This is a genomic window from Fodinibius sp. (assembly GCF_034521915.1).
Classification (GTDB): domain Bacteria; phylum Bacteroidota; class Rhodothermia; order Balneolales; family Balneolaceae; genus Fodinibius.
The window spans coordinates 1-57671 of the sequence record NZ_JAXHLU010000001.1; the positions used below are offsets into that span (position 1 = coordinate 1).

General features: G+C 43.6%; 49 protein-coding genes and 1 pseudogene (1 of these 50 running past the window's edge). 22 read left to right on the forward strand and 28 right to left on the reverse strand.

Going from position 1 to position 57671, the window contains the following annotated elements; all coding sequences use genetic code 11:
- Positions 1-308: 308 nt before the first annotated feature.
- The 6 genes from U5J89_RS00005 to U5J89_RS00030 form a co-directional block, all read right to left on the reverse strand.
- Positions 309-767, reverse strand: a complete 459-nt coding sequence (locus tag U5J89_RS00005; RefSeq protein WP_322573545.1) for a nucleotidyltransferase — start codon at positions 765-767, stop codon at positions 309-311.
- 473 nt (positions 768-1240) lie between these two features.
- Positions 1241-1543, reverse strand: a complete 303-nt coding sequence (locus U5J89_RS00010) for a hypothetical protein (protein WP_322573546.1) — start codon at positions 1541-1543, stop codon at positions 1241-1243.
- Positions 1543-1779 carry a hypothetical protein gene (locus tag U5J89_RS00015; RefSeq protein WP_322573547.1) on the reverse strand — a complete coding sequence of 79 codons (237 nt, stop codon included), beginning with the start codon at positions 1777-1779 and terminating at the stop codon, positions 1543-1545. Before U5J89_RS00015 ends, U5J89_RS00010 begins: the two co-directional genes overlap by 1 nt.
- Positions 1780-3234: 1455 nt before the next feature.
- A complete protein-coding gene (locus tag U5J89_RS00020) occupies positions 3235-5661 on the reverse strand; it encodes a T9SS type A sorting domain-containing protein (protein ID WP_322573548.1) in 2427 nt (808 codons plus the stop codon).
- Positions 5662-6884: 1223 nt separating this feature from the next.
- Positions 6885-7175, reverse strand: a complete 291-nt coding sequence (locus U5J89_RS00025; RefSeq protein ID WP_322573549.1) for a type II toxin-antitoxin system RelE/ParE family toxin — start codon at positions 7173-7175, stop codon at positions 6885-6887.
- Entirely contained in the window at positions 7172-7405 is a 234-nt protein-coding gene (locus tag U5J89_RS00030; RefSeq protein WP_322573550.1) for an addiction module protein, read from the reverse strand. Before U5J89_RS00030 ends, U5J89_RS00025 begins: the two co-directional genes overlap by 4 nt.
- Positions 7406-7934: 529 nt before the next feature.
- Here U5J89_RS00030 and U5J89_RS00035 point away from each other — a divergent pair.
- Together U5J89_RS00035 and U5J89_RS00040 are read left to right on the forward strand one after the other, a co-directional pair.
- Positions 7935-8240 (forward strand): transposase, encoded by a 306-nt coding sequence (locus U5J89_RS00035; protein ID WP_322573551.1) that lies wholly within the window; start codon positions 7935-7937, stop codon positions 8238-8240.
- Positions 8241-8255: 15 nt separating this feature from the next.
- The gene (locus U5J89_RS00040) at positions 8256-9104 is read left to right on the forward strand and encodes an IS3 family transposase (RefSeq protein ID WP_322573552.1); all 849 of its coding nucleotides are present in this window, start codon (positions 8256-8258) and stop codon (positions 9102-9104) included.
- 597 nt (positions 9105-9701) lie between these two features.
- On the opposite strand, the gene U5J89_RS00045 is transcribed toward U5J89_RS00040, so the two are convergent.
- The 14 genes from U5J89_RS00045 to U5J89_RS00110 all read right to left on the reverse strand — a co-directional run bounded on the left by U5J89_RS00045 (position 9702) and on the right by U5J89_RS00110 (position 24454).
- Positions 9702-11153 (reverse strand): capsule assembly Wzi family protein, encoded by a 1452-nt coding sequence (locus U5J89_RS00045; RefSeq protein WP_322573553.1) that lies wholly within the window; start codon positions 11151-11153, stop codon positions 9702-9704.
- Between the two features lie 439 nt (positions 11154-11592).
- On the reverse strand, positions 11593-12870 hold the full coding sequence (gene cysN, locus U5J89_RS00050) for a sulfate adenylyltransferase subunit CysN (RefSeq protein WP_322573554.1): 1278 nt from the start codon (positions 12868-12870) through the stop codon (positions 11593-11595).
- A 79-nt stretch (positions 12871-12949) separates the two neighbouring features.
- A complete protein-coding gene (cysD, locus tag U5J89_RS00055; protein ID WP_322573555.1) occupies positions 12950-13855 on the reverse strand; it encodes a sulfate adenylyltransferase subunit CysD in 906 nt (301 codons plus the stop codon).
- Positions 13856-14410: 555 nt separating this feature from the next.
- Complete coding sequence (gene cysC, locus U5J89_RS00060) at positions 14411-14950, reverse strand: adenylyl-sulfate kinase (protein WP_322573556.1); 540 nt, start codon at positions 14948-14950, stop codon at positions 14411-14413.
- 72 nt (positions 14951-15022) lie between these two features.
- Positions 15023-15379 (reverse strand): four helix bundle protein, encoded by a 357-nt coding sequence (locus U5J89_RS00065; protein WP_322573557.1) that lies wholly within the window; start codon positions 15377-15379, stop codon positions 15023-15025.
- 117 nt (positions 15380-15496) lie between these two features.
- Positions 15497-15697, reverse strand: coding sequence for a four helix bundle protein (locus tag U5J89_RS00070; RefSeq protein WP_322573558.1), 201 nt, complete (start codon positions 15695-15697; stop codon positions 15497-15499).
- A 116-nt stretch (positions 15698-15813) separates the two neighbouring features.
- Positions 15814-16476: a 3'(2'),5'-bisphosphate nucleotidase CysQ gene (gene cysQ / locus U5J89_RS00075; RefSeq protein ID WP_322573559.1), complete on the reverse strand. Its 663-nt coding sequence runs from the start codon at positions 16474-16476 to the stop codon at positions 15814-15816.
- Positions 16477-16766: 290 nt separating this feature from the next.
- Positions 16767-18536: an SLC13 family permease gene (locus U5J89_RS00080; protein WP_322573560.1), complete on the reverse strand. Its 1770-nt coding sequence runs from the start codon at positions 18534-18536 to the stop codon at positions 16767-16769.
- A 649-nt stretch (positions 18537-19185) separates the two neighbouring features.
- Positions 19186-19737, reverse strand: a complete 552-nt coding sequence (locus U5J89_RS00085; RefSeq protein ID WP_322573561.1) for an SLC13 family permease — start codon at positions 19735-19737, stop codon at positions 19186-19188.
- Positions 19658-20116, reverse strand: a complete 459-nt coding sequence (locus U5J89_RS00090; protein ID WP_322573562.1) for a TrkA C-terminal domain-containing protein — start codon at positions 20114-20116, stop codon at positions 19658-19660. Before U5J89_RS00090 ends, U5J89_RS00085 begins: the two co-directional genes overlap by 80 nt.
- 177 nt (positions 20117-20293) lie before the next feature.
- The gene (locus U5J89_RS00095; protein ID WP_322573563.1) at positions 20294-20998 is read right to left on the reverse strand and encodes an SLC13 family permease; all 705 of its coding nucleotides are present in this window, start codon (positions 20996-20998) and stop codon (positions 20294-20296) included.
- 552 nt (positions 20999-21550) lie between these two features.
- Positions 21551-23608 carry a helix-hairpin-helix domain-containing protein gene (locus tag U5J89_RS00100; RefSeq protein ID WP_322573564.1) on the reverse strand — a complete coding sequence of 686 codons (2058 nt, stop codon included), beginning with the start codon at positions 23606-23608 and terminating at the stop codon, positions 21551-21553.
- Positions 23608-23919, reverse strand: a complete 312-nt coding sequence (locus U5J89_RS00105) for a hypothetical protein (RefSeq protein WP_322573565.1) — start codon at positions 23917-23919, stop codon at positions 23608-23610. Before U5J89_RS00105 ends, U5J89_RS00100 begins: the two co-directional genes overlap by 1 nt.
- Positions 23885-24454: a hypothetical protein gene (locus tag U5J89_RS00110; RefSeq protein WP_322573566.1), complete on the reverse strand. Its 570-nt coding sequence runs from the start codon at positions 24452-24454 to the stop codon at positions 23885-23887. The genes U5J89_RS00105 and U5J89_RS00110 overlap by 35 nt, the downstream gene beginning before the upstream one ends.
- A 48-nt stretch (positions 24455-24502) precedes the next feature.
- On the opposite strand from U5J89_RS00110, the gene U5J89_RS00115 reads away from it, so the two are divergent.
- The 5 genes from U5J89_RS00115 (at position 24503) to U5J89_RS00135 (ending at position 29310) form a co-directional block, all read left to right on the forward strand.
- Entirely contained in the window at positions 24503-25414 is a 912-nt protein-coding gene (locus U5J89_RS00115) for a DUF4835 family protein (RefSeq protein ID WP_322573567.1), read from the forward strand.
- Positions 25415-25621: 207 nt separating this feature from the next.
- A complete protein-coding gene (locus U5J89_RS00120) occupies positions 25622-26392 on the forward strand; it encodes an electron transfer flavoprotein subunit beta/FixA family protein (protein WP_322573568.1) in 771 nt (256 codons plus the stop codon).
- A gap of 92 nt (positions 26393-26484) precedes the next feature.
- Positions 26485-27459: an electron transfer flavoprotein subunit alpha/FixB family protein gene (locus U5J89_RS00125; protein ID WP_322573569.1), complete on the forward strand. Its 975-nt coding sequence runs from the start codon at positions 26485-26487 to the stop codon at positions 27457-27459.
- Between the two features lie 78 nt (positions 27460-27537).
- Positions 27538-28866: an FAD-dependent oxidoreductase gene (locus U5J89_RS00130; protein WP_322573570.1), complete on the forward strand. Its 1329-nt coding sequence runs from the start codon at positions 27538-27540 to the stop codon at positions 28864-28866.
- 141 nt (positions 28867-29007) lie between these two features.
- On the forward strand, positions 29008-29310 hold the full coding sequence (locus tag U5J89_RS00135; RefSeq protein WP_322573571.1) for a ferredoxin family protein: 303 nt from the start codon (positions 29008-29010) through the stop codon (positions 29308-29310).
- Between the two features lie 174 nt (positions 29311-29484).
- Here the strand turns inward: U5J89_RS00135 and U5J89_RS00140 are convergent, their stop codons facing one another.
- Positions 29485-30015 (reverse strand): REP-associated tyrosine transposase, encoded by a 531-nt coding sequence (locus U5J89_RS00140; protein WP_322573572.1) that lies wholly within the window; start codon positions 30013-30015, stop codon positions 29485-29487.
- A 281-nt stretch (positions 30016-30296) separates the two neighbouring features.
- On the opposite strand from U5J89_RS00140, the gene U5J89_RS00145 reads away from it, so the two are divergent.
- Entirely contained in the window at positions 30297-31481 is a 1185-nt protein-coding gene (locus U5J89_RS00145; protein WP_322573573.1) for an acyl-CoA dehydrogenase family protein, read from the forward strand.
- Between the two features lie 145 nt (positions 31482-31626).
- Positions 31627-32848: pseudogene (locus U5J89_RS15845) on the forward strand (acyl-CoA dehydrogenase).
- Positions 32849-32967: 119 nt separating this feature from the next.
- Here the strand turns inward: U5J89_RS15845 and U5J89_RS00160 are convergent.
- From U5J89_RS00160 to U5J89_RS00180, 5 genes are all read right to left on the reverse strand, one after another.
- A complete protein-coding gene (locus tag U5J89_RS00160) occupies positions 32968-33756 on the reverse strand; it encodes an undecaprenyl-diphosphate phosphatase (RefSeq protein WP_322573576.1) in 789 nt (262 codons plus the stop codon).
- A 57-nt stretch (positions 33757-33813) separates the two neighbouring features.
- A complete protein-coding gene (locus tag U5J89_RS00165) occupies positions 33814-34248 on the reverse strand; it encodes a cytochrome B (protein ID WP_322573577.1) in 435 nt (144 codons plus the stop codon).
- 348 nt (positions 34249-34596) lie between these two features.
- On the reverse strand, positions 34597-35076 hold the full coding sequence (locus U5J89_RS00170) for a PH domain-containing protein (RefSeq protein ID WP_322573578.1): 480 nt from the start codon (positions 35074-35076) through the stop codon (positions 34597-34599).
- Between the two features lie 15 nt (positions 35077-35091).
- Positions 35092-36123, reverse strand: a complete 1032-nt coding sequence (locus U5J89_RS00175; RefSeq protein WP_322573579.1) for an Atu2307/SP_0267 family LLM class monooxygenase — start codon at positions 36121-36123, stop codon at positions 35092-35094.
- A 384-nt stretch (positions 36124-36507) separates the two neighbouring features.
- Positions 36508-37803: a sulfurtransferase gene (locus U5J89_RS00180; protein WP_322573580.1), complete on the reverse strand. Its 1296-nt coding sequence runs from the start codon at positions 37801-37803 to the stop codon at positions 36508-36510.
- A 184-nt stretch (positions 37804-37987) separates the two neighbouring features.
- Between U5J89_RS00180 and U5J89_RS00185 the strand changes: the two genes are divergently transcribed.
- From U5J89_RS00185 to U5J89_RS00230, 10 genes are all read left to right on the forward strand, one after another.
- A complete protein-coding gene (locus U5J89_RS00185; protein ID WP_322573581.1) occupies positions 37988-39034 on the forward strand; it encodes a hotdog domain-containing protein in 1047 nt (348 codons plus the stop codon).
- Positions 39035-39037: 3 nt separating this feature from the next.
- Complete coding sequence (locus tag U5J89_RS00190) at positions 39038-39724, forward strand: response regulator transcription factor (protein ID WP_322573582.1); 687 nt, start codon at positions 39038-39040, stop codon at positions 39722-39724.
- A 182-nt stretch (positions 39725-39906) separates the two neighbouring features.
- Positions 39907-41031 carry a HAMP domain-containing sensor histidine kinase gene (locus U5J89_RS00195; RefSeq protein WP_322573583.1) on the forward strand — a complete coding sequence of 375 codons (1125 nt, stop codon included), beginning with the start codon at positions 39907-39909 and terminating at the stop codon, positions 41029-41031.
- Positions 41032-41311: 280 nt separating this feature from the next.
- Positions 41312-42550 (forward strand): TolC family protein, encoded by a 1239-nt coding sequence (locus U5J89_RS00200; RefSeq protein WP_322573584.1) that lies wholly within the window; start codon positions 41312-41314, stop codon positions 42548-42550.
- A 14-nt stretch (positions 42551-42564) separates the two neighbouring features.
- A complete protein-coding gene (locus tag U5J89_RS00205; protein WP_322573585.1) occupies positions 42565-43794 on the forward strand; it encodes an efflux RND transporter periplasmic adaptor subunit in 1230 nt (409 codons plus the stop codon).
- 18 nt (positions 43795-43812) lie between these two features.
- The gene (locus U5J89_RS00210) at positions 43813-46902 is read left to right on the forward strand and encodes a CusA/CzcA family heavy metal efflux RND transporter (RefSeq protein WP_322573586.1); all 3090 of its coding nucleotides are present in this window, start codon (positions 43813-43815) and stop codon (positions 46900-46902) included.
- Positions 46903-46920: 18 nt separating this feature from the next.
- Positions 46921-47427, forward strand: coding sequence for a hypothetical protein (locus tag U5J89_RS00215; RefSeq protein WP_322573587.1), 507 nt, complete (start codon positions 46921-46923; stop codon positions 47425-47427).
- A 163-nt stretch (positions 47428-47590) separates the two neighbouring features.
- Entirely contained in the window at positions 47591-48910 is a 1320-nt protein-coding gene (locus U5J89_RS00220) for a TolC family protein (protein WP_322573588.1), read from the forward strand.
- 2 nt (positions 48911-48912) lie between these two features.
- On the forward strand, positions 48913-50025 hold the full coding sequence (locus U5J89_RS00225) for an efflux RND transporter periplasmic adaptor subunit (protein WP_322573589.1): 1113 nt from the start codon (positions 48913-48915) through the stop codon (positions 50023-50025).
- 21 nt (positions 50026-50046) lie between these two features.
- Complete coding sequence (locus tag U5J89_RS00230) at positions 50047-53130, forward strand: efflux RND transporter permease subunit (RefSeq protein ID WP_322573590.1); 3084 nt, start codon at positions 50047-50049, stop codon at positions 53128-53130.
- A gap of 136 nt (positions 53131-53266) precedes the next feature.
- Here the strand turns inward: U5J89_RS00230 and U5J89_RS00235 are convergent, their stop codons facing one another.
- Complete coding sequence (locus tag U5J89_RS00235) at positions 53267-53836, reverse strand: TetR/AcrR family transcriptional regulator (RefSeq protein ID WP_322573591.1); 570 nt, start codon at positions 53834-53836, stop codon at positions 53267-53269.
- A gap of 289 nt (positions 53837-54125) precedes the next feature.
- Here U5J89_RS00235 and U5J89_RS00240 point away from each other — a divergent pair, with 289 nt between their 5' ends.
- From U5J89_RS00240 to U5J89_RS00250, 3 genes are all read left to right on the forward strand, one after another.
- Entirely contained in the window at positions 54126-54452 is a 327-nt protein-coding gene (locus tag U5J89_RS00240) for a hypothetical protein (protein ID WP_322573592.1), read from the forward strand.
- A gap of 112 nt (positions 54453-54564) precedes the next feature.
- On the forward strand, positions 54565-56844 hold the full coding sequence (locus tag U5J89_RS00245; RefSeq protein WP_322573593.1) for a TonB-dependent receptor: 2280 nt from the start codon (positions 54565-54567) through the stop codon (positions 56842-56844).
- Positions 56845-56932: 88 nt separating this feature from the next.
- Complete coding sequence (locus U5J89_RS00250) at positions 56933-57340, forward strand: hypothetical protein (RefSeq protein ID WP_322573594.1); 408 nt, start codon at positions 56933-56935, stop codon at positions 57338-57340.
- 60 nt (positions 57341-57400) lie between these two features.
- Here U5J89_RS00250 and U5J89_RS00255 read toward each other — a convergent pair whose 3' ends face one another.
- Positions 57401-57671: the 3' end of a nicotinate phosphoribosyltransferase gene (locus U5J89_RS00255; RefSeq protein ID WP_322573595.1), read on the reverse strand. The gene runs 1139 nt beyond the window's last position; 271 of the gene's 1410 nt are visible here — the last part of the coding sequence; the start codon falls outside the window, past its right edge — the gene reads right to left on this strand; it ends in the stop codon at positions 57401-57403.

Below are 57671 nucleotides of genomic sequence, written 5' to 3' on the forward strand. Positions count from 1 at the left end.
TCACGGATTTCTCCCTTTCCTGTTCCATAAGGAAAAGGCCCGGCCTGCACTACGAAGCTTATAAGCGTAGTCGTGGGATAGGTCAACTTCACAGGTTTAAAATCCCTCAATATTTATAGTAAGGAACCACAGGGTGTCCACACTACAAAGCACGGCCTACGTAGCCAAAGCTACTTCCTGCCTTCGCCGAAGCGTAGTTCGGCTACGCGCAGGCAGGCGGCGTAGTATGCCTTTAGCGTAGTAGTGGGTCATAGCTACTGATTTGCACGGATATATTTAGAAATTAGTTGATTATTTAAACTCAGCCTTTAACCTTCATCTTGAAACTGTTCAAGCAATTCTGCGTCAGCCAAATCCTGAGTGCGATCACTGGCTCTTTTATTAGTGATTAAATCACCTAAAGAAATGAAATACGCGACTTGATTCCCCAGCTTCCCCTGATTTCTATTCCTGAACGCTTCATCAAAAGATATCCCACTAATACCAGTCATAATATCTATCCTGATCGGCTCATAGCCTAATTGAAGAACGGTATCATCATCCTTAAAATCATTGATATCCAGATCTAATGATCCAAATCCAAAGTTTTCAAGAACCGTTAAAAGATTGGTGATATTTTCATCCGAATTATTGACAAAAAAATCTATATCTCCTGTATTCCTTGGTCGAGCATAATAGGCTACGGCATAAGCGCCAACAATCAGATACTCGACTTCATGTTCGTTTAACAATGTTATAAACTCTTCGAAGTCCTTTTCGAGCCTCATTATAGGTATCTTTTTTGTTAAACAATTGGAAATGTTGCTCTCTTAGATCTTGTAGATAACTCAGACGATCTTGCGGCGACTTTTCTTTCCAGAAGGCTATCTCATCTCTATCAGCTTTTTCTCTACTAACAAGTTTAGCTTCTTTAATCATAGCAAAATGTGGTTTGTATGTGTTATCTCAACATATAATATACCCATTAAATGAAGAATTAAAGAATGATAATTTTTCATCAACCGTTTTCTTTGTCTTTAATCTAGCACCAATTATTATCAGCGATTTTTGCCGCGGATTTTTGCGGATATAAACTGATGAATAGGAAGCCATAGTTTTAGTAGTATTTTTTATTTTACCGTATCCCGTGTCTACGGAGTTATAGCATTAACTAAACTAATGCTATAGAAGAACAGATATATTTCGGCATCTCAAAGATCATCAAGATCATAAAAAAATATCCTATTACTAACCATATACATCACCCTAAATTTAGGTTATCCGGATCTTGTCGATTATCCCAAAATACTAATAACTCAATCTCTTGAGAATTTTCTTCTACCTGATAATATAAACTTACCTCAGGAGACAAAACGCATCGATGCGTGTCGCTTTCCTCGGAATATTCATAGATTTTAGGGAATTCGCCGATCAACTTTAGCACTTCACGAACTAATTTTTCAAATTCTTTCAGTTCGGCCTGGGTAAAGTTGTCATCGAAATATTGCAGAATCTCAAAATAAGATATCCTGGCAGTCGGAGTCCAAATAATATCCAAAGGCATTATTTAAAAAACCGATCTCTAACTTGCTTCATTACTTTTTCATGTGGGATACCTTTACCTTCTTTAGCTTCTTTTTTTGCCTGATTAATGTTCTGTTTTGTCTCTTCGGGTAGGTTATCCCAAAAATCCTCACCCGTGGATCTATTTTTCATGGATTGGAGTGTAACCAAATACGCTTTATTATCAAGTTGATCAATCCAGTCTTTTAAATCCTGCTTATCGATTGTTGGTTTCATAGGACTGTGTTTATTTTCTCCTTTCATTAATATAACGGAAAAATGACAACATCTTGTAAAAAAATGGCTTAATGCCTATTTCGGTCAATTAGCACCCCTACTCATCACCTTAGCTCCACACCAAAAAACAAGTTAATAAAATCTATTATGGCTTAACTAATTATGAGTAAAGGGCGAGGGAGATCAGATGAATTTTGTACTTGTGCTGCGTATATCTTTTAATCCTCGAAGCGTTGGCGTAATAGAAGTGTGTAGGTGGATACCTCATCAGAAAGAAATTTCTCCGGTTTGGTTTTAGTCGGGGGTTTGGGGTAAACCGTGATGAATACGTTTCAGGGGCTTAAAGTCCCTCCATATTTATAGGGAGGGACACAAGAGCTTTAGCGTAGTAGTGGGTCTTAGCCACAGATTTGAACTGATATAAATTTACAAGAAGGACGCTGCCAACCCCTATCACTGTCATTTCGACTGGAATACCGTGCCCCTCGGTACGGAACGCAGAAACCTTCATCACTCTGATACTGCTCCAGGTGATCAATAGCACGGGAATTTATTCCCGCGAATGGCTAATGAACGTACCAAACCAGCCAACAGCTGTCTTCAGACAGCTTTATAACTTAATAGCCCCACCTTTTAAGGTGGGGCGGAATGGGTCGGATATAGGTACTGATCGGAATTATTTAACAACCGGTGGCATTGGTAATTTACTGGGAATCACAGGTCTGAAAGTAACGAAACCCCAACCACCCCTACACCCCTCCTTGTTAAGGAGGGGATTTTTTTGTAGCAACTTTACGAATTTCTCCCTTCCCTGATCCATTAGGGAAGGGCTCGGCCTGCACTACGAAGCTTATAAGCGTAGTCGTGGGATGGGTCAACTTCGCGGTTCTAACCTTCAACTTTTAACTTTGCCACTTTGTTACTTAATCTTCCAATCACCTAATAACCAAATCACGATCCTCTGCCTCCGGTTCTCAAATAAACACACCCCGCCTCGTTCCTCGGCACCCCTCTTCATAGAGGGGACTTTTGGTGCCAACTTCACAGGTTTAAAATCCCTCCATATTTATAGGAGCCTGTACCGACTGCTGTTAGTAAGGGACTACAGGATGTCCGCACTACGAAGCACGGTCTACGTAGCCAAAGCTACTTCCTGCCTTCGCCGAAGCGTAGTTCGGCTACGCGCAGGCAGGCGGCGCAGTATGCCTTTAGCGTAGTAGTGGGTCATCTTCTCCAACCAACGGTTGTTCATCTTCCATAAACGGCCCTCAGTCCACCATCATCCAGCGCCGGTCCAACAATATTACAACGCAGCCGTGCCCTTCAAAACGAATGTGTCGTAGGGAGCTTAGTAGCAAGATCAATTAACCCATTGTCTCTTTGTAACTTTGTCACTATGATACTTAATCACTTTGCATCTCAATCACCTAATTACTCAATAACCCAATAACAACTCTACTTTACATAGGTAAACTTGCGGCTTATTACCCTTTCCTTTGTCTTTAATTGATAGATATATACACCGCTGGATAAACCAGCCGGTCTATATCTTAACGCATATCTACCTGCCTGTTGTGCTCCTTCGAAGATTGTTGTCACCTTCCGCCCTACCATATCATACAGTACAATAGAAATCTCCTCGTCTTTGGGTAAAGTATAGCTGATAACTGTGCTGGGATTAAAAGGATTCGGATAGTTTTGATTCAAGCTTAGACTTTGCGGCAGTTCAGGTTCCTCTTCAGGCCTCTCATCTGATATCGCATGCTCCGACTCAAGCATAACATTCTCCATGGCTTTTTTATGTTCGTTGTCAGCCACAACCACCCGTTCTAAAATCAGTCTGGCCTGCTGTTTCCAGTTCTCATTGGCTTCGATCTCTAAAACGGCCAGGCTATCTGTCGTTTCAGGAGTGCTCTCCCCTTTATACACCCAGGTGGCCGAGGCATTTGGAGAATTATTTTCCCTCCTGCTGAATTCGATCAGCTTATTATCATCATCCCACCGGCTTCCCCAGTCGGCGTATGTAACTTTTTTCAGATCCCATCTAAAACCATCAATATCTGCTACTCGAAAACGAATACTGAGTCCTGTAAGATCTACCGCTTCTTCAGCTTTAATGGCAACTACCACACTTTCGCCGCTATTAAGAGCAGGCAATACCAGCTCTGATAGGGGTGGGGACTGCTTTACCGACTGCTTGGATGAAGTACTATTTTTACCGAAATGGAGGCCCAATGGCTTTAAATCTTTATGGTTTACAACACCATCCCCATTGGCGTCGGCGTAAGCCGCTTCCGCAGGTATCCACGATTCTACCTCCCGCTGGGCCCAACCAATTGAGTTATATACTGGGGTTGGACCTTCTGCCAGCCAATACTGGCCTATTTCGAAAACATCTAACTCCTCAACCACTCCATTGTCATCACAATCCCCGGGCCATACCGTAACATCCTGGGCATTTATATTTTCTCCTTGAATATAGACATCATCCATACGATTAGAACCAGTTGATATATCTTCCTGTCCATCCGCACGGAAATCACCCCGCCGAATCCATCGCACGTAAATATTCTGTTGGTCATCGTATTTTGCAGGCAAAGCGAGTTTATCAATAACACCGCTGCTCCAGTCGGATGCCACATTTATGGTATCGGGAGAAACCACTTCCCAATCTAAGCCATCTATGCTGGCTTCCAGCTCAAAATCACGGGGACCCGCGCCGGTGCTATACTGTTTGGAAAATACGGTTACATTTTGAAAGCCTTCGGACGATAATTCTGCTAACCAGTATTTTTCGTCTCCTTCCGTGAATTGCCATCCATCCGAACTTGCTGCCATTCCGGATGCGGCAATACTGCTAAATCCGTCTTTACTGGCCCCTATCAACTGAAAGTCATTATCCTCATTCGCAGGCACACTTTGTGAGGTAACTAACGTTTCATCATCAAAATTCCACCCCGCCAGCGTATGTTGATAAGCAGATTGCTCTGTAACTGTAAGACGAGCGTTCACATTTTCCACGCCATCCCATAACCCTCCGCCGGAATTACTTTGACCTCCGTACACATAGCTTCCTGAGTCTAACTTGCCTCGCAATGCTATATAGTAGGTCCCCGGTTCCATTCCGAAACCTATATTCTTCTTATACTGATGATAGGAATTCTGAGCATTATCAAAGACCATCTCTGTCCAAGTCACCTCAGCCCATCCCGAGGGATCCGTATCATTTTCATTAATACCAACCCATACGGTTATCCGGTCTGACTCCGTATTTTCATCAACAGTAATATCATTCACATATATAGATCCCTCAACCTGAAATTCTTCGCCCTCTGTAATATTATTATCTTCAGAACTTACAAGTTGCAGATCACTTACTGCTTCCTCGACATTTAAGTCCAATGCTTCTGGCTTAACTATTTCAATATTTCTCCCCTCTGAGTCACTTAACTCAACGTGCTCAAATGATATTTGGGATAATCCTACAGTCGTCGCTTGTTTTACCCTGAAGGTGAGCTTTAAGAGATCTCCCGAATCAGGAGCATCAAGTGGAGAAGTGAGTGAGACAGATGCACCTACGCGATCCTCGTTTAACAAGTCAGCTACACGCATACCATCGCTCATCAAACCGACAGGATTTGCACTTACAAATTCAAAAACATCAGGATCAAAAACAGCTTCTACTCCGAAATAATAGGCGTCAACAGCAGTGTCAACGCTAAACGTAATGCTAACTTCTTCATTGGGTTTAATATTCTCCTGCGAAGATATTGCGGTTACCTCCGGTGTTTGTGAGGCGGCCCCAATGGGTATTAACCAAATAAAGACGACTAAAAAAATTAGAATATCGATTCTATTTATTTCTTTCTCTTGATAATTCATATTGATTCCCCATTATTGTTAATAGTAATTTTAGCTTTTCATAACTCTCTCGTAAAAGTAAGACCCCACTGGCTTGCAATCCTTACAAGAAATTTCAGTGAGTTAGATGACTTGGGATAATCGTAGGAGATATGAAACTAATCTAATCGTTACAATCCCACTGCATTACAAAGAGATAGAAATGCTCTCATCTTGTTATTTAATAACCGATGCTCTCCAAATAACAATTTTACGGTTTCCAAGTCCCTCCCTACTTGCAAAAACCTGTATCGCCAACTGTCAATAAGGATTAGAGATGGGGCGTGTGAGATGTCGAGTATTCTATTCATGGCCACAGAATTCTTTACCACAAAGCCGTATCCTTCAAAACGAATGTATTGTAGGAAACATGGCAACAAGATAAAATAGAAGTCTACTCCGATTAATACTACGTGAACCTAATGGCAGGAAATCCCTCGTTAACCTATCCGAGTGGCGGGTCACTGCGGAATGATACTGTTTTTTTTGCTTATTATTCTTCCGCCACCGGTCCACCAGCGCTACAATACCCCAACCTCTTCGTTAGAAAGCGGAGCATGGTAACGAGATAGCATTAAAAATAACCCTTTGTAACTTTGCAACCCTACCACTGTCATTTCGACTAAAGTACCTTGCCCCTCGGTCCGAAACGGAGAAATCTTCATCAATCAGATATTGCCCATGGTAATCAATAGCGCGGGAATTCATTACCACGTATGGCACAAAATGTGATAGTAAATCTTCTAATAACAAATGACTGGAAACGAATAACTAAAATACTGCCAAAATAACGGGTCAACGTACCGAACCAGAAGTTCGGCACGAGATGAAATAGGTATCCGAACATCGGTCGTCAATCACCCGTCATCAGTCGTCAACCCACACTCCTCTCCCCCCTACGGCGGCACTCCGCAACGTCGCTAAAGTTATGATGCGTCGGCGACCTTCAAATGGAGACTTGTAGGACCTTTTTTTACAGTTTTAAACAATCCGGCATTAGGGTTATGAACATTCCGGGTATGCTGGTCCGAGCGCCGGCGGATGGTCGCAAAAAATGAATGGATCTTCTTGCGTCAAGATAAAAAACACCGCCAACCTTTTTTAGCCGCGGATTATGGCGGACGAAGTTGGTTTTACTGGCGTTCTTCGAGGGTCCAACTCTCTCAGAAATGTTGAACTATTAGACGTGTTTACCTACAGTCAGCTTATCTGCGGGACTCCCAATAGCCAGGCTTTTGCCGTAAATTCATGAACGCAAATATTGTAATGAGATCATCTTCAACTGTGTATATAATTCCATAGGGAAATCGAGAAACTAAAAACCTTCTTTCGGTGGTAGTAATCTTTTTTCCTGATAATGGATATTGTTGAATTACTTCTAACACATTTTCAACTTCATCAATGAAAATATCGCCAAGTCCGACGACTTGGTTCTCGTAAAAATCAGCAGCTTTAAAGAATTCTTTCCGAGCTTCCGAATGAAATTTAATTATCACTCTTGAATACGTTTTCTTGCTTCACTTAAAACTTCTGATGAAGAATGGAGGGAAGACTCACCGGCTTTAAGTGATTCTTTTCTCTCTTGAATTTCTTTAATCCAAGCTTGCTCAACATCTGGATCAATTTTACCGTGAATACTCTGCAACAACTTATCAGCCAAACGTGCTTTATCCTTCTTGTTTAAATTCAGGGCAGAATTTTCGATTTCTTCAATATCGGTAATCATAATAACGAAGGTTTAATTCAGTCAAATGTAAGTATAACAATAGAAAACTGGAAGAGTAAGTCAATTATTGTAATGGGTATAACCTCATTGTGCATTAGGAATACAAAATTCTGGATGCAGGATGCATAACAAAGATGTCGGGACACTGAATCTGATAGCTGTTTTAAACAGCTTTATGTACTTTTCTAGGGTAGATAGGTTAGCCGCGAATTGGCGCAGATTTGAAATGTTAGTGAGAAGGTATATCTGCCACAGATTGAAACAAATCTACTCAGGCTTAAAAATCATCCATAACGCGGGAATTTATTCCCGCTAATAGCTATAGAGCCTACCAAACCATCTAACAGCTTTCTTCAGACAGCTTTATATACTTATAGCCCCATCCTTTTAAGGTGGATCGGATTATAGGTACTACTTTTAAGTTATTTATCAACCGGTGGCATTTGTTACTTACTGGGGACCTGGACCTGCTATATTTGAGTAGACACCTAGTTAAGGTATATTGCGGTGTTTAAATAACAATTGACATATGGGTAAAAAGAGAACACGTAAGAGTTACAGCAGGGAGTACAAGCTAGATGTCGTTCAGCAAAGTTACCTGCGGGAAAATATCAGTGCCCTAGCCTCTGAGTTGGGATTAAGTCCAGCTATGATTTATAAATGGAGAGCGGCCTACGACGGGAGCTCCTCCAGTAGTTTTCCGGGCAAGGGTGTTGAGAAGCTCACCCCCGAACAAGCCGAACTACAGCGCATCAAGGCAGAGAACGCTGAACTACGTATGGAGCGGGACATTTTAAAAAAGGCCATTGGCATCTTCCCCGATACAAGTGGGTGATTTTCCAATTTATGAATGATCATAAAACAACTATTCCCCATCCGAATGATGTCCCAGGTCTTTGGCGTGAGCCGAAGTGGATACTATCGTTGGTTAACCCGGCTGCCCAGCAAGCGCAGTCTGTTTAACAACAAATTGCGCAAGGCGATCTGGCGGGTATGGAAATCTTCAGGCAAGAACTATGGCTCTCCGCGGATCCACCGGCAACTGGTCGTTGAAGGCTGGGAGGTATCCCGACCCCGTATTGCCCGAATGATGAGCAAGATGGGCATTGCCAGCCGAATTCGTAAGAAGTGGGTTAACACCACCCAATCGAATCACCGCTGGCCAGTGGCCCCGAACCTGCTCGGGCGTAGCTTTTTCCCGGAAAACCTGTCTCAGGTGTGGGTAAGTGATATAACCTACATTCGGAGTGAAGCTGGCTGGTTATACCTAACAACAGTAATGGATCTGGGCGATCGACAGATTCTCGGGTGGTCGCTCAGCGATCAAATGAGCGCCGAACAGACTAGTATCGCAGCTCTTGAGGAGGCTGTAAGCCGACGCCGGCCAGCAGAGGATCTGCTATACCACTCCGATCAGGGAGTACAATACGCCTGCGAGGAGTTTACCAGTAAACTCCGCACACACCGGATCACCCAAAGCATGAGCCGAAAAGGCAACTGTTGGGATAACGCTCCGGCAGAGAGCTTCTTTAAAACACTTAAATACGAACTGGATATGCCAGACCGCTACCAGCACGCAAAAGCAGCTATTTTTGAGTTTATCGAAATCTGGTACAACAGAAAACGATTACATTCGGCTCTGGGGTACCAAACACCGATTCAAGCGGAACAACAACTAACACACAACCAAGCCGCATGATCTACCTTAACTCACTGTCCACTTTTTTGTTGCAATTCCAGTGCTAAAAGTAACGAAACCCCAACCACCCCTACACCCCTCCTTGTTAAGGAGGGGATTTTTTTAGCAACTTTACGGATTTCTCCCTTCCCTGATCCATTAGGGAAGGGCCCGGCCTGCACTACGAAGCTTATAAGCGTAGTCGTGGGATGGGTCAACTTCACGGTTATTAAATCATTCCCTACTCGTGGAGAGAGATTAAGCCTGCTCTACGAAATACAACGAATGTAGTAGAGGATGGGGCATCTAAAATACCACTTCCAATCCCTTCATTACAACGCAGCCGTGCCCCGTTATACGGGTGCCGTGCCCTTCAAAACGAATGTGTCGTAGGGAGCGTAGTAACGAGATAAGAAACTTAGTTACTTAGTCACCTAATCACAGTTGCCCGTCATCCGTCAACAGTCCCTGCATATCAGACAAGATCCTATAAATACTACGCGATCCTTTAAAAGGAGATTCTTTACTTCGTTCAGAATGACATTGCTTTTTCGGTCGTCAGTCACCCATCCTCGGTCCTGATCTACCATTCAACATTCCTCATTCAAAAACTTAACATTATCTACCCCAGCTCAGGCCAAGCATCACTCCAAACCTATCCTCATATAGTTCGCCCAGATCTGAACTGAGCTTCAAATTAACTGCCAGTCCTTCTACGTTTCGGATATCATAGTCCAATCCCAACAACACCGAGTATTGGTCCTTCCGAAACTGTTCACGCGGAGTAACATCCGGCCTATTTTGGGGTATGTGTTTCCCCGGATTCTCTACCCAATCATCTTGGATCCCGTAATTTCTGCTGTACGTGAGTAACGCTTTATATGACAGATGTTCAGTAGGTTGGCCGGAAATCCCCAAATGATGAGCTACCAGTACATTATTTACGATATCGTCGTTTTCAAATAAAATAAGCGGAATACCAATTACGTCATTCTCATAGGTCCATCCATGTCGGTAGACACTGTGATCATAGTAATCCGCTGCGCCAATCAGTTCCCACGATTTGGAATCCATTTGTTTAGAATTAACATGCTCATAGGTAATAGTTTTAATCAGCCGGTTTGTATCCTTAAACTCCAAGTTTACCCCCCATACCCCGTCCCAGGGACTACGAAAGCGCGTAGAAACCTTGTCCTCCAGATAAAATAAACGAGTCAGTGAAGCCGTAAAAGTCTCTCGCTCATAGCGAAGCCCAAATTCATAAGCGGCCAGAGAGTTTCCTATTACATTAGTTAGGTCGCTACCCGGCGCATTGCTTGATTCACTTGCAGCCCGACCTGTAACGACTCGTAGAAAATCTCCAAAAGACCGGGGTAGCCTACCTAAATTGGGATGTGTCCCGCCCCACTGTACGTTATGAACAATACCGCCCATGCCCGACCATGATCCGATATTAACCCGCAAATAAAAGTATTTCTGATGGAGATAGGCGTTTCTCACAAAGCGGTCCTCCTCCAACCAACCGTGGCTGAACATCCCTTTGTATTGCAAGTATCCATCCATCAGCGGGACATCCATAAAATCGGGCGTGGAAATACTGATCCTGGGTAACGGCATTGCATTATTACTTACCATCATTGATCCCAAGGAAAGCTCATGGTTATTGAGTCCGATAGGTTGATTAAAGCGACCGGCATCCAGCTGCAATCCATGGGCCTTGGCTTGCAGGTAGGCTTTGGGAATGAGTACCTGGCTATTTTCAGAAACGCGAAATAAAGCATCCCCACCAACATTTACTTGCCAGTTTCCGGAATTCCATAATCTATGATTTACAGAAATCTCATTCAGCCAGTTTGTCCCACTCGGATCAACCTTTCCATTGACATTGGAATAGAACCAGAATGGCAATGAGGATGAAGTACTTGCATACAGTGATGAGCTAAAGCTGTAAGACGTTTGGGTATCGTCATTACCGTAATAGCTTTGCGCCTGTGCGGATTGGAAAGGATATAATCCGCAAAAAGAAATAATTAAAGCTAGAGTAAAAAAGTGTCGAATATCTGAAATCACGAACAAGAAATATTAGGGGTTGTTAATAATGGAAGTTTCTAAACAAATCGGAAAATAACTGAATTAACCCAAATTTCTAACTCTTTAACTCAGATTGTTGGTATGGTACAACACAGTGTTTAGGTTAAATACAGTTGTGTTCCGAAAAGAATTGAACTGCTATTAACACTGCTTTCTCAGTCATTCGTCTTCCGTCACCGGTCCTCTGTCACCAAAAAAAGATTTCTCTCTCCACTTTTAGTTTAAAGGGAGTTATACTCCCGAAGTAGAGATTTCTTTAGTGCAGGATGAGATGTGTCATCAAAAACACAGATTTCTCACTTTGCTTCGTTGCACTCGAAATGACAGGTTGGAACGTTTAATTACTTAATACTTTTGACTTTCTACTTTGTTACTCTGTCACTTTGTAATTCAATAACCTACTCCCCACTAACTGCTCTTAAAGAATCATCCCCGCTCCAACGGTTTCGTTGGTATATTCATCAATAAGGATGATACTTCCGGTTTTTCGATTGCGTTTGTATGAATCATAGAACAGCGGCTTAGTGGTACGAATCTTAATACGTCCAATATCGTTGAGGCCGATCTCTTTATCTCCTTCAACACGGTGCAGCGTATTAATATTCACCTTGTATTTTACCTCCTTAACAATACAACGAGCCTCTTTGGTGGTATGCTTGATGGCATATTTCCCATTGGGGTCCAGCGGCTCTTTATTTAGCCAGCAGACCATCATTTCAATATCCTGTCCCACGGTAGGTTGGTTGTCCGGTTTGGCAATCATATCTCCGCGCGAAATATCGATTTCGTCTTCGAGGGTCATCGTGACCGACATCGGAGAAAAGGCTTCCTCCTCATCCTGCTCAAAGCTTTGGATCTGATCGATCTTGCTGGTAAATCCTGAGGGCAGCGCAATCACTTCATCACCCGGCTTGAATACCCCACCGGCAATCTGTCCGGCATAGCCGCGATAATCGGGATAGTCCGTCGACTGTGGACGCGTGACCCACTGAACGGGAAAACGGCTGTCCACGTGGTTAAAGTCGCTGTCTACCTGTACGTTTTCAAGCGTATACAACAGCGTCGACCCGCCATACCACGGCATATTATCGGATTTATCTACTACGTTATCCCCATACAGTGCGCTGATAGGTATGTAGTGAATATCCGGAACATCCAGCTTGGAGGAAAAGGTCTTAAATTCGTTACGGATTTCGTTAAACCGCTCCTCGCTGTAATCCACCAGATCCATCTTGTTCACACAGAGCACCATATGCTTAATTCCCAGCAGCGATGCAATAAATGAGTGGCGACAGGTCTGCTCGATCACACCACTACGCGCATCTACTAAAATAACGGCCAGGTTAGCCGTGGAAGCCCCCGTCACCATATTGCGAGTATATTGGACGTGTCCCGGCGTATCAGCAATAATAAATTTTCGATTGGGGGTTGAGAAATAGCGATAGGCTACATCAATGGTGATGCCCTGCTCGCGCTCGGCCGAAAGCCCGTCGGTAAGTAGTGCCAGATTCGTGTACTCATCGCCCTTTTTTCGACTGGATTCTTCGATCTTCTCCATCTGATCATCAAAGATCGATTTGGAGTCGTACAGCAAACGGCCAATTAACGTACTCTTGCCGTCATCCACGCTGCCCGCCGTCGTGAAGCGGAGCAGGTCCATGTCTAAATACTTCTGTGCTTCGTTTTCGTTGCTCATCTTAATAATTAGGAATTGAAAATTGTGAATTAGGAATTGTAATTGCCTAATTCCTAATTCTTAATTGAAAATTTATAATTTAGAAGTAGCCCTGCTTTTTCCGTTCTTCCATGGCCGCTTCGGCTTTTTTATCGTCGGTACGATTACCGCGTTCGGTAATGCGCGCCGAGGCCACTTCTTCGATAATTTTAGGGATGGTATCGGCATCAGATTTAAATGCCCCGGTATTCGTCATATCCCCGATGGTGCGGAAACGAATCTGCTTCTCCTCAAACTCCTCATCTTCGGCCAGCGTAATAAATTGTGACTTCGCCAAATAGGTCCCCTCGCGCTCCACCACATCGCGGGTATGTGCCAGATACAGGTTGGGGATATCGATTCCTTCGGCGGCAATATACTGCCAAACGTCCATTTCCGTCCAGTTACTCAATGGAAACACGCGAAAATGTTCTCCCTGATTCTTACGTCCATTATACAAGTTCCACAGCTCCGGACGCTGGTTCTTGGGATCCCACTGCCCAAACTCATCGCGGTGCGAGAAGAACCGTTCTTTGGCACGCGCTTTTTCTTCATCGCGACGTGCTCCGCCAAATGCCGCATCAAAATCGTGTTCTTCCAACGCATGCAAGAGGGTTGGAATCTGCAGTTTATTTCGACTGGGATTTGGACCTTTGGGCTCTTTCACTTTACCCGCGTCAATCATATCCTGTACGTGAGCAACAATAAGCTCAACGCCCAGATCATCCATCAGCTGATCACGGAATTCTATGGTTTCGTCAAAATTATGTCCGGTATCAACGTGTAGAAACGGAAAAGGAATTTTGCCCGGCCAAAACGCTTTCTGGGCCAGTCGCGCCATGGTAATGGAATCCTTACCGCCTGAAAACATCAGAACGGGATTCTCAAATTGGGCGGCGACCTCTCTAAAAATGTGAATAGATTCCGACTCAAGCTGTCGGATGTGGTTTAGTTTATATAAATGCATTTGATAATTGTGTTTTTTGTCAAACTAAAACGGCTTAAAGTAAGAATTTTAAAACCCAATGACTATTGGATTTTGTAGTTAATAACTTTTAGAAATTAATACCTAACACGTGCCCCGTATTTCTTGGCTATTTTGCATCACTTTATAAGTTATATGATAAGTTATATGAGTTCTATACCCCGCATTAATTCAAAGTTATAAGGGAGTTGTACTCCCGCCGAAAAGCAAGCCATTTCTCGGTTTCTCGAGAGTACAACCCCCTCAAAACTACTGGGTTTAAACCTTTAACTTTCAACCTTCAACACATAAAACTCCATCACTTTCCAACCTATGATCCGAAAAAAAAATGATCAAACGAGTGCATCTTAGATCCTAAGCGAACTTAATGGCAGGAGATCCCTCCTCTACGCTCCCCGAATCACGGGACACCGTGGGATGACACTGCTTTTGCGGTCCTCCGGCATAAAGTAACACACCTCGCTCCCGATTCCTCGGGACCACCCCTCTTAATAGAGGGGAATTATTCGTGCCCACCTGACGGTCTTCGGTCCTTCGTCATCCGTCAGCCTCTTCCTGCAAATACTCAAACACCCACTCCACCCCCTCTTCAGGAGTAATATCCGTCGTATCAATACGCAGCTCCGGATCTTCGGGCTCTTCATAGGGATCGCTGATACCCGTAAAGTTATCAATTTCTCCTTTGCGCGCTTTCTTGTACAGTCCCTTTACATCGCGCTCTTCACAAACTTCCAGCGGCGTTGAGATATGAATTTCCGTAAAATCCTGGCACATGTCGCGGACAAAGTCGCGTGCATCCTGATACGGCGAAATAAATGAGGCCACTACAAACACGCCGTGCTTTTGCAATAGACTTGCTACAAAACCGACACGCTTCACATGATCATCGCGCTCTTTTTTGGAAAAGCCGGTCGTTGGAAAAACGTCCCGAACCGCATCCCCATCCAGATGCTCCACCTCATAGCCTTCTTCCTTTAATCGTGCATATACTTTTTCTGATATTGTACTTTTCCCCGATCCGGATAACCCCGTAAACCAAAGGACGGTGGGCTTTAGTGGCATTTTATTACTACTCATAAGTTAATTACTTGTATAATTTTTAACTGATAATAAAGCTATAATGCTAAATTATAAATTTATGGTGTTGAATTATCTTTTATCAACTTGTTGTGATGTTTTAACTATTGCCGTCAATATTTTTATAATTTCATTAATTTCTTTTAAGTAAGGAGACGCATTAAATTTTAACAAGTTACTATGCTTTAGCAGCCGCAACCAGTATTTCGTTTCCCGGGCCTCTTTCGATGCAATTGCCATTTTAGCTACAAAATCTTTTTTAGATTGAGCTGCTCCCGCTTCCTCTACATTAGCCCCAATACTCGTTCCACTTTTTAACAACTGCCTTGAAATCACATATTCATTTTGCTTAACAAGTTTTTGATTCAACTTTATAATAGCGAGTGCAAAATTGAAACTCCTATTTCTAATAATATTTTTCTTGGGCATAATAAACGAATTGATTCAAAGGTTTTTTAGTAAGACCTCATAATCAATTCATCCTTACAAGATAATCTACCAAATTCAGTTTTTGCTATGTCTAATTCAACACTCAAAATTCAACATTTATACAGTTGATCCTTCAGCAATATTCAAGGCTATTGACGTAGAAGCTCTTTTTAGCTGTGATGTCAGGTTGTATTTTTCACTGTCTGGTAATTTATCAGCTATATCATAGGATAAAGCATTGAATTTCATTGCAAGCTCCCAGACTTCTAATTTTTCAAATTTATAAGTCATAATAGCTAGGTCTTTATTTAATTTCATCGGTCTTCCGTCGCCGGTCAACCGTCTATATATTAGACCATCTATTTATTAGCACCTTACAACTTTTTTGAAAACGAACTTCCATCCTCGGTCCTCAGTCATTAAAAATTCAAAACTCAAAATTCAACATTATCTTCGAGTCCTATCAAAAAGCTGCCATTCTTCAAATCCGACTTATTATAGGTCAATGGCGAAGAATGTATTCCTTCCCGCGCCGAATAGCGATATACGGCATCGCCTGCAGCCACATCCCACTCCATGGTTGGACCCATACGTGGATAAATATCAGCCTTACCTTCGGCTACCAGACAAAATTTTATGGAGCTTCCCGCCGGGACTGTCTCTTTAACCGTCAGCCCTTTTTCTTTAAGCTGATCTATCAATTTATCGGAACCGTGCGACCGGCTTTGTACCGCAGTAAGCTTGTCATCTTTATTGCTACCGGATGAAAAAATTCGTTCCGGAGAATCGGTTCCCACCTGCTTAAAAGATCCCTTGCCCTTTTCAGCATAATACATGGTCTTCTTATCGGGGACATACACTACGCCCAGCACCGGCACGCCCTCATCAACAAGTGCAATATTCACCGTAAACTCCCCATTTTTTTTGATAAACTCTTTTGTTCCATCAAGCGGATCAACGATCCAAAACTTATTCCATTCTTTTCGCTCTCCATAATCAGGGATACCAGACTCTTCTGAAATAATAGGCGTTTGGGGATCGAGCTCCTTAAGCGCATCCACTATAATATGATGTGAAGCCAAATCGGCTTTGGTCAAGCGGAGTCATCGTCCTTGCGGGTGATTTCCACATCCTGCGCATCGTAATAAATTTCAAGCATCGCCTGACCGGCTTCTTTCGCAATTCCAATAATTTCTTTAAGCATATTCAATTTTCTGTTTACCGGGAGTACAACTCCCTCTTAACTTTTTTTATTTCTTATTAATTTTCTAATGGATTATTTGTCACAATACAGATGTCCAAAGATCCTGAAACAAGTTCAGGATGACACAATTTATAAGCTGTTACCCAACATCAAACTTCTAACATCCAGTCTCCAACCTCTACTCTAAAATGACCAAATTTGAGGCACCAAAGATATTGTTATTACAGCAACCATCAAATTAAGAGGCAGCCCTATTTTGGTAAAATCAGTAAATTTATATCCCCCGGGACCATACACCATAAGATTTGTCTGATAACCAATCGGCGTAGAAAAACTGGCCGACGCCGCCATAATGATCGTCATCACAAAGGGCATATAGCTCACTCCAAACGAGGCCGCCATCGAAATAGCGATGGGAAATATAAGTACCGCCGCCGCATTATTGGTGACCATCTCAGTTAATATCCATGTGGACAGATAGACCCCAGCCAGTGCCAGGTGCGGATTATTTTCGGTATAACTCAAAAATCCCTCAGCCAATACCGAAGCCGCCCCGGTTACTTGCAGTGCATTACCGAGTCCCAGCGAAGCCGCAATAACCAGCAGTACCGACCAGTCGATGTACTCTTTCGCTGTCGATGGGCGACAACACTGGCTAAAGATCATCAATCCCGCCGCTAAAAAAGAAGCTTGAAACATGGTGAGTAACCCAAAGGCTACACTCCCTACCATGAATCCCAAAATAGACCATGAATAGACCGACTTATCATAGCTGGGCGGATTGGAATCGCGAATTCCACTAATCAGAAAATAATCACTTGAATTTTTGTACTGTTCTAAAAAGTTGGGATGGGCTTCCAAAAGTAGTGTATCTCCGGTTCTGAGACGAATATCACCCACTTTTTCCTCAATCCGTTCCCCATTGCGCGACACCGCTAACACTACAGCATCGTATTTATTTCTGAACTTACCCTTCTTGATGGTTTCCCCATTGATGGGATGACTCGGAGACACGACCGCCTCAATGAGTACGCGTTCCCCTCGTTCGGAATCCATTTTAAAAATCTGCTCGGTTGCCGGAGACAATCCCTTAACCTGCTGCAGATCAACAATGGAATCGACTACCCCGGTAAATATAAGGCGGTCGCCTGCCCGCAACTTCTGTTCGGGATCTACTGCAGCTAACACATGATCGTCGCGATATATCTCTGCAAGATAAAGGGAAGGGAGATGACGAAGACCGGCTTCCTCAATGGTCTTTCCCGGAAGTGGACTATCACCCTCTACAATCATCTCAATGGTATACTCGCGGGGATCTTTAAAGGTATCGAATCCCGATCCTCGTTCAGGTAATAATTTATCCCCAAAGAAAACCAAATATAAAAAGCCTACAATGGCGCAGGGTATCCCGATCAGGGCCGGCTCAAAAATACCGATGGTACTTGTTGAAGCCTCCTGAATTAATAGTCCGTTTACAATAAGATTGGTGCTTGTACCGATGAGCGTACAGGTTCCCCCTAAAATAGCGGCATAACTCAATGGAATCAGCAGCTTGGAAACTTTTACTTTATTTTTTCGTGCCCAGTCTTCAAGAGCGGGGATGAAGGAGGCCACTACGGGGGTATTGTTTAAAAACGCACTCACCACCATTACCGGGGCCATAATACGAATCTGGGTACGGCGGATACTTTTATATCGCCCGATAATTTTCTCAACTACATATTGAATGGCACCCGTTTCTTTCATCCCTGCAGCTACCACATAAAGTGCGGCCACCGTTAACATCCCCTGATTGGAAAAGCCTACTAAGGCTTCGGCGGGATCAACGACCTGACTAACAATTAATACGGTAAGCCCGCTTACAAAAACAACGTCTGCAGGTATGCGGCTGCCAATAAGCAGAGCAACACACAGTAATATTACAGCAATAACCGTCCAGCCGGCAAGGGTCATAAATGCTAAACTCTTGTATTTTTTGGGAGAATATTGAAAGCACAAAGAAAACGAATTCTCCCGTGCTTTCAAATCACCAAATCACAAAGCAGGATTTAGTAACGAATAATGTCGCAGAGCGTAGCGACGAGATAAACTTAATTAGAGACTGGGTATTTCTATACTATAATGAAGTTTCAATTATTAAAAGACACTACGTTTTGAGGGAGTTGTACTCCCGAAAAAGCTTTCGTTACTCAAGAGTTCAACTCTCTCGTAACTAATTATCTCGTTGCGATGCTTATTACCTCGCAACTCCACAGTTTTGATACCTTGGGGGTTTGGGGCGAATCGCGGAAAATGCAAATTTAGGAGAATTACTTGAGTGGAAAAGAAAACGGGAGTACAACTCCCATAAAGCTACTGGAAATAATTATTTGGCGGGCAAAGTTGTCACTGTTTTAATAAGAGAATAAGTAATAAGTACAATAGAAGCTATTAGGCTTTTCATACATTAGTAACAAAGATTTCTCAGCTCCCTACGGTCAGTCGAATGACAGGTTGGAACATCTTAAACTTAATACTTTGACTTTCGCTGCTGCTGCAAATCACTATCTAATAATCCTATCACAATATCATCATTAAGCGTTTACCACTTAGTGCACAAATTCTACATCGGCCAAACATACGGTATCAAGAATATGAGAACAGACCATAATGCAATTTGTAGGGGAAAGCCCACCTTAAAAAAATCAGTAAATTTATAATTACCCGGCCCATAAACCATCAAATTAGTTTGATAGCCGATGGGCGTTATTAACGACATGGAAGCTGCCAGCGTAATGCCAACAACTAAGCCGCGTACTTCCATACCTTGTGTTTCTGCAACAGATAATACGATGGGAAACATCAGTGCTACCGCCCCATTATTGGTGATAATTTCTGTTAAAATAACCGTAATAATAATCACCCCCGCCAGCACCGCCCGAGTTCCATAAGCACTTGTCAATTCGACCATCCCTTCGCCAATAATTACCGCCGCTCCACTGACTTCCATGGCCTTACCAAGACCCAAAGCTGCCCCAATAACAATAAGTACGGTCCAGTCTACCGACTTTCGGGCTTCACCTGCCTCAATCACATTAAACGCCAATAGTACAGCTACACCTAAAATACCGGCCAGTGCTATATGAAGCACGCCGCCCGCAACCAGGCCAATCACACCGAAATAGCACTGCTACCGATACATATAAATCTTTACCTCCCGGGCGGTGCTCTATTACTTCCGTGGAATCGCCGGGCGCCTCTCCACCGGCCTCACTGGTTAAGAAGAAATCTTCGGTATCTTCATGTGCCCCCCGAAAACCGCGTCCGGTATCCAGCAAAAGAACATCCCCGGGATGTAATATAAATTCTCCCAGAGGCTGATCTATCCGCTTTCCACGACGACGCACTCCTGTAACAGCAGCTCCGAACCGCTCGTGTAATTTCGCTTCACCTAGCGAAGCCCCTACCAGACGCGACCCTTCTTTTACCACAACCTGATGAAGTTCACGATCCTTTTCATTTCGTCTGATCGTCCGTGGTGGCTGATAAGCCAACTTAAGCCCCGGATACCCTTCGAGTTCGGGCGTCTTTGCAGCAATCCCTCCTTGCGCAGCATAAAAAAGATGATCCCCGGCACGCAGTTTTTCCTCATCCGGTACAGGGGCAATTTCATGATCATGCCGATTGATTCGCGAAAGGTAAAAACCTGAAATCTTTGATAGTCCCGCTTCTCAAACCGTCTTTCCTGCCACATCCGCACCGTTCGTAATTTCCAGCTCTACGAGTAGTTCTCTGTTTCGCTCTTCCTGGTAGCGAATATCGCGCCGTGCAGGAGTAAGTCTCGGAGACACAACCACCAAATAAACCAATCCAACAATAGCACAGGGAACACCCACCCAAGCCAACTCAAAAAATGAAAATCCCCTAAAACCGTGACTTTCTAATAATCCATGAGTGATCAGGTTAGTACTAGTGCCAATTAATGTACAAAGGCCCCCTAAAATGGCGGCGTAAGATAGAGGCATCAGTAATTTTGATACTGGGATGTGATATTTTTTTGCCCAGCTTCGTATCGCCGGTATCCCCATAGCCACAATGGGGGTATTATTCAGAAAGGCAGAATAAACTGATACGCTGGGGCATAATCGCAACAGAATACGTTGTACACTTCTTGTTTCCTGACCCAATATAAAGTTACTGGCCCTGTCCAGCGCCCCACTTTCACGAAGTGCAGCCCCAATTACATACAAGCTTCCCAGCGCCAACAGCGTTGTGTTGCCAAATCCCAGGAAAGCCTCCTCCAGACTTAATACACCGCTGACGGTAACAATTGCCAGTCCGGTCAACAAGACGGCATCCGGGCTCCATAAATCGATAGCCAATGCCACAAAAGTGAGCACCAGTACCGCTAATATGATAATTATATCAACACTCATGATCGTTGCTATCAATTCCTGAAATAGATAATCGTTTATAAGATAGAAGAACTCTGCGGATATGCTATTGCAATTTTTAGTGTGGAGATATTGTATAAATTTTTTTCTGATTAAAAAATCTCCATCACTCTTCCCCTGCTATGCAAGTACTTCCCTCAAGGGAAGATCCAATATTAGTTTGGAGACAGTTGTACTCCCGCACAAAAACAACTCTGTTGCTCGAGGGTACAACCCTCTCACAACTAAATGGAATTGTACTTCCTTATGCTAAAGAGGTAATCAGAAGTACAACTATTTAATTCCTCATTTTTAGAACGTAATTATTATTTCGTTACGATGCCCGCATACAGCTAATTTGAAATGGGCTGAGCCTGCAATTAAATAAGTTAAAAATAAAAGATTTCTACGCTCCGGCTGAAACCCACAGCCTCCATTCGAAATGACCAGATTCACTCTTCCGTCAGCCACCAACTGTTAACCATGCTTTGTAGCTTTGTCACTTTCTAACCACATCACTCAATAACTTAATCACCCAATCACCAGTAAACAGCCCTAAAACTGTACCCTTGCCTGAACGCCCACCTCACTGCGCTTGTCTCCTTCAATCTGATTCAGCCCACTGCCAATAATCTGTGTATCTTCATATACGGTGATCCCAAATTTGGCCCAAAGCTCCAAAAAATCGAACGGCTCGTAATTTAACAGTACATACATTCGCTGCCCTTGATCAAAAAATGATTGACTGGAAAACACATACAACAGATCATTTTCGAACTGATAGACCCGCGTGGCAAAACTTTCGGTATCAAACATGGAAAGCCGGGTATCCAGACTGAACTCATCATTGATTCGCAGTCGCAAATCCTGGTACAACAAATAGCCAAGCTCTAATGCTTCTCCGGCCTGACGGCTCCGGACCAACTCCCCTCGTGTACGCAGACGCACTTTATTATTTACCCAATATTCCAGGTTCGCTCGAAAACTGCCGCGTTGTGCATCACCCAATCTGCGCTGACTTCGACCAAAAGAATCCAACACCTCATATTCATCATCCTCAATTTCGCTGCGCAGCTGCACGTAAAAATTAAGATTGCTGGTTAAATCTATCTCTGCCTTTGCCAGCCAATCAAATCCCTGGGTAGGTTGGTTCGTGCCAAAGCGAGCGCTGGGAAATCGAAACTGGTCGATATAGGCACTAAGCGTCACTTTTTCACCAATTGTATGACGCATACCCAAATAAATGCCCTCCTCATTTTTGGGCTGACCGGATACTTCTCCAAATCCATTCCCTAAGATAGATTGAAACTCTTTCTGATACTTTCGATACGCCAGCGTTATATCAGTGTCGTCGCCAAGGCTACTTTCAACGCCGGTAATCAAGCCATAGCCCCCATTTTCACTTTGTGCTACCTCTCCAAAAACAACCGCCGGTCCGGCCAAAAAGGTATAATCCAAGCCGTAGACATAATTCGACGTTCCTTCAAAATCGTACTGCGCATACGTTTGATTACTGGCTGTGATATACCGATCAAAAGTTGTTTGATAACCGGTGGCACCAATAATACCAAAAGGCAGCTCTAGCTGAACATGCCCTCCATATAACCTCTGTTGCAAATTATCTTTCTGAATAAATTCATTTTCGGTACGGTGATAACCATCCGTCCCTGGAAAGCGGGTAGTATCGGGACTTATTTCGCTCGCACTGCGTTTTCTATTCGAATAGAATCCGGTGAACTGGAGTTTTCCTCCATAGGTAACTGCTCCACCGCGATAGTAATTTGTTTCCTGCGCTGATGTATAAGGCTTTATGCCTCGGCCGTTGCGACTCACTGCACCCACCACATTACTCCCTTTGCCAAAAGCAGCTCCGCTCCAAAGTACCAATCCCTGACCAAAACCAAGGCTATAATCTCCACCCACCAACATCTGCAAGTGCCCATTATTTTCAAGTGCCACATGCCAGGTACGGTGATCAAATTGAAAGGGCCCTACAAGTTGTTCGCCGGGATCTTTTTCTTGCGTCAAATTTACTGACAGGTGATCACTCTGATACCCTATACGCTGGTAATACTTGATGGGACTACCGATATATCCACCTTCCTGTGGAGGCTGTTGATACCCCTTTCCTTCTTGCAGGTCCCTCTGAAAACGCGAGAACATCTGAAATTCCCCATCGGAGGTCCAGTAACGCGGATTGGTATAAAGTGCTCTCCCGAGCTCGATACCACTCCCCACTGTTACATACGGGCGCACCTGTTCCAGCGTTACCCGGCCAATACCCGATACCTCATCCAGTTCCTCAATCGTTTCAAATGGTTTTACCTCAGACCGGTATTCAATGATGTTTCGTGCAAGCTTAAGATTTAATCCCGGTATCTGAAGCAAAGCATTTACGCTGGCATTATTAATATTGATGGGATTTTCTGCCAATTCCTGCAGAAATTGGGTCATCTGCTCGCTGTCAAAATCAGTGTCACCGGGATCAAAGTTTTCAATAGCATCTTCAAGGTCATCCTGCACCTCCGAGCGGGTAGTATCCTGTTGCTGTGCCAGCAGTGCTACCGGCATTACAAGAAAAAATCCCAATATAATTAGTACAATGCTGCGCATTACCAGCTAATTTTAAAATCAATGGCGGGGCTATATCCCAATGCTCTGTATTCATGACGCTGAACGGCTATATTTACAGCCCAAAATTTTGCGAGGTACCCAAGTCCACCCGAAAATGTCAGGGGTTCGACAGTAATGCCCGCACGTCCCACTAAATTTTCAACAACGGATACTTCAACCCCACCGCGATATGAAATGGGAAACTGCACATCTTTGACTACATCACTGGTAAATAAGGCAATATCGGACAATTGATATGATAGCCCGATACTTAGCTCACGCGGGCAGCTTTTCATTATTACGTGATCCATACTCCGGCTGATTAATATTCGTAGCCTTAGCTCCAATCCACAAATCAGATATTATAGGAGCCGCTAACCCTACATCAACCCCCAGCGCTCCAGCCGAGCCGTATCCACCTCCAAATGCAACGTGGCTGTAATTGAGGATAGCCCCAAAATGGAATCCGGCAAACGAATGCTTATATCCAAGACGCAACCTATTCTCATTGAATAAGTCATCACCATAGCGATGCGCACCTAATCCCAAAACACCAAATTGTGTAGGATAGTACCCCGCAAAAGCCATATCCGTTATTTCTGCAAGACCAAAATAGCGAACGCCAAAAAACGACACCGTTCGTTCATTCTCCGACATCAGCGCCGGATTTCCAAACATCGACCAGTCGGTACCCTCTAATGCCGATGTTGCTTGTCCGAGTGCTAATTCCCTTGCTCCTATTACGGTTTGTGCTTGTCCCGATGAACCAACCCCGGAAACAAAAATAAAAACAGCATTTATTAATATGATTCTATACCTGTGTAAATGTAATAGCTTTCGTATCATATAACATATGGTCTCTCTGAATGATTTTAAGTAATCTATAAATTCAAAATGAATATTTCCTCTTTAAATTGGATTGCCGGAATTTTATTGGGAATTCTAATCACCATTGGTGGTCCGCAGCCATTGTCTGCACAGGAAATTAATGCTCAGGTTACCCTGGATAAAAGCCAAATTAGCAGCACCTCACTGAACTACCTTGATAACCTTCCTCAACAAATTGAAGAGTACATCAATCAGTTTGAATGGACCAATGCAAACTTCAATGAAAATGAGCGTATCAAAATGTCTCTGCAGATAAATTTATTATCGGTAGAGAATTATAATTTTGAAGCGCAAATAATTGTTCGGTCACAACGTCCGATTTATAACACCACTCGTAATACGGTTATTTTTCTGTTCAATGATGAAGAATGGAATTTTGAATACACTCCCAACCGCACCTTCCTGCACGACGAACTCCAGTTCGATCCGCTTACCAGCCTCCTCGACTTTTACGTCTACACGGTTTTAGGATACGATTTTGATACTTTCGAAGAACTGGGCGGCACAGAGTACTACCAACGGGCACAGAACATCGTATCCCTTGCACAAACAACCTCTGCTATAGGATGGTCGCGCAGCGGTAATCAGCGAAACAGAGCCCAGTTAGTCTCAAATCTTCTACAATCCAATTTCGAGCCATTTCGGACTGCCCTTTATCAGTATCACAGAAAAGGAATCGATCAGTTTTTAAATAATTCAAAGCAGTCGCGCAGCCAGATTTTATCGGCATTGGAGAACATTCAACAAGCACAACGACAGACCTCCTCCGACCTGCTCTTTGATACCTTTTTTAATGCCAAATATCGCGAAATAACATCCATCTTTGAAGATGCTGAACCGGAAGTTCGATTAGAAGCATATAACTTGCTTTCAAACATTGATCAAAGTCATCTAAGCGAATATCAGAAACTGCAGTAGTTATCAGTTATCAAAGGCTTCTGAATTCAAATATCCTAGTCAAATATTAAAAAAGTATACTTTCACCTGTTATTTTGTAATAAATCAAGCTCACTATCACACTGCTAACTGCCAACTGTACACTGAACATTTATTCTCAGGTTTTGTATATTCTCGGCCTGATGAGTTACAATCTTTTTCCATTCTAACCGAAAATATTTTCATCGTATGAAATTTTACGTCTGTATTAAACAAGTTCCCGATGTAGATGCGCCCATCCAAATTAAAGATGGCAACCTAATTCAAGATACCGACCGCATGGTGCTCAATGCCTATGATGCTTCGGCTGTTGAGGAGGCGCTCGTCCTTACCGAAGAACACGGCGGTGAAGTGGAAGTCGTGCTGGTTGGTCCCGATAAGGCCAAAGAAACCATCCGCAAAGCGCTGGCAATGGGTGCCGACAAGGCCACACATATTACTACTGACGATGAGGTTGATTATGATTCAGCAGTGTATGCAAAAATTCTGGCTGCCTTTTTTGAAGATAAGGAATACGACGTCATCTCATGCGGTAAACAATCGCAAGACACCGATGCGGGCTTGGCTGGAAGCATGCTGGCACAACATCTGGATCTACCCTACGCCACCAACGCTGTTGGACTCTCAATGGAGGACGATAAACTTGTTGTAAAACGTCAGGGCGATTCGGGACAAGAAATAATCGGACTTCCTCAACCCTGTCTGGTAACTTGCTCGAATGATATGAATGAACCGCGTATCCCCAGCCTGAAAGGAATTATGCAATCCAAGCGGAAGCCGATGGAAACGATCAACCTTTCGGATATGAATCTCGATGAAACGGCCCTTTCTGCGAAAACAAAAGTAACCGGTTACATGGAAAAACCGGAACGCGAACCGGGACAAAAGTTTGAAGGAGAACCCGATGAGCTGGCCCAGAAAGTAGCTCACCTCCTCGATGAAGAAGAAAACGTCGTATAGTGAGTAATGAGTAAAAAGTAATAATTGATAATTACTCGTTACTCATCGCTCGTTCACCAAGAATTTAGAACGAAAAACAACCTAATTTTACTATGAGTACCCTACTAACCCACATCGCAGTAAGTGACGGAAAAATTAAACGAGCATCGCTGGAAGTATTATCGCGAATGACCCAATTGGCCGAAGCTAATGGACACTCTTCCGAAGCTGTTATTATTGATGCCAATGCTTCTGATCACGTTGATGAGGTCCAAAAATATGGTGCCTCTAAAATTTATGCGATCGAAGATCCTATTTTTAAAAATCATCAAAATACACCGCTGCTTAAAGCACTTTCGAAGGTGCTGGATGAAGCCGATCCGTTTGTGTTTGGCTTTGGATCAACGGAAAGCACCAAAGATATTCTGGGTGCCCTGGCAGCTAACACTGACGCGGCTGTTCTTTCGGATGTATCTGAGTTTGAATTGATTGACAACGGTATCAAAGCGACGCGACCGGTAATGGCCGCAAAGATTCTTTCTACAAATAAAGCCACTGGTGACAACATCTTGGTTTCTGTCCGTTCGGGATCGTATGATCTAAATGAATCTCCCACCGAGGCTGAAGTGGAAAATGTCGATTTCAATTTTGATAAAAATGAACTCGAAGCTACCCTGCGCGAAATCATTGGCGCCTCCGATGACAAGATTGACTTAACTGAAGCCGAAACCATTGTAGCTGCCGGACGTGGAGCCAAAGATGACGAGGGACAAGAACTGGTCGAAGATTTGGCTTCTGTTTTAGGTGCAGCACTCGGTGCTTCACGAGCATTGACCGAAGCGGGAATCATGGATCCGAGCCTGCAAATTGGTCAGACCGGAAAAGTAGTTTCGCCACAGCTCTATATTGCTGTGGGTATTTCCGGAGCCATTCAGCACGTTGCGGGTATGGCCAACAGTAAAGTCATTGTAGCGATTAATAAAGATCCAGACGCACCCATTTTCGATATTGCCGATTATGGCATCGTTGGAGACCTTTACGATGTTCTGCCACCGTTTATCGAGGAGTTGAAGAAAATTAAAGGATAAACAATTTTAAGTTTTGAATGTTGAATTGTGAATTAATTTCAGCATTCAACATTCAGAAATAATCATTCAACATTTATTATGATGGACGAAAAGTTTGACTGTATTATTGTAGGTGCGGGTATTGCCGGACTGGCGGCTGCGATGACCCTGGCACGCAATAACATGAAGTTTCTACTCATCGAAAAAGGCGAATTTGCCGGATCAAAAAATGTATCCGGAGGCGTACTCTGGGGCAGTGATCTGGCCAAGCTCGTGCCCAATTACTGGGAGGAGAAAGACGGTGGCTGGGAGCGTTTCATTAACCATCGTCGGCTTACATTTATGGACGATCAGTCAACTTTTTCCATCGACTTCAAATCGTCGCACTTCAACGAAACACCCTACTCTGGGGTCGTTGTCCTACGCTCAAAATTTGATCGCTGGCTAGCCGGAAAGGTCCAGGATGCTATTGACGAAAGTGATTACGCCATGGACTCTTTCATCGCCACCAATATTAAGGTGGATGAAATCCTGATGGAAGACGATAAAGCAGTAGGTATTCTTACCGGAGAAGAGGAATTCCATGCCGACAGTGTTATCATCTCAGAAGGCGTCAATAATTTGCTCACTCGACAAGTGGGTTTGCAGGATGATTACGTGCCTGCTGATCACATGTTGACGGGCATTAAAGAGGTTATTCGCTATGATCAAAAAGTGCTCGAAGATCGTTTTCAATTGAACGGACTCAGCGGCATGTCGAATGAGTTTGTGGGTTTTGCCACTGATGGTGTCGAAGGAGGAGGGTTTCTCTACACCAACCGCGATACCATTTCGCTAGGATTAGTGGCCGGAATTAAAGATATGCGCGAAAAGGAAAAAAGTCCGCATGATCTGCTGAATACTTTTAAGGCACATCCCGTCATCCAGGATACTATTCAAGGCGGAGAAGTCGTTGAATATTCGGCGCACGTGGTTTCTTCCGGCGATAAGCGCGCAATGCCAAAAGAACTCTATAAAGATGGTGTTTTACTTTGCGGTGAAGCAGCCAACTTACTGATGAATGCCGGAAAGGCTATACAGGGCATGGACTACGCGATGCGGTCTGGAATTTTAGGGGCTGAAACAATCGTTAAAGCAAAAGAACGTGATGATTTTACGAGTAATACGCTCAAAGAATATAAGCAGGCCCTCGAAGAAAGCTACGTTATGAAAGACATCAACAGCTTCCAGGATGCCGTGCACATGTTGCACAATCCGACGATGTACCAGGATGTGCCCAACCTGATTTGTGATTTTGGACGTAAATTCTTCACAATCGACAATGAGCCGACAAAGAAATCACGCGTGCTAATGAAAGAATCTATAAAAGAGCACTCATCCTATTGGGATCTCATGAAAATCGGATTTAAAGGAGCAAAATCCTTGTAAGAAGATAAGATTTTAAAACAGTAAAATTGTTTATGTGTCATCCTGAATTTATTTCAGGATCTGAATCTAAATATTTTATAGATTCTGAAACGAGTTCAGAATGACACATGCTAACTTAATAGCAAGTCATCACTTTTTATTATGAAATTACTTGATCTTACAGAACGACTGGGACTGGTCAGCTATCGCAACCAGGCAAAATCAGATATCAAACCACATATTGAGGTGGATACGGATATCTGTAATTCTGTTTGCCCGCATAAATGTACAACCTACGTTTGTCCGGCCAACTGCTATACGATGGATGAGGACGGGCAAGTGCATTTTCAGGTTGAGGATTGCATCGAATGCGGCACGTGCATGTATGCCTGCGATCAGGGCGCGGTGGACTGGAACTATCCCGATCCGGAAATAGGTCGCGGCGTTACTTGGAACTTTGGATAGTATTACGCCGCAACGCAGAGCATTGCGACTAGATAAAGGTAGAAAAAAATTTTAGATCTCGTTACGATGCTCCGCGTCGTAGCGAGATAGGTTTTAATCTACCTTCCCTTCCAATCTTGTTCCAAGGTTCGACATTAGAACAAATCTATTCCACACACCCGAGAAAATTTCACCCTAAAATATCGTAACTTCAAATAGTCCCGATTCACCCAAATAGTTTTTAGCAGAAGAGTACCGCCAATCTTCAGGAGAGTCCACATATCCTCTTTTAACAGGATTATTATGAATATACTCTACTTTTTGCACCATCATATAATCCCCTATAATTTGTTTTGGATGATATCCTTCATCCCAAAATTGATATTTGCGGTCAGTTTTAAACTTGCTCTTTTGTTCGCAAAGCCTTCTCAACCATATGTGTTTATCATTATTCTTTAAACAATCAATACATTTGCGTGCCGTATATGATTTAAACGCTGCAATTTTTCTATCTAAACAATTGGCTTGCGCAATAAAATGGATATGATTTTCCATGATTACATATGCATAAATTTTAGCCTCTCTCTTATTTTGTAAAAATTTTAGAGCATTGATAATAATATCTGATAACCTTGGACTTCCAAATAATGGTAACCCGTAAATTACTGAAGATGTGATTAAATAAGGATATTCGTCTTCGTATATCTTATAACGAGTCCTACTCATATCATTTTTTATTAGTAAGAGTACTCTATTAAGTAAATCCTTACATCTCAATCCGTCGCACCGCGGAGCATTGCGACGAGATAAAATAAAAAGTTGATTTTTATAGAATATATTATCTCGTTACGAAGCTCCGCGTCGTAACAACTAAGTTGAATTTTCAGATCTGTAAGTAATTCGAGTTACATCGTCCAATCAATAATTACTCTTGCAAAATAATCTCCCAAAATTTTTCTATTTTAATACAGAGAAAAATCCTAACCTATTTTTATTAATACCATCTTATGAGTACCGACGTATTGAATCAACCTACTGAGCTCAGTTTTGAACTTTCCGAAGAACAACAGCTCATCAGAGACAGCATCAAAGATTTCGTTGAGCGCCATGTTAAACCGGACGTAAAAGAGCGCGATGCCAGCAAAGAATTTCCTCATGATCTTGTACAAAAATTAGCCGACCAAGGCTTTATGGGAATGGTCCATCCCGAAAAGTATGGTGGCGGTGGCGTAGGACACGTGAGCTTTTGCCTGGCCATCGAAGAAATTGCACGATGGGATGCTTCCCTGGCTTTGACGGTCGCCTCGCATACTTCACTGGCATCGGGACATATTGCCCTGGCAGCTAACGAATCCCAAAAAGAAAAATACCTGACTCCTCTTGCCAAAGGTGAAAAGCTGGGTGCCTGGTGTCTCACGGAACCCGGCTCGGGAAGTGATGCTTCCGGGATGAAAACAACAGCTATCAAAAAAGGCGATAAATATATTCTCAACGGTACCAAGATTTTTATTACACAGGGCTCGGTCGGTGATATTTACGTAGTACTCGCGAAAACAGATCCCGATAAAGGGACAAAAGGAATTAGCGCTTTTATTGTTGAAGGCGACTGGGATGGTGTTGAATCCGGTGGCAAAATGGAAAAGCTTGGAATGAATTCCAGTGATACGACGGAGGTCATTTTTGAGGATGTGGAAGTGCCTGAAGAAAATCTGTTAGGCGAACTGGGAAAAGGTTTTGTTGACACGATGAAAGTGCTCGACGGCGGACGCATTGGCATTGGTGCCCTGTCGGTTGGAATTGCACGCGGCGCCCTCGAAGAATCCCTGAAATATTCGGGCGAACGCAAGCAATTTGGTTCTCCCATTGGCGACTTCCAAGCTATTGAAACAAAAATGGCAAATATGGCTACTGAAGTGGATGCCGCTCGTATGCTGGTCCACCGCGCCGCCTGGCTGAAAGATCAGGGCAAACCGTTTACTAAAGAAGTATCGATGGCAAAACTCTTTGCCTCAGAACTGGCTGTACGTGCTGCCGATGAGGCCGTACAAATTCACGGTGGCTACGGCTACATCAAGGAATATCATGTAGAGCGATTTATGCGCGATGCCAAGCTGATGACGATTGGCGAAGGTACTTCCGAGGTTCAGCGCATGATTATCGGCCGTGAACTCAAAAAGGAATTCTGGGGATAGATTAATGTTGAATTCAGCTAACCAGTTGACAGGTATCAGAAAATGTTCTGATTCAGACAACTGAATTCACATCATTGTAACCTGCAACTTTCAACCATATAACTTACCTTCTATAAAAGAAAATCCCATAAAAAGAAATCATCCCATGGCCAGCAACAGCTTTAACATAGACGACCCGTTCCAGTTTGAATCCGAGCTCTCCGAAGATGATCGCATGATCATGGAGACGGCTCGCGATTATGCCCAGAGTAAACTTGAACCACGGGCACTAAAAGGAAATCAGGAAGAATATTTTGATAAGGATATTGCTACAGAGATGGGTGATTTGGGATTGCTGGGCTCCTATCTGCCTCCTGAATACGGCGGCGTGGATGCCAGTCAGACCGCCTACGGACTTATTGCCCGCGAGGTTGAGCGCGTGGATTCCGGCTATCGCTCGTTTATGTCAGTGCAGTCGTCGCTGGTAATGTTCCCTATTTTCAAGTTTGGTACAGACGAGCAGAAAGAACGTTTTCTGCCAAAACTGGCAACGGGAGAACTTGATCGGCTGCTTTGGACTTACCGAACCCGATCACGGTTCCGATCCGGGATCCATGTCCACAACAGCAGTCAAAACCGATGGCGGATGGATCTTAAATGGAGCCAAAATGTGGATTACCAACTCTCCCATTGCTGACGTGGGGATTGTCTGGGCGAAAGCAAAAGAAAATAAAGATGACGAAGGCGAAATTCGCGGCTTTATTGTAACCAAAGATATGGACGGTTACAGCGCGCCGCCAACTAAACACAAAATGTCGCTCCGCGCTTCGGAAACCGGAGAAATGGTTTTTGAGGATGTATTTGTACCCGATGAAAATGTATTTCCCGATATTCGCGGACTCAAAGGCCCCTTTACCTGTTTAAATTCTGCACGATACGGTATTGCCTGGGGCACGGTGGGAGCAGCTGAATTTTGTTATCAGAAAGCACGCGAATATGTTCTCGATCGTAAACAATTTGGTTATCCTATTGGGGCCAATCAACTGCCGCAAACGAAGCTGGCCAATATGCTTACCGATATCACCCAGATGCAGCTGCTGGCCTGGCGTTTAGGGAAATTGAAAGATGAAGGACGCGCACATCACTCAATGGTATCACTGGCGAAGCGCAATAACTGCGGAACGGCGCTGGAGATAGCTCGAATATCAAGAGATATGCATGGTGCCAATGGTATCACCGGTGAATATCGCGTGATCCATCATGTGATGAACCTCGAATCTGTAAATACTTACGAGGGTACTTACGATATTCATGGCTTAATTCTGGGACGAGAGATTACCGATATTCAGGCGTTTGTGCCTCGTGGAAATGATATGCCTGAGAATTAGTTTTCCACTAAGACATTAAGAGCACTAAGTTTAGGGATATATTAAATTCTGTAATCTTAGTGCCTTAGTGGTTTGTAAAACCATTCAGTAGGCAAGTACAACTCGCATAGGATCTTTCCTTAATACAATGTAATCCCGAAGCCGTACGCCAGTATTAAAAATACTGCGGCTAGCACAATGCGATAATATCCGAAGTGGCGAAAGCCGTAGTGATCTACGATTTTGAGGAATCCTTTCACGGCTATCCAGGCAAAGATAAAGGCAAAAATACTACCCATACCCAAAAGCACAAATTGGTCCATCGAAATGCCCGATGCCGTTTTAAACAGGTCATATCCCGTAGCAGCGGCCATGGTGGGAATAGCCAACAGAAAGGAAAACTCGGTAGCCTGACGCTCGTTATAGCCGATCGCCGCACCGCCAATAATCGTAGCAGCAGCACGTGACGTGCCGGGAATCAGTGCAAAACATTGAGCAATGCCAATCATCAGGGCACTCTTCGTAGAGATCTCTTCCAGCTCCTCATATTGGGTTTCCCGGTTTCGTGTCCACTTATCCAGCCAGATGAGAACAATCCCGCCCAAAATAAGCATTACGCTTACGACCACCGTATTAAAAAGCACTGCTTTAATGGCATCATAAAACAACAATCCCACCACAGAAACCGGGATAAACGCCCAAAACAGTTTATAGTATAGTTGCAGTCCGGCAAACAGCTTATCCCGATACATCACCACAATGGCCAGAACTGCTGAGAGTTGAATGGAGATTTCAAATGTCTTGAGAAATTCCGAGTTCTCCATTCCCAGCATGTGAGAGGCCAGAATCATATGTCCTGTTGAGGAGATGGGTAAAAATTCGGTAATCCCCTCAATTATGCTGAGGATGATAACTTCAATAATGCTCATGCCGCAAATTGTTAGATGGGAAAGAGGTTTTCAGTTTTAATCAGCATAAAATGCCCGCTACATTCCCGGCCAAGCTGACCATGGAATCCGAAGCAGAATCAGAAATAATCCCAAGCCATAGAAAATGAGGATTTTTTTATATCGAGCGGCATCATCATCCCCACTTTTAGCTTTGGAATAACCGATGGTGATGAGCACAATTCCAATAATCATGGTCAGCGGATGCTCCAGCATATACAGTCGAGACATGGCGTCGCCCATTGCTTCTCCGGAGAAATTTGACAATCCCATTGGAGAAATAACGTATAGAACTAAGCCGATTAACAATTGGAGATGTGCGGCAATGAGTCCAATCAGCGAAATTTTTCGCGACTTCTCGGTAAAAGACTTGTTTTTGATGAAGTTCATTAGTGCATACCCAATAACGCCAACTAAAATGAGCAGCACCAGATAGGCAAGGCCGGAGTGCAGATGTTGTAAACCGGTGTACATATGAAATAAGATTTAAGGAGTTAAATTTATGAGGCTCAATGATACGAAACTGCCGTTGAAACAGAAACTAAAATCAGTTCAACAGCAAAACGTTTTTTTCGAGGCCTTTGCAAAACCCAGAATATCAAGCTCGTCATTGCGAACCTGAGAAGCAATCTCCCAATCAAAGCTGGTAAAAGGAGATCGCCTGCCTATGCCGAAGCTAATATGACATAATAGTCCATATTTTATATAAGGCTCCGCGCAGGCAGGCCGCATTGCATTCCCCGCAAAGGCGGGACAAGGCGCGATGACAGTAAGGTTTTCAAAGGCCCATTTATCATCAAAAAGGAATTCTATTCCTGCTTACTAATTATCCTTTAAAATTGATTTCAGAGAAGCTACAAATGTTTCCGGATCATCCGGAGAAATTACAATGTCCCCATCTTTGGTTGTCAGTACTACCGTTTTATTGCGATGAGTAACATACGCTTTGTAGCTTTTGAGAATGCTATTTCGGAAATAACCGACATAGCCGAACAGTCCACCAATACCAAACGTTCGAACCGATCCGGTCATCGCATGAGGTCTATATTCTACATCTGTAATATTTGATATATCAATATCTTTGGACCATCCGAGTCGTAAAATCTTCAGCTTACCGCCCTCAATATGATATCCAAATATGCCGAAGCCCAGTGCTCCCAAAATAATTGCCCATGTTATAAGTGTGGTGATTACATCCGGCGTATAATAATTAAGTCCCAAAAGAAGTAAGGTAATTCCACTCGTCATCAAGATTAGCAGCCAATCCCACGGTGCTTTGAAGGTTTTTCTGATTTCTTCCATGGCATCCTCATTAATTTATGTTCCATTGATCGCTTTATTCACTGCCGGCTTTACTTTGGTGGCAAAAAGCTCAATGGACTTGAGTAATTTCTTATGAGGAATAGATCCTACACTCATCTGCAACAAAAAACGATCGTGACCAAAAATTTCATGCTGAAACAGCACTTTGTCAATAATTTCCTGCGGGTCGCCCACGGCATTCGCTCCGCGCAACGTTCGGGAAGCCTCAAACTTATCCCGCGTCATCGGCGGCCAACCGCGTTCCTTGCCTATTTTATCCATTGTAATCTTAAATGCGGGAAAAGCAATATCGGCAGCTTCTTGAGAATTTTCGGCAATAAATCCGTGTGAATTAATGCTCAGTTTTGGTGGATTTTGATCATTTTCCTCCGCTCCTCTTTGGTGAATATCCGCCAGCTGCTTGAACTGCTCGGGCTGCCCTCCAATAATACCAAGTGCCATCGGCAATCCTAGTGCACCTGCCTGATAAGCTGATTTTGGCGTACCGCCTACTGCTCTCCAAACGGGAATTTGATCCTGATACGGCTGTGGATAGACGCCGCTTTCATCAATATCGGGACGATACTTTCCGCTCCAGGTAATCGTTTCGTTTTCACGGAGTTTGAGCAGCAAATCCAGTTTTTCTTCAAACAGTTCTTCGTAATCCTGCAGATCGTATCCAAAAAGCGGAAAGGATTCGACAAACGAGCCACGTCCCACCATAATTTCGGCTCGACCTTTGGAAAGCTGATCAATAGTCGCAAACTGCTGATACGCTCGAACGGGATCTTCGGAACCCAGAACCGTCACCGCACTGCTGAGACGAATCTGCTTGGTTCGCGCCGCGGCTGCAGCAAGTATGGTAGTTGGGGATGAGGAGAGATATTCCTCACGATGATGCTCCCCAATGCCAAACAGATCAAGTCCTGCCTCATCGGCCAATTCAATTTCTTCCATTAGGTTTTCAAAGCGTTTGGCGGGTGTTAACATACGATCTAAGTCGGGATGCGTGGTATTTTCAACAAAAGTGTACAGACCAAATTCCATCTTTAAATAGTTACTTACTTTAATGTTAAAATAATATTATGGGAACACTACAAAATATTATACAAATGAATCGGGAATTTAATAGATCTCCAGGTATTCAAGCAGACATTGATATATTTCCAACCACCCCATTCCCCTCCTTCATAAGGAGGGGATTTGTTTTAAATAACTACAAAAAATTGTCCCTATTTAAAATCATATCTTACAACCAGTTCTCCCCTTTTCAAGGGGAGATTCAGAGGGGTTTATAACATCAGCTGGCTGGACTTGCCATCCGATAGATCTTTTTTATGATTTTATTTGCTCATCTACGCATAATACTGCTACAACAGTATTAGAATGGGGATACGTATTATTTATACTCTAAAATAAAATCTATCACCATTACTTTAATAGAGGTTCTCCCCTTTCAATGGGATTGCTCGGATCACTGCTCCACTCGTACCATCCTCCGTCATATACCGATACCTTTGGCCATCCCATCAGCCAGGCATTCCAGAACGCCTCGCTGCCCCGCCATCCGGTTCCGCAATAAAAGGCGAGCTTTTTGTCGGGAGTCAATCCTTCTTCAATCCACTTTTCGGCCACTTCCTGGTATTCGCGCATGGTATGATCAAAATTACGATAGTTTTCCATATGATAAGCGTCGCTGCCACAGTTGCCGAATACCGCGCCGGGTATGCGTCCTTTTTTTTCGATGTAATGATAGCCGCTACGTTCACCGATAAACTCCTGCCAACTTCTTACGCTAACGAGCTCGGCATCATTGGCCGATAAATATTCCTTTGCTTGGGGGGTATCAATCATCAGTTCTGGACGTCCCGGGATCTCAGTACCAAAATCATCTACGGGATTAGGTGTCACCTCCTCGGTAGAGAGCTCATAACCGGCCAACTCCCAAGAGGTGATCCCACCGTTCAAAATACGAACATCCTCAACGCCGGCATACAGTAAAATAGCCGCGCTTCGCATCGCTCCCAAGTGCCCCGCGCTCTTTCCGGGGAAGCGCTCTTCATCATAAACCGGAGCCGAAAAACGACCATATACCACCACTGTGGTATCGTGACGAATTCCTAGACTTTCCAACCTATTACGCAACTCTTCGGGCGAACGCCGATTCCACGTCTCGGTCGATTCCAGCCAGTTGGTATTCAGCGCTATTGCACCGGGAATGTGTCCCTTTTCATAATCCTCAATATAGCCGTAATGCGAGTGACAAATTACGTAGTCTTCGCTGTCATACTCTTGCGGTTTTTCTCCATCAACTAACTGTTTTACCCACTCAGGATGCACCAGCTGGTGATAGCGCTGCAGCCTGTCCAGCGGCAGGTTGGTATCGGCCAACCATTCCTCCACAAAATCATTATAGACACTCACATTCTGATAGTCCAGATCCAGCAATTTTTCCGCCATTTTTTGGCTTGTCCCGGCATTGTATCCATATACCACAACCGGCTCTGTTTTACGGATATTCTTCTCCTCCAGCACTTCCACCCAATCCATATAGCGCGTCCATTCCAGCGGAATACTTTTAGCTTTGGGGATGTGTCCGCCCCGGTTTTCATCTTGCAGTCGCCAGCCATTATAAGCGGCAATGGGACGCACATCTATCACTTTTCCAACGTCTTTCTCATTAAATACTTGAAGTTCACTTGTAGAAATAGCAGCTATATTTTCCATAAAAAGATCTGTCGATTCTTAATTCTACATTTAAATAAATAGATGGTATCATTTGTCCACCACTTTGACAAATACTTATTGTCATTATCAAAATCTATGTACACTATTAAGAAGAAGTATATTCGAGAATCCTTACAGATTCATATCTTGATGAACTTAAAAGATTAAAATAAAATTTCATCTTATGCGCCCACTCGATACCTCCATCGAACGTACACTTCCCTTTAGCAGCGACAAAAAACTGCGTAAAAAGTTTATGATTGTCGACGATGATATTCCCGGTAATATCAGGTGGGGACGTCTGCTTGAGGAACTTGATAAAATAGCTGAGGATATCGCTTTGGATTACGTCCACCAGTTCGAACCCGAAGGTCGGGTAGTGACCGCTGCTGTGGATGATATCGCCCTGCATGTCCCCGCGGATATCACCAAAGATGTATACCTGCGTGCTCGCATCAACTATGTGGGAAGAACATCCATGGAGGTCGGTATTCGGGTGGATCAAGATAAAGAAGCCGAACACTCGCTGGCGGCATGTTATTTTACGATGGTAGCGCGCAAAGGCGAAGGTGATAAAGCTGAAAGCCTACCCATTCCACCGCTGGATTATGAAAGTGAGATTGAGAAACGACGATACAACGACGCTATTGAACGACAGCAAAAATACCGAGAGCAAATTGATGCGCTCGAAGAACCGCCCAGCAAAGAAGAATTTGAGATGTTACGTGAACTTCATAATGCACAAGAAGATGAGGACTTTGATGGACTTCTAGCGGGTAAGCAAATCCGCAATAGTGTGGAACGCATGTATCCGGATCTGGAAAACGTGCCCCACAAAATATTTGGAGGTTACGTCATTCGCCGCGCCTATGAGCTGGCACTCATCCAGGCCGAGGAAATCATGCCCGATCGCCCGATATTTGTGCGCGTTAATCGCATCAACTTTCTACAACCCATTCGTATAGGCGATAAACTCGATTTCACCAGTCGCGTGGTTTACACCGGTGATACCTCAATGACTCTCGAAATTGATATCGAACGCACCAGCATGGACAAGGTGACCAAGGCGCTGTCTAACACCTGCGTATTTACCTTTGTTAATGTAGATGATGATCTCAATCCACAGCCCGTGCCCGATGTCTATCCGACTACTTATGCCGAAGATGAGCGATATCTAAAAGCGCACCGGCGGCGAATCGAACACCATCAAACGGAACAAGAAAATGACTAAGGTATGCGAGCACTAATTGTTGAAGACGAGCCTTTGCTGATTGAGGACCTCGAAGAGTTTCTGCTTGAGGAACAGTTTAATGTGGATTCAGCTCAAACCCTGAGCAAAGCTTTTGATCTCGTAGCCGCAGAGGAATACGATCTTATTTTGCTGGATCTGGGCCTGCCCGACGGTGACGGCATTGAACTGCTCAAGACGATAAAAAGCGATCACAAAGAAACAGCCGTCATTATTATCACCGCTCGCGGCGAAACTGAGGATAAAGTAAAAGGTCTGGAATTAGGGAGCGATGATTACCTGGCAAAGCCATTCCCTATTGCCGAGTTGAGAGCCCGCATCCATGCCGTAATGCGCAGAAAATATAATATCAGTGATAACCAAATTGCTGCAGGACCACTGAAATTGAATATGGATCACATGAAGGTTTTAGTTGATGATAAGCCACTGGAGGTCACCGAAACTGAATACAAAATGATGCGCTATCTCGTGCTAAATAAAAATAAAACCATTACCCGAATTGCACTTGCCGAACATATTTGGGGAAGCAAAATTGACGATCGTTTTTCGTTAGATTTTATTAACTCTCACATGAAAAACATCCGCAAAAAATTAAGCGCAGCCGGAGTAGAGAATCTCATTAAAACGGTGTATGGTGTGGGATACAAACTGATGACCTATGAAACTGAATAACAAAATACTGCTCAGCAATACCGCTATTAACGCTGGTTGTTTTTGCCCTTACCGCGGTCGGTATCTATCATCTAATTAATTCCACTGTCTATGGTGAACTTGATAATCACTTACTGCAACATAAAATTGATCTCATCAATCAAATCGATGAAGACGCCTCTAATCTAGAAGATATTAAAAAGTTGGGAATTCTCGGATCGTACGAATGGATCGACATTCAAAAGTATGATGGGGCTGTTGCTCCCAACGAAAATAATTTTACAACTATTGATACTCTGCGCAATCCCAATAAGGAAGTAGAGGAAAAGTCTTACCGACGGCTGACCACCGCCATTAATGTCAACGATACGTACTATACGGTTCGGTTATACGAGGAGGTTGCCTCGTGGGAACATATCAGCAGAACAATATTACTAAGTGTGCTGGCGGGACTGCTGATCTGGATACTGTTGCTCTATATTCTCAATCAATTTGTGCTGGATAAAGTACTTGCCCCTTTTTATAAAACGGTTTCCACGCTCGAGCATATTTCCAATCCGTCGGACCTTAACGAGACTTTTCCCGATACTTCCACCTATGAAATTAATGTGCTTAACCGGGCGCTGAATACGATGATGCAGCATATTCGTTCATCCTTTGAGGATCAGAAGCAGTTTATTCAGAATGCATCTCACGAGTTACTGACCCCACTCTCAATTATTCGACAAAAGGCGGAAAAAATCCTTTCCAATGCCGACGCACTCGACAAACAGACCATTAAAGCAGCCGGACAAATTCAAGATACCTCCGTACGGTTGAGTCGTCTAAGTAATGCTCTTTTGCTCATTAGTCGCGTAGAAAATCGGCAGTATTCCCTCGATGAAGTAGTCGAAATTACGGACATCGCTGAAAACGTTATTCAGGAGCTCAGCGACTTTATTGAGATGAAGGACCTCATCCTACAAAAAGAGTTCGATTGTTCTATTAATGTGCAAGGCAACAGCGAATTGATTCAATCTGCTATCTATAACATTGTTCAGAATGCAATCAAATACACGCCAAGCGGATCTTCCATTACCCTCAAAATAAGCTGCGAAGATGAGCAACGTAGCTTTTCGGTACTGGATGAAGGCCCTGGTATTCCTGAAAATTTAATTAATTCTGTTTTTGATCGGTTTCAGAAAACAGAAAATCATACCGACGGTTTCGATAATGACAGCCCCGGATTAGGGCTTTCCATTGTCCAAAGTATCTGTCGGCTTCATGGCTTTAGGTGTTCAGCTCAAAATCGATCGGACAAAGGCGCTGAAGTTTCCATCCAGTTTTAAAGAACCGAAACTTTGAGATTAAATCTCATTCCGATCATTGTTTTAAAAGGTCGATTCTTACCGCATCACTTCTCTTCATAAAAATTATAAGGTTTACTTAATCTCCCCTCTAATAAGTTCTTCATCAGGAGAGCAAACAACAGTTATGGACTTAATATAGCCTATAACCGGTCTCTCATCATGGAGACTTCAAATCCATATTCTCTACAGATTTCATTATTACGTTTACTCACAGAACAACTACGCCTACTCGCGTATTAATGAACAAAGTACATACGTAATGATTTTTTCTGTAATAATTGCGCTGTTAATTTCATTTCAGTCCACACCACAAGATACTACCGATCTTAACAATTTGAGTGTTGGCAAAGCGCTTGAAATTGCCTACGAACACAGTCCACAGGTGAACCAGCTAAAGAATCGAATTGAAGCTCAAAAACAACAGGCCGGTTTAAGCCTGGGCATTAAAAATCCAACCATTACCTATGCCAAAGAGGGTATTGGCCAGGGTACTTTTGGAGAACAGCGCTGGATGGTTTCCCAATCAATGGATTTCCCCTTAACCGGCTACTATCGGGTTAAAAGAGAACGTGCAAATACCGGATCACTGGAGCTCCAGCTACAAACATTGAAACTTCAGCTCAAGGCCAATGTAAAGTCTGCTTATACCAAGCTTGCCTATGCTATTGAATCAAGTCATTTGGCACGAGAGCGGGTAGAGCTATTAAAAAACTTACGGAATGCAGCACAAGCACGTTCCGATCTTGGTGAGTCCTCCGAAATTGATGCCATGCAGGCCGATCTGCAGCTTACCGAAGCACAAAATAATATGGAGAAAGCCTACCAGCAGATTATGGAAGCTCGCTACAATTTATTTGAAACCGTTGGGCTGGATGAAGAGCAACAAACCTATGAAATTGGTTTCCCCGATACGCTGCACTATGTCGCAGTTGATATTAACCAAGATGAAGTACTTCAAAAATTAGCCAGCCATCCGCAGCTACAGCAAATAGATGAAGAACAGCTTGCCGCTTCTTATCAGACAAAAGCCGCCAAAAGCAGTTACCTCCCTGACCTGAATGTGATGTACTATCGGCAGGATTTCGGCAATGGTTTTGATTTTAATGCTTTTGAAATTGGCGTGAGCGTACCCCTTTGGTTTGGCATAAACCAATCTAACAAGGTTCAACAGGCGAAAGCAGAATATCGCAGAGTCGAATGGAAATATCGGGAAGAACAGCTGTCAATCAAGAAGCAGGCTGAACAAGCCTGGCACGGTTATGAAACTACGCGTACCAATATAATACGTTATCGCGAATCGATACAGGCCAAATCAAAAGAACTGGTATATATGACCCAGAAAGGCTACCGGCTTGGTGAACTGGATCTGCTTAGACTACTCGAAGCCCAGCGAACTTATCTGCGAACACAGCAATCGTACTACGAAACACTGAGAGATTATTATCTGCGAGTGATCGAACTAGAGAAATATTTACAAACAGATATCATATTTAAATAAATCCTGAATCTATTATGAACGTTTTGCCATCCATGAAAATAAATTCATCCATTACATCTGCCGGGTTGATTCTGTTATCTCTTTTCTTTCTTGGAAGTTGTGGCTCGGATACCGGACCGGAAGAAACTACTATAGATCCGGGCACTCCTCCCTCCCTCACTGAAAAAGGAGCTAATGAACAGGTAGTGCAACTTACAGAACAACAAGTCAACGACCTGAATATCGAGATTTATACGGTTGAAAAAGAACAGATAAATTTCTCAATCAATGCTCCGGGACAAGTGTTTGCAGCTCCAGAACACATTTCTGTTGTTAGCTCTCCTATTAACGGACGGGTATCTAAAATCTATGCCCATGAAGGAGACCGGGTACAAAAGGGAGACCCCCTATTAAATTTGGTAAGCCTGGAATTTGCCAACCTGGTTGGTGATTATTTGGAAGCAACCGCTGAAGTAACCTATCAAGAACAACAGGTAGAACGCCTGAAAGTATTAACAGCAGAAAAAATTAGCCCGGAACGAACTCTTCAACGTTCACAGGCTGACCTACGACGAGCTAAAACAAAACAGAGTGCTTCTTTAGCGCGGCTCCGTGCGGTGGGTATTACCAATGAAGAAGTCGAACAATGGGACCCGTTTACCTCGGATCCCAAATCGGAGCTTACAATTCATGCCCCAATATCAGGCGTACTAAATCAGCATTTGATAGATCTGGGAGAATCCGTCAACTCTTATGACAAACTATTAGACATCATTGATAACGCCGAAGTACTTGTAAAGGGATTTATCTCGGCAGCCGACGCTCCCTTTGTTCATGAGGGCACTCCTGTAGTCATAACTCAAAAAACAGAAGGCAGTACGCCCCAAAGACAGAGAATTGAATCAACGGTGACATCAGTCAATCCGGCCCTTGATGAAGCAAATAAATCCCTTGTGCTTAACAGCATTGTCCCGACCAAGAATAACTGGCCCATTGTGGGACAAAGTGTTCGGATGAAATACTCTGCACAACCATCAGATTCAAGTTTTACGATTCCTCTTTCTGCCATTCAATTTGAAGAGCAGGATGCGGCTGTTTTTGTCCAGCGTTCTCCGCAAGAATACGTAAAAAGGATTGTTGAGGTCGAACGTATGACTGATGATCATGCCGTCATAGGTTCAGGACTGAAGCCGGGAGAAAAGATCGCCATGAGCCAAGTTTTCAGCCTTAAAGCATTAGAACGCTTCGAACAATTTGCCGACTAACCTACAGCTTCGCCTACTATGTTAAAACGAGTCATCGATTTTAGTCTAAAACAGAAATTTGTAGCCCTGGCTCTGGTCTTGCTGATGGCCGTCGGGGGTATCTTTTCATTATCAAATATACCGATCAACTCTCAACCCGATGTTACACCGGTTCAAGTACTGATCATTACCAAGGCCGGGCAATACTCTCCCTATGACGTGGAGCGGCTGGTAAGCTATCCCATAGAAACCTCCATGAATGGGATTCCAAATGTTAAAGAAGTTCGCTCTATTTCCCAGTTCGGATTATCTGCAGTAACCGTATTATTTGAAGAGGGAACCGATATTTATTTTGCCCGTCAGCAAGTAAGCCAACGCGTACAAAGTATTGCGGGCGAACTCCCTGAAGGCGTATCTACACCCAATTTAGGCCCTATTTCTACGGCTATGGGCGAAATTGTACAGTATGAGGTTAAAGGCAAAAACCATACGCTTACGGAACTCCGAACGATTCAGGACTGGCTAATTGCTCCCCAATTAAAAACAGTAGATGGTGTAACTGAAATTAACTCGTTTGGGGGATTTGTCAAGCAGTACGATGTGTCAGTAGATCCTGATCAACTCAGGAATTTTGGTATTGGTTTAAAGGATGTTACCGAAGCTATTAAAAACAATAATAGCGTATCAGGAGGTAACTTTCTTGAGCACAATCGTGAACAGTATATCATACGCGGATTTGGACAAATTTCCAATGCTGACAACATCGAAAATATTATTGTTAAACGATCAGAAGATCGCCCAATCTATGTCAAGGATATCGCGGATGTAACCATAGGCAAACAACTGCGACAGGGTGCGGTAACGCGGGATGGTGAAGGAGAGATTGTAACCGGTATAGTGATGATGCTTCGCGGCGGAAATGGTCGTAAAGTGATCGAGGATATGGACCAAAAAATTAATGAGGTCAATAAAAGTTTACCCGAAGGAGTTACGATCGAAAAATTTTATGACCAATCTGATCTCGTTGATCGTACGACCGATACTATTGTAACCAACCTCGTAGAAGGCGGCTTTTTTGTGATCGCCGTATTGCTGCTATTGCTCGGTGAAATTACCGGCGCCCTCATCGTTGCGGCCGTAATACCGCTGTCCATGCTCTTTGCATTTATTGGGATGGATCAGTTGGGGCTTGCCGCCAACCTCATGAGTTTGGGAGCCATTGACTTTGGTATGGTCGTCGACGGATCGGTGGTAATGGTTGAGAATATTGTAGAGAAACTGAACAGTGATAAATCCAAGAAGTCGAAACTGCGAATCATCCGTGAGGCTGCCCATGAGGTGGCCCGCCCTATTTTCTTTGGGGTTTTAATCATCCTGATGGTATATGTACCGGTGATGACCTTTTCCGGCATGGAAGGTATTCTCTTTCGGCCCATGGCTATAACAGTTGGTGCTGCGGTATTGGGATCACTCATTTTAGCCTTGGTTTATGTTCCCGCCATTTCAGCCATCGTATTCCGTAATGGGGTAAAAACACGCAAAAATTATGTCATTAACTGGTTAAAGCCACGCTACGAAAAATTTCTCAAGCAAAGCTTGAATAAAAAGGGCATTATTGTCGGTTCGGCTGTTGCAATATTTGGTATCTCTATCGCTATGATGCCCTTTCTCGGTACTCAGTTTCTGCCGGAGTTAGATGAGGGATCTATCCTGATCGAACAAATACGCATGCCTTCGGTTACCCTCGATGAATCCGTAGAAAACGCCAATTGGCTGGCAGGTAAACTCACAAAAAATATTCCTGAAATTAAAACAGTCGTACCCAAGACGGGACGCTCAGACCTTGCCAATGATTGGATGGGTATTCACCAAACGGATGTTTGGGTCATGCTGCATCCTCGTGATCAGTGGCGTGATGGCATCAACAAACAGGATATTATTGAGAATATACGACCCTACCTGGAAACTGAACCGGGTCTGTCATATAACTTTACCCAGCCTATCGCCATGCGTGTAGATGAGTTAACCAGTGGAGTCAAATCTGATATTGCGGTAAAAATATTCGGGGAAAAACTTGATACGCTCAATGCCTTGGGACAAGAAATATCAGGACTACTCAGCGAACTCGAGGGCACCGACAACTTTATTATGGAACAGAGTAGCGGACAGCCCTATTACAATATTAAAATCGATCGCGAAGCCGTAGCCACTTATGGTCTCAATGTAAATGATGTTCAAAGTGTGATTGAGACAGGGATTGGAGGTAGCACAGCCGGTCAAATTTTTGAAGGGCAGCGCCGCTTTGATATACGAGTGCGTCTCCCGGAAAACCTGAGAAAGGATTTTCAGGACATCATGGATGTGCCGCTTCAACTGCCCAATGGCGGGTACATCCCGCTTAAAGAAGTCGCCAATATTAATGCCGAAGAAGGGCCACGGCAAATTTCTCGAGAAAACGGATGGCGTCGAGCCATACTGGGGATAAATATTAAAGACATCGACATCGGTACCTATGTATCCAATTTACAAGAAGCTATAAACCAGGAAATTGATATTCCGGCAGGGTATTTTCTGCAATATGGTGGAACGTTTGAAAACCAACAACGAGCCATGAATCATCTCTATATCGTTGTGCCCATATCGCTGCTCATTATCATTGGTTTGCTTTATATGATGTTCGGCAAGTTCCGTTTTACTATGCTCATTTTCTTGAATCTGCCGATGGCACTATCCGGGGGGATCTTTATTCTATGGATGCGTGGACTTTACCTATCCGTATCAGCCAGTATTGGTTTTGTAGCCCTATTTGGGGTGGCCGTACTCAACGGTATTGTACTGGTTGCACATCTTAACGACCTGCGTAAAGACGGTATGGACCTTAAACAAGCCGTTATCAAAGGTGCCAGCGACCGGCTGCGTCCCGTACTGATGACCGCCCTTGTGGCCAGCCTCGGATTTATCCCTATGGCCTTCAATACCGGCCCCGGATCAGAAGTTCAGCGTCCGTTAGCCTCGGTCGTTGTTGGTGGACTTGTTACGGCAACGATGCTAACACTACTGGTTCTACCTACAATATATCACTGGATGGAAAAAGGAAAAGATTTAGTCGCAAAAGAAAAACCGTTTTAATCAAATACCGGAGTTATTATGGAAGCTGATTACCTGCACCTTATCGTTAACCATATTCCCATTTTTAGCGTGGGTTTCGGCCTGCTAATTTTAGGATGGGGATTAATCAAGAAAAATAATACAGTTCTACAAATTGCACTCACGCTCTTTTTAATTGGGGCTGTAAGTAGCTATGTAGCCATGGAAACCGGTGAAGCAGCCGAGGACATTGTCGAAGAACTCAATGTAGCCTCTCATGATGTAATTCATGAACACGAAGAAGCCGCAGAGATCGCCTTTTGGTTCACCATTTTAACTGGGGTCATAAGTGTCGTGGGATTTTTTGCCCTCTCCTATAATATCCGCTGGCAAAATACCCTCTTTGGGATACTGGCTATTTCAGCATTAATATCCTTGGGAACGCTGTTATACACCGCTTACCAGGGAGGCAAGATTTTTCATTCCAAGGATCAAACGAGCAGTGTTATCCAGCTACCTGCACAAAACTCGTATAACGATGTACCTGTGATCAATCATCTAACGTAACAAGTAGAATCAACATTTATCACAGTTACATTTCTATTCTTTCAATGGAGTGATAGGCTAATTCTATCTGCCTTATAAGAAATATATCTGAGTCCTTAATTGATATAAGCAGAATATAAAACTATATTGTGAGTGAACACTCACTTTAAGCAATAGAACTATATTGGTACGAATAACTTTTATCAGCCTGCTGGTATTTTTGGGATTTTCTGCCGTCACGCTTGCCCAGGAAAAACCGATCTCTTTAGCGGAAGCCATTGATCGTTCTTTGGAAAATGCTACCCATACGCGCATCGCCAAAGCAAATAAAGAAGCGGCCGAAGCAGGTAGCGGAATACTTTCTTCGGACTATATCCCAACCATAAACAGCAGCTTTTCATACACTCGCTCACAATATCCACAAATTGTAACTCCTATTCGTGCTCAAGGCGCTTTTCCTCCCCTCGATGATCAGCTTTATGAAGCCAATATACAGGCCAACTGGGAAATTTTTGATTTCGGTGAAAGTCGGGCAATGCGCCGAAAAGCAAAAGCACTGGCTGATGCGGCCAATATAAAATATGAGTTGGCCCGAATGGAGACCATTGAGTCAACGGCCTCGGCATATATTCAATTACACCAGCTTAAAGAATTAAAGAAGGTACAAGATGAACGCATTCAGACCCTCAAAAAAGACAAGGAACAATTAAAAGCTCTATATCGGGAGGGACGAATAGCAGAAGTGGATCTATTAAAAATTGATGATGCAATAGTGGAAGCAGAAACAGCTGTGATAACGACCGAAAATAATATTGACCAGTTGTTACAAGAACTATCTGATGACCTGGGACTTGAGCATCAATTGAATCCGGATGATATTGCCCCGCTGACCTTTAACGAAGAGGTTCTGTTTAATCCGGATCATGCCACAGTAGATAACGCTCCGAGTATTTCGGCGGCAAAAGAGCAAAAAAAGGCAGCAGATCTCGAAGCTCGTGCTTCGTACAGGGCTTTTTTACCCCAACTCAATCTTTTTGCAACTGAACTACTTAGAACAGGAAGTGAGTTCGAAATAGATGATCAATGGATGGTTGGTATACGTTTTAATATCCCGCTGTTTGCCGGCAAAAGAATTGTTAATAACCAGGTCAAAAAGAAAGAGGCAAAATCACAGCAAATCCAGCTGGAGCAAACGCGTCAACAATATCGTCAACAGCTAAATAAGCTGACCAATGCCCAATTTGAAACCCAGAAACGTATTCAATCAACAAAGACACGTACTAAGTATTTAGAGGAGACTTATCGTATTGAATCCAAATCGTACACACAGGGGCGCAGCACATTAACCGATTTGCTTACAACAGAGTCAAAATTAAACAGCGTACGTGCAGAACTAATCGCAATGCGTGCCCAACTCAGAATATTGAATCTCAACATTGCCGTATTAACAGGAGAATTAAATAAAGAAATAGCCATTAAATTGGCAGAAGGTAAGTCGTTATGAACATGAAAAAGAAAGATATTTTAACCGTTTTTATAATAGCATTTTTGGGAACAGCAGCTATATTATGGATTACTGCTGACACTTCATCTGCAGATCAGCAAGAGAATACTAATCAGGATGCTGCTGTAGCCGTTGAAATCACCAAACCGGTTGTCAAAACTATTGCCGATCACCTTCCCTACCTGGGAACGGTAGCTGGCACAAAAGACGGAAACCTTTCCTTTCGTATTGGTGGAACACTTAACCAAATATACGTTGAGGAAGGGGAAAACGTACAACAGGGGCAGCTTTTGGCAACAGTAGCTGTACCCGAACTGGATGCTCAGCTAAGACGGGCGCAAAGTGAGCTTAACAAAGCTAAATCCTCAAAAGCTTTCTGGGAACGGGAAGTCTCTACAGACAGCACGCTTTATAAAGATGGAGCCATCTCACAAACAGTATTTAACAAAACGGCCTTTAACTACGAGCAAGCATTGAGCAGTTTCCACGCCGCAAAGGCCGCCCTAGAGGAGGTCCGAGAACGAAAAAAACAAACACAGCTACATGCACCCGCAAAAGGGACGATCGGGTCAATTATGATTCGTGAAGGCAGCAATGTTGGGCCCAATCAGCCGGTCTTCTTTTTTCACCAAGGCGAACCGACTGTGTATGCAGATGTATTGGCTCAGGATATTCAGAAAGGAATTAAGGTAGGTAGTTCAGTAACAGCAAAACTTAGCGATAGTACAATAACGGGGACCGTAGAGCGAATGGATGCCCGGGCCAAACCGCCTTTTCGAAGCGTCCGAGTATTTACCTCTTTCCCTGACAACGCTTTTGAGGGGCGTCGCTCAGGGACAGGTGTTACCCTTACTTTTGAGGTTAACAAACAAGAGGATGCCCTGTTAGTTCCTCTCTCTTCGGTCGATTTAAGAGGCGATCAACCGCGCCTTTTCAAAATCACCAATCAAATGACGGTCGAAGCCATACCGGTAACACTGGGTATTCAAGATGGTGAACTACGTCAGGCTGAAGGCGAGATTTCCCATAACGATAAAATTGTCAGTTCCGGAGTTAATAATGTTGATCCCGGCGACCGTGTAGAAATCATCCGAGAAATAACATTGAATAATTAATTATTTAAGATTAGCAACATTATGAACTGGGCAGGATTCTCAATAAAAAACAGGTACACCATTTATGCGCTGATGCTCGCGATCCTAATATTTGGCGCACAATCTTATTATACGCTTCCAATATCACTTTTCCCTGATACTACTGCCCCTATTGTTACCGTCATCACTCAGTACCCGGGTGCTACTGCAGTAGATGTAGCCGATAAGGTCTCCGAAGATTTAGAGGAGGAAATAGCGGCCCTTGACGGCATTGCAGAAGTAACATCCAGCTCACAAGACGGCCTTTCCGTAATAACGGCTGAGTTTCATTATGATGTTAGTGTGGATTTAGCTGCGGTTGATGTTCAAAATGCCGTCAGCCGTATTCGCGGCAGCCTGCCCGAATCTATCGCTGAGCCGCGCGTCTTAAAAATGGATTCCAGCGACAAACCTGTAATTACCCTTGGGGTAAGTTCCGCCGAGAGTGGCTTAAAAGAGGTGCGTGAAATTGCTGATGAACAGATCGCCCCTGCCCTTCAGCGTCTGCGCGGGGTTGCCGCAGTCGATATTTTTGGCGGATACCGCCGGCAGATTAATGTTTCGATAGATCGCGACCGCATGGCCGCTGCAAACATAACACTAAGCACAATCAGCCAGGCTATAAAAACAGCCAATATTTCAAAGCCGCTGGGTAGTATTGAAAATAAACGACGTGAAGTGCTGCTGCGCTTTGATGAACCATTAATCAATGCCGAACAAATCAAGGGTATTCCTATAAAAAATGAGAATAATCAGCGCTTGCTCGTAGGCGATATTGCTGAAGTAGAAGACGGAGTAGCTGATCCCAAGAGTGCATTCATAGCAAACGGGACTGAAGTGGTTGCTATACAGGTCTTAGAGCAAGATGAAGCAAACACGGTTGATGTAGTGGACCGCGTTAGAGCTAAACTACCTGATTTAAGGAAACAATACCCCGGCCTGACTTTTGAAGTTGCCAATGAACAAGCCTCTTTTACCAAACAGGTGACAACAAATATGGCTTCATCTACTGCATTGGCTCTTTTTCTGGCTTCGTTGATAATTTTCGGGTTTCTGGCAAGTATTCGCCGAGCCTTTATCGTAAGTATTGCCATGCCCATGAGTTTTATGCTTACATTTGCTTTAATGAAGCTCAGCGCCATGGAGCTGAATCTGGTAACACTTTCGGCTGTTATTCTAGCAGTCGGCTTAGTTGTTGACGGAGCCGTAGTGGTTATTGAGAATATCAGCCGCAATTATGAGGAAAAAGATTATTCAATTAAAGAAGCCGCTATAGAGGGTACATCGGAGGTATTTTTTGCTGTACTTGTGGGCGTTGCCACCACAATTATAGTACTCATTCCCTTTCAATTTATTACTGGTTTCGTGGGAAAGGTTTTCGGTCCGCTTTCACTCACTATGATGTTTGCTTTCGGAGCATCTCTCCTGATGTCGGTCACTCTTATCCCATTATTATTCTTCTTATTTGAGCGAAACGAAACCAAACTTGATTTATGGATTAAAAAAATTATTAATCCTTTTACACGTGGAATGGATAAGTTGCGTAACGGTTATCTTTTTTTACTGAATTGGTCGTTAAATCACCGCGCCATCCTTCTCACGGGCACCCTGTTTATCTTTATCGGAAGTTTAGCGCTGTTGGCTTCAAGAGGCATGGAGGTATTGCCCAAACTGGATTCCGGAACATTCTTCATCTCCGTTGAAGCAGAAGCGGGTAGCTCTTTTAAAAAAACAAAATCCATTGTCCGTGATATTGAAGACCTGCTCAATGAAGACTCAGATGTAATAAATTACACTTCCAAAATTGGATTTGAACCGGATGCCAAATTTTTTGGCGACGCCGGTGCCATGGGCGTTCAGCAGGCATTTATGGTCGTTGATTTAACTTCCCGAAAAGAAAGAGAACGTTCCATCTGGGATGTTATAGAGCAACTGAGAGAAAAAATAAGGCATATTCCTGGCATCCGTACGGCTGTACTCAAATCTATGGGCGGCACCGCAAAGAGCACCACAACTGCTCCCATTGATGTACGAATATCGGGGCCCGATCTCAATCAACTTAATAAACTGGCAAAAGATGTAGCTGACCGTGTACGCAAAGTCGATGGAGCTACTAATATCTATCGTCAGTGGACACTCGAACGTCCCGAAGTGCAATTTACCGTGGATCGACTGAACACCGCTTACTATGGGTTAACACCCGGTTATATCGCCCAGGAAACATTTGCGGCGGTAGACGGACTGCCCGTTACCCAGCTGGATGCCCCCGATGGGACTGATCCCAATATTGTAGTTCGATATGATTCTACGCAGCGAAAAGTCCTCGATGATGTGCTAAAAACCAAACTAAAAACTGGTTTACCGCTCTCATCGGTTGCAAAAACAGATGTGCAGCTTGCTCCCAATCTTATCACACGGGAGAATCTTATAAGAACAGCCGACGTGTTGGGATTTACTCACGATCGCCCTTTTAGTCATGTTATCGCTGATATTGAATCTACCATTTCAGAAATGCAAGTTCCGAAAGGATATGATTTAAAAGTAACCGGAGAAAACTCAGATCTTAAGGAAACCCGGTCACAAATGTTGACCGCGCTGCTTTCCGCTTTCATCGCTGTATATCTGCTAATGGTAGCTCAATTTAGCTCATTTATTCATCCTGTTACAGTCATGCTTGCAATACCGCTTGTAGTTGTTGGGGCTGCTCTCGGATTATTTATCACTGGAAAAGTAATCTCTATGCCGGTTTTAATAGGCTTCGTTCTGCTCATTGGTATTGCCGTCAACAATTCAGTCATTCTTATAGATTTTATTTTACATCAAATGGAAGGAAGCAGTCGTGACGAAATTGTCAAAAAATCGGTATCGGTTCGGTTTCGTCCTATTATGATGACCACCTTCTCAACGGTTCTGGGTATGCTACCCCTGGCCCTTGAACTGGCGCTTGGTGCCGAACGATTTTCACCCATGGCCATCGTTATTATAGGTGGACTCACAACTTCAAGCTTACTTACAATGGTGGTGGTTCCGGTCTTTTATACGGTCATGGATGATCTCACAAACAAACTGAGCTTGAAAACCTCCTGATGTATTTCTAAAAGAATTTATCCACATCCCATACCCTAGATCCCTAACAAGAACCAAATGTCTCCGGTTGATAGCCGGGGGCATTTCTTTTTTAAAACCGCACGTACAAGCACCAAGTAGAAAAAACTAAAATTTCCTAACTTTTCAGCATTCGCAAAACGGCTTGTACTGTTTCTTCAATCACTTGCTCGGGCTTTAGTGATATCATATTTCGCTGCGTAAATATAATACTTCGCTGAACCATCCCTATCAACCACGCGACAACAATAGTTGGATCTTCCAAACTTTGAAAGACGCCTTGTTCCTGTCCGTCTTGTAAGATATCAATAAATATATCCTTAGGCAGCGGCTTTGAGAGCATCTCTTTGGTAATGATTTCTTCGCGATGATTGGCAATCAAAAGATAGGAAAACTCTCGTTCGTGATTAAAAGCAAATTCAAAAATCGTCCGTACCAATATTTCAATCTGTTGCTCCGGGCTTTTTTCACTTGCTACCTTCTCCTTCAGAGTATTTCGAAATTGGGTAGCACAATTTAAAAATATTGTACGAGCAAGATCATTTTTACTCTTAAAATGGCGATAGATATTGCCCTCAGCCGTATCTGCCCCCTCGGCAATAGAACGAATGGAGGTCGCATCAATACCTTTGGATACGAAAAGTTCTAACGCTGTTTCTACAATTGCCTGTTTTTTTGTAACTGCCAATGGATCAAAATATTTATTTTATAAAATGCGAATATTCACTCACAATATACTGAATTTTTAACTGTTCTTGATTAAAATGGTGAAAAATTAATCTGCTGAAATTCGCCTTTTTAAACAGGAAAAAATCACTTTTAATCTTTAAAAGAATAACGGCATTTCGTATTTTAAGACAAATTACTCTTATTAAAACCACTTGCTGCAAAAGCTTAAACACATATCGTCAATAGTGCTCCTCCTTTTCTTTGGAGCATCGATGCTCCAAAGCATGTCACCGGTCGTGATATCAGAGATGAGTAATCATCACAGTGGAGAAAAAATGTCCTGCAGTATGGACGGCGATTGCAATGGAGCTTCGTGTTCGGTGGATGGCACAAAATCATGCAGTTGCAATCACGCTGCATCCACCAACGATTCTGACAACACGAAGCTTTGCGGCTGCGATCATCACGGAAATACCCCCATAGGAACGTACGCTCCATTTCAGATTAAAGCTCCGCTGGTTTCAGCTTTCGATGGTATTACCTTTTCCTCAACATCAATCTTGCTAAACGTAAATCAGCTTCACTTTTTTATCTTTACGGATGATGTTTTCCATCCGCCCCGCCTACGCGCATAATCACCTGATTTCTTCATCAACTTAAACAACCAATCTGCATCACAGCACGAGATTGCTATTCCTATAGCTGTATCAATTTTGTGATGCGGATGAACGAAACCATATCAGAATTATGCGTTTACAAAAACTATTTTCATTAGCCATAGGACTATTACTCCTTTTTGCCCTTACAACTTCTGCCGGGGCACAGAACACTATTTCCGGCACCATTTTGGACCAATCAAATAGTAAGCCATTGACCGGAGCACACGTACATTGGACCGAAGGTGATCTTACCACGATCACGAACGCCAACGGTGAATTCAGCTTTACCGCTGATGCCAACGAACTTAGGCTGCGTATCACATTTGTGGGCTACAAAAGTAAAACCGTTGAACTTACCGAAGACGATTTAGCAGATGGAGCTACAACCATCTATTTGCGAAAATCTACCGAGGCAATGAGCCCGGTTACCGTGCTTGCCCGAAAAGTATCGTATCAGCCCGACCAGTTTATGGATGCGATCTCGACCGTCAACCTTTCGCACGATGCCGGTCAATTCCTTAAAAATTCACCCAATATTTCAGGCATCCGTAAAGGAGGCGGCTTTGGCGTTGATCCTGTACTGCGCGGATTTAAAAAGAATCAGCTCATGGTTGAGATGGATGGCGTACTGCAATCGCAGGGAGCCTGTCCCAACCGCATGGATCCGCCTACAACCCATGTCCAGATGGAACATATTGAGGAGGTCGAAATTCTCAAGGGACCCTATGCCCTCAAGCACGGCCCCTCATTTGGCGGTATCATCAACTTCAAATCACAGCAGCCGGATTACTATCGCGATCCCGTTCTATCCAGCTACTTTACCGTAGGATATGAAAGCAACATTGATCGCCAGCGCTATGCCGGCGGCATCAAAAAAGAAGGCGGTCGATGGACAACCAACGTCTACGGGGCCTTTGCATCCACAGAAAATTATGAGGACGGTTCCGGAAACAGCGTCAACGCCGGCATGTCGAACGCTGAATATACGGTAGAAACATCGGTTCAGTTGAATGACGCAAACTCCCTTAAAGCGAAATTAAGCCAGAATTTTGCACGAGATGTTGAGTACCCCGCGCTGATGATGGATATGCGTGAGGACGACATCACTAATGCAACACTGACATACATCAATACCGATCTGGGCAACGGTCGCTTTGAGAGCTCTGTTTTTGGCTCGTACGTGGCTCACGTGATGGATAATCTGGATCGGCAGATGTCAAACATGACCGAGGCCGTTACTGATCTTTCTACCGAAACCTACGGTTATGATCTTTCTTATGTGCTCCCGGGGACATCCGGAAGCTGGACGTTCGGCACTGATGCTACGCTGCGCCAAATGGAGGGATTTCGTACTCGTGATTTTAACATGGGTCCCATGGCCGGACAAACAGTCACCGACAACGTTTGGCAGGGCGGCAAGCGCAATCGCTTCGGTGGCGTGGTCGAATATCAACCAAATATCACGGAATGGAATGTAGTGATTTCTTCGCGCTTCGATTATTACTACTCCAATGCCAGCGATCCCGATACCTATTTTGCACAAACGCTGGGCAGCCTCGACCAGGAACACCTTGGATGGAGTGCCAGCGCGGGATTCACCAAAGATCTGCATCCCAACTGGACAACAGGATTCTGGATTGGACGATCGGAACGGTATCCCGGCATGGATGAGCTCTTCGTCAACTACCTGGCTATCGGTATGGATCCCTATGAATACGTGGGCAATCCGCAGCTAAACTCCGAGGCTAATCACCAGGTAGATGCGATGCTTAATTATCAAAACGAAGTAATCAGCGTAGAAGGATCGCTGTTTTACAGCTATGTAACTGATTATATCAGCGCGACCGTTCGTCCTGATTTAAATCCCAAGCAGATGGGCGCACCCGGCGTAAAACAGTTTAAAAATGTGGATGAAGCGGCTTTATATGGCTTTGAGCTGACCTTCCAAAACAACGGGCGCAATAAGCTGGGATATAACCTCTCCACCGCTTACACTATCGGACGAAATGTAACCACCGACGAAGACCTGCCACAGATTCCCGCCTATGAGGCGAATCTAAAACTGGATTACAGCTTCCTAAATGGCAAGCTGATTCCTCAATTGCATCTCCGCGGAGTTGCCGAACAAACACGCGTGGCGGAATCATTTGACGAGCAGCCAACGGACGGATATCTGCTTACAAACCTTAAGCTTAGTTCTCAACTGGGACGTGGCATTCAGCTTTCGGCAGGCGTTAACAACCTGTTTGACGTGACATATCACGAGCACCTGAATAGAAGCTTACAGGGATCAACAATGCCTCTTAACGATCCCGGACGAAGCCTGTTTGTAGAGCTTAAATGGAATGGGATTTTATCCTCACTATAATACCACTAATACAATTATGAGGGGATACTTTGTCGGTATCCCCTTTTTTATTGATACTAATAAATAGCAACATTAAATATTGAGCGGTATGAATAGAAAAACTCTCACCACATTTATTCAATCGGCAAATGCAATCATTGCCACCATTTTTGGATTGATAACAATTTGGGTTGGCGGTACGACGCTGCTGGGATTCTCCGATCCCGGATACGTTATCTTTTCACCCTTGTTAATATTTAACGCCGTAATGGGATTCGCCTATATCGCTGCCGGTTACCTGATATGGCGCAATCTACAGTCAGGCATTAAGGCAGCTAAAATTGTTTTCTTAGTGAACCTGTCGGTACTGTTCCTCATTGCAATCGCCTATTGGCTGGAAGCATCCATTGCCATAGAAAGCTTAAAAGCGATGTCATTCCGGACAGGTATTTGGCTGATTATTTATGCGGGTCTGTCAGGTATTAAAATCAGCGACAAAGCAAAAACTAATTACTAATCATCCGTTGGTATTTCCCAATCTTATTTGTTCTTATTATCCATAGAAAACAGTAGCCCATTAGACTTTACTTTTGTGATGTTCTACCAAGGTATCACGCTGATCTTTCAGCTTTCCAGACAATCCAATTTTATAGATATGGGGATTTTCAAACCGTTTGAATTCACCTGGCAGCCTGCTTAATTGTTTACGACTGAACTCCGTAATTTCTTGCACTGATCGTGATTCCGTTAAGCGTTCACCATCCTCAACCACCTTCTCCAAAAGAGGTTCTTTTTGGAATTCAGACAAATTCCTTGTCTTTTTAGGATCTGTGGGATGATACATCATA

Coding starts and splice junctions, on each gene's coding strand:
- U5J89_RS00005 (WP_322573545.1), bottom strand. CDS start 767: ATGAGGCTCGAAAAGGACTTCGAAGAGTTTATAACATTGTTAAACGAA.
- U5J89_RS00010 (WP_322573546.1), bottom strand. CDS start 1,543: ATGCCTTTGGATATTATTTGGACTCCGACTGCCAGGATATCTTATTTT.
- U5J89_RS00015 (WP_322573547.1), bottom strand. CDS start 1,779: ATGAAACCAACAATCGATAAGCAGGATTTAAAAGACTGGATTGATCAA.
- U5J89_RS00020 (WP_322573548.1), bottom strand. CDS start 5,661: ATGAATTATCAAGAGAAAGAAATAAATAGAATCGATATTCTAATTTTT.
- U5J89_RS00030 (WP_322573550.1), bottom strand. CDS start 7,405: ATGATTACCGATATTGAAGAAATCGAAAATTCTGCCCTGAATTTAAAC.
- U5J89_RS00035 (WP_322573551.1), top strand. CDS start 7,935: ATGGGTAAAAAGAGAACACGTAAGAGTTACAGCAGGGAGTACAAGCTA.
- U5J89_RS00040 (WP_322573552.1), top strand. CDS start 8,256: ATGATCATAAAACAACTATTCCCCATCCGAATGATGTCCCAGGTCTTT.
- cysN (WP_322573554.1), bottom strand. CDS start 12,870: ATGAGCAACGAAAACGAAGCACAGAAGTATTTAGACATGGACCTGCTC.
- cysD (WP_322573555.1), bottom strand. CDS start 13,855: ATGCATTTATATAAACTAAACCACATCCGACAGCTTGAGTCGGAATCT.
- cysC (WP_322573556.1), bottom strand. CDS start 14,950: ATGAGTAGTAATAAAATGCCACTAAAGCCCACCGTCCTTTGGTTTACG.
- U5J89_RS00065 (WP_322573557.1), bottom strand. CDS start 15,379: ATGCCCAAGAAAAATATTATTAGAAATAGGAGTTTCAATTTTGCACTC.
- U5J89_RS00070 (WP_322573558.1), bottom strand. CDS start 15,697: ATGAAATTAAATAAAGACCTAGCTATTATGACTTATAAATTTGAAAAA.
- U5J89_RS00080 (WP_322573560.1), bottom strand. CDS start 18,536: ATGACCCTTGCCGGCTGGACGGTTATTGCTGTAATATTACTGTGTGTT.
- U5J89_RS00095 (WP_322573563.1), bottom strand. CDS start 20,998: ATGAGTGTTGATATAATTATCATATTAGCGGTACTGGTGCTCACTTTT.
- U5J89_RS00100 (WP_322573564.1), bottom strand. CDS start 23,608: ATGCGCAGCATTGTACTAATTATATTGGGATTTTTTCTTGTAATGCCG.
- U5J89_RS00105 (WP_322573565.1), bottom strand. CDS start 23,919: ATGGATCACGTAATAATGAAAAGCTGCCCGCGTGAGCTAAGTATCGGG.
- U5J89_RS00110 (WP_322573566.1), bottom strand. CDS start 24,454: ATGATACGAAAGCTATTACATTTACACAGGTATAGAATCATATTAATA.
- U5J89_RS00115 (WP_322573567.1), top strand. CDS start 24,503: ATGAATATTTCCTCTTTAAATTGGATTGCCGGAATTTTATTGGGAATT.
- U5J89_RS00120 (WP_322573568.1), top strand. CDS start 25,622: ATGAAATTTTACGTCTGTATTAAACAAGTTCCCGATGTAGATGCGCCC.
- U5J89_RS00125 (WP_322573569.1), top strand. CDS start 26,485: ATGAGTACCCTACTAACCCACATCGCAGTAAGTGACGGAAAAATTAAA.
- U5J89_RS00130 (WP_322573570.1), top strand. CDS start 27,538: ATGATGGACGAAAAGTTTGACTGTATTATTGTAGGTGCGGGTATTGCC.
- U5J89_RS00135 (WP_322573571.1), top strand. CDS start 29,008: ATGAAATTACTTGATCTTACAGAACGACTGGGACTGGTCAGCTATCGC.
- U5J89_RS00140 (WP_322573572.1), bottom strand. CDS start 30,015: ATGAGTAGGACTCGTTATAAGATATACGAAGACGAATATCCTTATTTA.
- U5J89_RS00145 (WP_322573573.1), top strand. CDS start 30,297: ATGAGTACCGACGTATTGAATCAACCTACTGAGCTCAGTTTTGAACTT.
- U5J89_RS00160 (WP_322573576.1), bottom strand. CDS start 33,756: ATGAGCATTATTGAAGTTATCATCCTCAGCATAATTGAGGGGATTACC.
- U5J89_RS00165 (WP_322573577.1), bottom strand. CDS start 34,248: ATGTACACCGGTTTACAACATCTGCACTCCGGCCTTGCCTATCTGGTG.
- U5J89_RS00170 (WP_322573578.1), bottom strand. CDS start 35,076: ATGGAAGAAATCAGAAAAACCTTCAAAGCACCGTGGGATTGGCTGCTA.
- U5J89_RS00175 (WP_322573579.1), bottom strand. CDS start 36,123: ATGGAATTTGGTCTGTACACTTTTGTTGAAAATACCACGCATCCCGAC.
- U5J89_RS00180 (WP_322573580.1), bottom strand. CDS start 37,803: ATGGAAAATATAGCTGCTATTTCTACAAGTGAACTTCAAGTATTTAAT.
- U5J89_RS00185 (WP_322573581.1), top strand. CDS start 37,988: ATGCGCCCACTCGATACCTCCATCGAACGTACACTTCCCTTTAGCAGC.
- U5J89_RS00190 (WP_322573582.1), top strand. CDS start 39,038: ATGCGAGCACTAATTGTTGAAGACGAGCCTTTGCTGATTGAGGACCTC.
- U5J89_RS00200 (WP_322573584.1), top strand. CDS start 41,312: ATGATTTTTTCTGTAATAATTGCGCTGTTAATTTCATTTCAGTCCACA.
- U5J89_RS00205 (WP_322573585.1), top strand. CDS start 42,565: ATGAACGTTTTGCCATCCATGAAAATAAATTCATCCATTACATCTGCC.
- U5J89_RS00210 (WP_322573586.1), top strand. CDS start 43,813: ATGTTAAAACGAGTCATCGATTTTAGTCTAAAACAGAAATTTGTAGCC.
- U5J89_RS00215 (WP_322573587.1), top strand. CDS start 46,921: ATGGAAGCTGATTACCTGCACCTTATCGTTAACCATATTCCCATTTTT.
- U5J89_RS00225 (WP_322573589.1), top strand. CDS start 48,913: ATGAAAAAGAAAGATATTTTAACCGTTTTTATAATAGCATTTTTGGGA.
- U5J89_RS00230 (WP_322573590.1), top strand. CDS start 50,047: ATGAACTGGGCAGGATTCTCAATAAAAAACAGGTACACCATTTATGCG.
- U5J89_RS00240 (WP_322573592.1), top strand. CDS start 54,126: ATGAGTAATCATCACAGTGGAGAAAAAATGTCCTGCAGTATGGACGGC.
- U5J89_RS00245 (WP_322573593.1), top strand. CDS start 54,565: ATGCGTTTACAAAAACTATTTTCATTAGCCATAGGACTATTACTCCTT.
- U5J89_RS00250 (WP_322573594.1), top strand. CDS start 56,933: ATGAATAGAAAAACTCTCACCACATTTATTCAATCGGCAAATGCAATC.